The following is a 56937-nucleotide window of genomic DNA, read 5'->3' as shown; positions in this document are numbered from 1 at the left end:
CCGTGATAGCCGCGCGCCGTCTTGCGTTCGGTACGCGCGAGGGCGTACTCGGCCTGCGTTTTGGGATGAAGGAATACCGGGAAGTCGCGACCGACCGGGCGGAAGCCCTTCGCCACCATTTCCTCGGGCGTCGCGCCGACCACGACGTAGTCGCGATCCTTGACGGGCAGGCCAAGCATCTCGTCGCGAATCGCACCACCGACAGCGTAGATCTTCATGGGCGCGCGTCGTAGAAAGCGACGCTTTGCGTCTCCGCCCGTCCGGCGGCGACCCACGCCTGCACGGCCGGCACTTCGCGAATCCCGTCGGCGTAGGCCTGTGCATGCGCTGACAACTCCGGCTCGAACGTCGCGAACCGCATCACCACGGGGGCGTAGAAGGCGTCGGCAATCGAAAAGTCGCCGAACAGGAACGGCCCTTCATAGCGCGCGAGGCAATCCTCCCAGATCGATTCGACACGGCGAATATCGGCGAGCACTTCCGGCGTGGCGCTTGCGCCCGGCCAATGCGCCGCGACGTTCATCCACATATGCGTGCGCAGCGCCGTGAAACCGCTATGCATCTCGGCACAGACGCTGCGCGCATGCGCCCGCGCGCCGAGCGCCTTGGGCCAGAGCGGAAGATGCGGATAGGCGTCTGCCAGATACTCGGAGATGGCGAGCGAGTCCCACACGGTGATGCCGTTGTCGATCAGACAAGGGACTTTGCCCGTGGGGGAATACCGCAGGATCTGTTCGCGCGAGTCGGGCTGCGCGAGCCACACGTTCTTCTCCTCGAACGCGATGCCGAAATGCTTGAGCAGCACCCACGGGCGCATCGACCACGAGGAGTATTTTTTGTTGGCGATGATGAGTTGCATGAGGACTTTCCTTCCCCACGCGGCGAGGTCACGCCGCGTGTTGTCATTGCGATGGCAAATGCTTGAGGTAGTGAGGCGGCGAGCCGCGGACCGACGTTCGCCGGCAGCGCGCCCGGGGACCTCAGCGCCCGGCGAAGCGCCGGTAATCCGCCATCCGTTTTTCCCAGATACCGCCGTTGAGATAATCGACGGCGATCTCCAGCCCGTTCGGTGTCAGGCCGAGTTCGGGCGCAAGCGGACCGGTCATGACGTTGTCGACGGTCATCGAATCGAGATTGTCGCGCGTAATGATCGGCTCACCCGGCAACTTCTCGAAGAGCATGGCCTGAAGCCGCGCCGTGCTATCCGGCAGCGCCAGTATCGGACGCTCACAACCGCACGCCGCACCAGCGAAGCGCACCAGCGCTTCCAGCGTGTACACGTCCGGGCCGCCAAGCGCATAGGTCTTGCCAACGGTGGTGTCGTTCTCGAGCGCGGTAGCGAACGCCTGCGCGACATCCGCCACATACACCGGTTGAAAGCGGGCCTGCGCACTCGCCAGCGGCACGATGGGCAAGCGGCGTTGCAGCTTCGCAAACGTATTCAGGAAGTTGTCGCCAGGGCCGAACACCACCGACGGACGGAAGATCGTGGCAGCAATGCCCGTCTCGCGAATCGCCGTCTCTCCGTCGCCCTTCGAGCGCTGATACATGCTCGGGCCGTTCGGGTCCGCGCCCAACGCGCTCATATGGAGGACGCGGGCAATGCCCCGATCCGTGCACGCCTGCGCGATCTTCCGCGGCAGTTCCACATGCACCCGAGCGAACGCGCGACCGTAAGGCGTGCCCCGGTCGCTATGCAGAATGCCTGCAAGATTGATGACGGCGTCGCTACCGGCAATCACACGCTCCAGCGCGCGCGGGTCGTGTACGTCGCACTCGACCAGTTCGACGCCAGGCAGCACCGCAAGCGCCTTGGCCGCTTCCACGCGCCGTGTGGGCAGACGCACGGCATGTCCCAACGTCACCAGTCTCGCCACCAGATGGCTACCGATGAAGCCCGTGCCACCGACGATACAAACGTTATAGCGCATGCGTCACCTCCGCGTTATGACCACGGGTACGCGGCCCCGACCGCTGCCCTGTCACTGGGGCAGGATTACGCCGAGCCGCTCCTTGAGCGATTGCGGACGGCCCGTGATGATGGCCGAGTAATACGTGGTATTCGACAGCACGTTCTCGACATACTGACGCGTTTCGTTGAACGGAATCGTCTCCGCGAAGATCGCGCCCTCGACCGGACGGTCGAGCGTGGAGCGCCACGTACGCGGACGCCCCGGACCTGCGTTGTAACCCGCCGACGCCAGCACGGCCGAACCGTCGAACTGGTTGTAGATACCCGACAGGTAGCTCGTGCCCAGACGGATATTGGTATCGATGTCGTGCATCATGCCCGGGCTGTAATCCATGCCGATCTGCTTGGCGACCATCTTGGCCGTGGCGGGCATGACCTGCATCAGACCGCCGGCGCCGGCAGACGAACGCGCGTTGATGATGAAGCGCGACTCCTGACGAATCAGACCGTAAGCCCACGCTTCGTCGAGATCGACACTCTTCGAGAAGCGATCGACCTTGTCGCGGAACGGCATCAGATAGCGCAACGTAAAGTCATGCTCGACCTTCGTGCGATCCGCCGTGTTCACTGCGCGGTCGAACAGCTCGATACCGTTCGCATACTGCGCGGCGGCGATCAACTGACGATCCGTCATGTTGCGCAGTTCCCAGTTCCACTCACGGTTGCCTTCGAAACGCAGGCCCAGATCGTAGAACTTCGCCGCGCGCAGGAAACCGGGGTTCGAGCGGTTGGCATCGATTTCGGCTTGCGTCACGACGGTACGTGCAGGCAGTGCCGTCTTGTTGCCCAGTTCCTCGTTCGCCAACTGACCGTAGAAGTTCGGTTGCGACGCGATCTTCTGGAACTGCGCACGGGCGGCGTCGCCCTGACCGGCTTCGCGCAGCGCGCGGCCATACCAGTAAGTCCAGACACCGTCATCGCGCAATGCCGTGGGCATGGCTTCGATGCCGGTACGCACGAGGTTCCAGTCACCCGCGCGCAACGCTGCACGGATCTTCCATTCCTGCGCCGTATTCGAGAGCTTGGCGCTGCCCGCCTGACGATACCAGTTGATCGCCATCGGGTTCTGCGACAGCGCGCCGCGCATGCCGATCGCCCCCCAGCCGATGGCGCGCTCGTCCTGCGACAGGCTGCCGGCAATGCTGCCGAAGCTGCTGGCGGCGAGCATGGCGTCCGAGCGGGCCATGCGAACGACGGCGAGCAACGCCAGTTGACGCGACGCCTCCGAGCCGTCCACGCCGCGCGCCAGAATCTGCGCCGGGCGCGACGCCGCCATATCGAGCAGACTGTCGTCCGGGCGGACGGCGCCGAGCGCGTCGGCGATCTGCTTGCCCAGCGAGGTGTAGTTCTCCTCATAAGCCAGGCGAATCTGATGCCAGACTTCCTTGCGCGGCAACTGACCGCTCGCGGCCAGCGTGTTGATCATGTCGACGCATCCCTCGCCGTAGTACTTCGGCGTGGTCAGCAGATCGGTGGCCGCCTGCGTGACGTTCTCTCCGCGCGACGCCCGCGACATCAGGGCATAGCACTTGACCTGGGTGTCATCGTCGAGCACGAATTTCGGATATTGCGCATCAAACGTCTGCCAGTCGTGACGTTTGCCGAGCACCAGCAGCCAGTCGTTGCGCATGCGGTCGGCGATCGCCTGACCGTCATACGCGCGCAAGAAGGCGCGGATATCGTCGTCGGGCGTGTCGATCAGCGCCTTGCCCGAGCGGTCGAACATGCGCGGTTTGATCTGGAAGTACTGGACATACGACGGCACGTCGTAGTCGGAGAGCATGGCGGCGAGCGCGGTGGCACGCGGCGCGTCGTTGCTGCGGGCAGCTTCGCGCAACTGTACGAAGATGTCGTCCGGCGAGCGCTGCGACAGCGTGTCGGCCGATGTGGCAGACGTGGCCGAGCGGCTTGCCGCCGACTGCGCCTTGGGACGGCCGGTCGCTTCGGTCGTGCTGCATGCCACGAGCGTGGCAGCGGTCAGGGCAAGCGCGGCGGCGCGATATACTCGGGTCAAACGTTCGGACATCTTCGGGGGAGCGTCGGGTAAAAAGTGAATTCAAGCATAGCACGGGACCCCGCCCAATCGGCGGCGCAAACGTCGCGAAATGCGGCGGATGCAACGACCGCGAAAGCCCAATTGCGCCGCGTGTTGCTCGACGCTCGCAGCACGCTCAACGCCCGTCCGGCGCGCGACGGCGCACTCGCCGTGCGGCTGGCCGACGAACTCGCGCGCCGCGCCCCGCGCTGCATCGGCTTCTACTGGCCGATCCAGCACGAATTCGATGCGCGCGCCGTCATCTCCGCCTGGCTGAGCGCCGCCCCCGCGGGCACCCTGCGGCTGGCCGCACTGCCGGTCGTCACCGCCCCGGCCACGCCGCTCGTCTTCCATCGCTGGAGCCCCGACACGCCCATGACGCAAGGCCGCTACCGCATTCCGGTGCCGCAGGACACCGAAGTGCTGGTGCCCGACCTGCTGCTGGTGCCGTGCGTCGGTTTCACGCGCAACGGCCTGCGGCTCGGCTACGGCGGCGGCTTCTACGACCGCACCCTGCATTCGATGACCCCCGCGCCGCAAACGCTCGGCATCGCGTACGACGCCCTCGAAATCGACCATCTCGACGCCGAGGCCCACGATCTGGCGCTCGATGCCATCGTCACGGAATCGGCCACCTTCGCCCGCGTCCTCACCGGCGCTACGGACACTACCGTCACCCCCGGTCATCCACGCTAATCCATGACAACGCTCAAGATCCTGCCGCTCGGCGACAGTGCGCTCGTATGCGAAGCGGGGACGACCCCCACGCTCGCCACGCAGCGCCGTGTCTGGCATGTGGCAGCCCTCGCCCGCGACTGGCCCGACGTGCGCGAAGTCGTGCCGGGCATGAACAACCTCACGTTGCTCTTCGACCCGCTCGCTACCGACATCGACGTACTGAGCGAGCGTCTGCGCGAAGTCTGGCAGACGCCGCCTGCCGCCGGCGAGGTCGGCCGCGACATCGAGATCCCGGTGCACTACGGCGGCCAGCACGGTCCCGACCTTGCCGATGTCGCCAAGCATGCGCGCCTGCAACCGAAGACCGTCGTGCAGCGCCACACCGCGCCGGAGTATGTCGTCTATTTCATCGGCTTTCAGCCGGGCTTCGCCTATCTCGGCGGGCTGGACGATTCCATCGCCACCCCCCGCCGCGCGGAGCCGCGCCTGTCCGTGCCGGCCGGCTCGGTAGGCATTGGCGGTAACCAGACCGGCATCTACCCGCTCAGTTCGCCCGGCGGCTGGCAGATCATCGGCCACGCCACGCGCGCCTTGTTCGACCCCGCCGCGACCCTGCCCGCCCTGCTAGCGCCGGGCGACCGCGTGCGCTTCACCATCGCGAGTCTCGACCTGTGATCGACATCCTGCGTGCCGGCCTGCTCACTACCGTTCAGGACCTGGGCCGAACCCGTCAGCGCGAGTTCGGCGTCGCCAGCGGCGGCGCCCTCGATCCGCTCGCCTGCGCCGTCGCCAATCGCCTAGTGGGCAACGAACTGAACGCCGCCACCCTCGAAATCACGATGGGGACGTGCGCATTGCGTTTCACGTCGGCCACGCTCGTCGCGCTGACCGGCGCCGACTGCCATGCCGAACTCGACGGCCAGCCCGTGTGGTCGTGGTGGCGCTTTCGCGTCACACGCGGCCAGACATTGACGCTGCATCCCTCGCGCTTCGGCATGCGCACGTATCTCGCCGTGGCCGGGGGTATCGACGTGCCCGAAACCCTCGGCTCGCGCAGCACCGACCTCACGGCAGGCTTCGGCGGCTTCGAGGGACGCGCCCTGCGCGACGGCGACCGCATCGTCATCGGCCAGCCGAGCGCCGCCGCACGCGACGCCGAGCCGCTGGGCGTGCGTCCGCCGCTGTGGTTGTCGGACCCGCTGGCGCATCGCGTACGCGTGCTGCCCGGGCCGGAATATGACGACTTCACGACGGCAGCCCACAAGAGCTTCTGGGAGAATCCGTGGCAGGTCACCCCCAACAGCAACCGCATGGGCTATCGCCTGTCGGGGCCGGAGCCGCTTGCGCGCAAGAAGAACCGCATGCACGACCTGCTCTCGCACGGCGTGCTGCCCGGCGTCATTCAGGTGCCGCCGTCGGGCCAGCCGATCATTCTGCTGGCCGACGCCCAGACGACCGGTGGCTATCCGAAGATCGGCACCGTCATCAGTGCGGATCTGTGGCGGCTCGGTCAGGCGCGGCTCGGCAGCACGCTGTATTTTTCGGAATGCACCCCGGCCGAAGCGCGCGAAGCGATCCGCGAACAACTGCGTTACCTTGAGCAGATCGAGCGCGCACTCGCGTGGCACGATCGCGGCATTTTGCAAAAGCCGAAGCTGGCGGCCATTACCCGACTGCCGCGCAAAAGCGCCTGAGCGAAGAAGAGAAGACGGGAACGGAGGCCAGAGCGAGTGCAGCCGTCCCCGCAGGAGAATGTATGACGAAGATCGATCTGAACGTCGACCTCGGAGAAGGTTGCGATTACGACGAAGCGCTGCTCGCGCTCGTGAGTTCGGCGAATGTGGCGTGCGGCTGGCACGCGGGCGACGCCGGCACGATGCAACAGGTGGTGCGATGGGCACTGGAGAACGGTGTGGCCATCGGGGCGCATCCGAGCTTCCCCGACCGGGAGAATTTCGGACGCACCGAAATGCAACTCCCGCTCGACGAGATTCGCGCCGGCATGCTGTACCAGATCGGCGCGCTCGCGGCGATGGTGCGCGCGCAGGGCGGCTGGCTCACGCACGTAAAGCCGCACGGCGCGCTTTACAACCAGGCGGCCCGCGATCCGGCGCTGGCCGAGACGCTCGTCGAGGCGATTCGCGCGTTCGACACCGACCTCGCGATCTTTGGGCTGGCGGGTGGCGAACTGGTGAAGGCGGCACGCGCGGCGGGCATGCACGCGGTCGAGGAAGTATTCGCCGATCGCGGCTACAACCCGGACGGCTCGCTGGTCAAACGCGGCACGCCCGGCGCCCTGATCGAGCGCGAAGAAGACGCGCTGGCGCAAACGCTGATGATGGTGCGTGAGCAACGCGTGCGCGCGATCGACGGTACGTTCGTGCCGATTCAGGCGCAGACCGTCTGCCTGCACGGCGACGGCGAGCACGCGCTGGAATTTGCCCAACGCATCCGCCGCTTCCTGCTCAACGAGGGCGTGGAGATCGCACCGGTTCGCTGACGTCTCCCGAATCGCGCAAATAAAAACGCCGTCCGCGGACTTCCCGGACGGCGTTTTTGCTTGCGCGACGTGCGATGCCGGAGCCCTCCCCGGCATCGACACGATGCTTACTGCCCCAGCGTCGGCATCACCAGCGACGACGTGGCGTTTGCCGGACGCCCTTCCGACCAGCGACGGGTAACGACCTTCGAGCGCGTGTAGAAACGCACCGACTCAGGCCCGTAGATGTGCTGATCGCCGAACAGCGAATTGCGCCAGCCGCCGAACGAGAAGTACGACACCGGCACCGGGATCGGCACGTTCACGCCGACCATGCCGACTTCGATTTCGTCTTCGAAACGACGCGCTGCGCCGCCCGACGTCGTGAACACCGCCGTGCCGTTGGCATACGGATTACGGTTGATGAGGGCGATCGCCTCTTCCAGCGTATTCACGCGCACCACCGAGAGCACCGGCCCGAAAATCTCGTTGCGGTAGATCGACATCTCCGGCGTCACGTTATCGAACAGGCACGGACCGATGAAGAAACCGTTGTCGCGCTGCGCCACCTTCAGGTCACGACCATCGACGACGAGCTTGGCGCCGTCATCCACCCCGGCGTCGACGAAGCCCTTCACCTTGTCGCAATGCACGCGGGTGATCAGCGGTCCCATCTGCGCAACGGGGTCGGTGCCGTCGCCGACCGGCAGCGACTTCGCGGCTTGCGCGAGACGCGCGACCAGTTCGTCCGCCACATCGCCCACGGCCACCGCCACCGAGATCGCCATGCAGCGCTCGCCGGCTGATCCGTACGCCGCGCCCATGAGGGCGTCGACGGTGAAATCGAGATCGGCGTCGGGCATCACCACACCGTGGTTCTTCGCGCCGCCGAGCGCCTGCACGCGCTTGCCGTGCGCCGACGCCGTGCTGTAGATGTACTGTGCGATGGGCGTCGAGCCGACGAACGATACGGCGCTGACGTCCGGATGCGTGAGCAGCGCATCGACGGCCGCCTTGTCACCGTTCACGACGTTGAGCACACCGTCCGGCAGCCCGGCGTCCTTGGCCAGACGCACGAGCAGCAGCGCCGCCGACGGCACCTTCTCCGACGGCTTGAGCACGAACGTGTTGCCGCAGGCCACCGCCATCGGGAACATCCACAGCGGCACCATCGCCGGGAAGTTGAACGGCGTGATGCCGGCGCACACGCCAACCGCCTGATGGATCGAATACGTATCGACGCCCGTGCCGACCTGCGGCGCGATCTCGCCCTTGAGCAGATGCGGAATGCCGATGGCGAACTCGACGACTTCGATGCCGCGCGTGACTTCGCCGCGGGCGTCGTCGAGCGTCTTGCCGTGTTCCTGCGTGATCAGTTGCACGAGCGCTTCGCGATTCGTCTCCAGCAGCTCGCGATACTTCATCATCACGCGGGCGCGCTTCATCGGCGGCGTGGCGCGCCAGGCAGGCAACGCGGCGCGGGCGGCGGCGACCGCCTTCGCGACGTCTGCCGCGCCGCCCAATGCCACCTGACGGATCACCTCGCCGGTGGCCGGGTTCGTCACTTCGCCGAAGCGCAGTTCGGCTTCGCCCGACGCCACGGCGGCGCCGCCAATCCAATGCTCGATACGTTCGGTGCTGACTCGTTGATTCATGTCGATATCCGTGAAAGCTGTGTCGTTGGCAGACGTCTGCAAGGCAGACGCCTGTCGTTGATAGAAGATCAGGTAGGTCTGAGGCGAGCGTGTGTGCGCCCTGCCACTACGTTCAGGCGGTCTCGCGAATCGCTTCCGCCACCGTGCCGAACAGTTCGTCGATCTGCGCTTCGCTGATGATGAGCGGCGGCGAGAACGCCAGAATGTCGCCCGTATAACGCACCAGCACGCCCTTCTCGAAGCACTTCACGAAAATTTCGTGGGCGCGCGCGCCCGGCTTGCCGTCGCGCGTGGACAGTTCGATACCGCCGACCAGCCCCAGATTACGAATGTCGAGAACGTTCGGCAGGTCGCGCAAACCGTGAATCGCCTTCTCGAAGTGCGGCGCCAGCTTGGCGGCGCGCTCGAACAGACCATCGTTCTTGTACAGATCGAGCGCGGCGCACGCGGCGGCAGCGGCCAGCGGGTGGCCCGAGTACGTGTAGCCGTGGAAGAACTCGATGGCGCCGGCGTTGCCAGCGTTCACGATGGTGTCGTGCACGTTCGTCTTCACTGCGACGGCGCCCATCGGCACAGCGGCGTTGTTCACGCCCTTGGCCATCGTGATGATGTCCGGCGTCACGCCGAAATACTGCGCCGCGAACGGCTTGCCCAGACGGCCGAGGCCCGTGATGACCTCGTCGAAAATCAGCAGAATGCCGTGCTTGTCGCAGATTTCACGCAGCTTTTGCAGATAGCCCTGCGGCGGCACCAGCACGCCGGTGGAGCCTGCCAGCGGCTCGACGATCACGGCGGCGATGGTCGATGCGTCGTGCAGCGTGACCAGACGTTCGAGTTCGTCGGCCAGATGCGCGCCCCACGTCGGCTGCCCCTTCGTGAAAGCGGCTTCCTTGATGTTGAGCGTGTGCGGCAGATGGTCCACGGCGGGCAGTAGCTGACCCGAGTACGCCTTGCGGTTCGGCGAGATGCCGCCGACCGAGATGCCGCCGAAGCCCACGCCGTGATAGCCGCGCTCACGGCCGATGAGGCGCGTGCGCTGGCCTTCGCCTCGGGCACGGTGGTAGGCGAGCGCCATCTTCAGCGCAGTGTCGACCGATTCCGACCCCGAGTTCGTGAAGAAGACGCGGTCGAGGCCCTGCGGGGTGATTTCGGCGATCTTGGCGGCGGCTTCGAAGGCCTTCGGGTGCCCCATCTGGAACGTGGGGGCGAAGTCCATCTCACCGGCCTGCTGACGGATCGCTTCGACGATCTCCGTACGGCAGTGGCCTGCGTTCACGCACCACAGACCGGCCGTGCCGTCGAGAATCTGACGATTGTCCGACGACGTGTAATACATGCCCTCGGCCTTCACCAGCAGACGCGGCGAGCTTTTGAACTGGCGGTTGTTGGTGAACGGCATCCAGAACGCCGTCATGTCGAGATTCAGTTCTTTCATCATGTTCATCGCGGGTCTCCCCAGGGGGCTTGGCTCGGTCAGGGTTGTCCGGGGACAAGGCCGGCTATCGAATACGGATACAGAGACGAATGCCGGCCGCCACGGGTGGATGGGACGATGCTACGAGAGGCCGACCGGTACAGACATGTACAGTCACTCGGAAAATGTATATTCTGTATCGGTCAATCGTTCAAACTGTATTGGCAACAGCCAATGCAGCGGACACTTATCGTGATCCTGCCCCATGGTCCAGCCGCTCGCTTTTTCCCTGAACCGCGCCCAGCCTGAAGCGCTCGTCGACCAGATCGTGCGTGAAGTCGAGCACGCGCTACAGCGCCAGACGCTGCATGCCGGTATGCGGATGCCATCGATCCGGTCGTTGGCGAAGGCCCACGGCATCAGCACCTTCACCGTCGTCGAGGCGTACGACCGTCTCGTGGCGCAGGGCACGCTCGTGGCACGACGCGGCGCGGGGTTCTTCGTGGCGGGCGCAGCCGATGCCCGCGAAGTCGGCACGCTCACCCGCAGCGGCAAACCGACGATGGCGACGACGGCAAGCGAGGTCACCAATGCGTGGCTGCTGTCCGAAATCTTCGCGGACGACTCCATCGCCGTGAAAAGCGGTTGTGGATGGCTACCGGACAGTTGGCTGGACGAAGATGGCCTGCATGGCGCGCTGCGTTCGCTGTCGAAGGGGCCGGGCGCGCACTTTGCCCATTACGGGCATCCGCACGGCTACGGGCCGTTGCGACAGTGGCTCACACGCCGTCTCGGCGAGTTGTCCATCGACGCGCCGCCCGAGCAGATCGTGCTCACGCAGGGCGCCACGCAGGCGCTCGATCTGATCGTACGGACGTTGCTCAAGCCGGGCGACACGGTACTGGTCGAAGCCCCGGCGTACTGCAATCTGCTGGCGGTGTTGCGGCTCGCGGGCCTGAACGTCGTGGGCATCCGCCGCACGGAAGCCGGGCTGGATCTCGCGGCGCTGGAGCAGGCGGCACAGACGCATCGGCCACGCGCGTTGTTCGTGAATCCGGCGTTGCAGAATCCGTTGGGAACGTCGCTCAGTCCGGCGTCGGCGCATCGGATATTGCAGTGTGCCGAGCAGCATGGGTTCTGGATCGTCGAAGACGATATCTATCGTGAACTGGCCCCGGCTGGCACACCGTCGCTTGCTGCGATGGACGGGTTATCTCGCGTGATCTACGTATCGAGCTTTTCGAAGACGATCTCGCCGTCGGTGCGCGTGGGGTATCTCGCGTGTTCGCGCGATCTGGCGCACGAAATTGCGCGCAGCAAGATGGTGGCGGGGCTCACGTCGTCGGAGATCAACGAGCGCATCGTGCATGCGATCCTCACCGAGGGACGCCACCGCAAGCACATCGAGCGTCTGTCGGACCGTCTCACGCGCTCGCGTGCGCGCCTGATCACGCAACTGCAATCGCATGGGGTGACGCTGCTGGCGCAACCGGAAGGCGGGATGTTCGTGTGCGGGAGTCTGCCGTCGACATCTCCCTCGGCACGGGAGCTGGCTGAAGCCGCGTTGCTCGAGAGCATCATGCTGGCCCCGGGCGAATTCTTCCTCGCGCACAACGAGCCCTGCCACTGGTTCCGCTTCAACGTCGCATACTCGGACGACGCTCGCCTGTTCCGCTTTCTGGATCGCGCGGCAGCGGGGAAGCTGGCGGCGTGATGCCAAAAGCCGAAGGGGACTACACCGTCTCCCCCACCCCAAACCTCTCCCGATACGCCACCGGCGTGACACCGTACTGGCGTTGAAACGCGCGGCGCAGGTTCTGTTCGTCGCCGAAGCCCACGCGTGCGGCGATGCGTTTTAGCGGGGCGTCCGTGTCGAGCAGCGCGAATCTCGCCGCTTCCAGACGCATGCGTTCCACCGCCTTCGCGGGCGTCGATCCCGTGCGCGCCAGATAGCTGCGCGCGAACGTGCGCGGGCTCATGTTCGCCTGCTCCGCCAGACGCATCACCGACAAGTCGCCGTCCAGCCGCTCGGACATCCACGTATGCAGATCGCCGAACGGTGCGCCCGCCGCGAACTGCTCCTGCAACGGCGGACTGAACTGCGACTGCCCGCCCGCACGCTTGAGAAACACCACCAGCCGACGCGCCGCCTGCAACGCAACGTCCACGCCCCAATCGTCCTCGATCAAGGCCAGCCCGAGATCGATGCCCGCCGTAATGCCTGCCGACGTCCACACCGGATCTTGACGCACGTAGATCGGATCGGACTCGACCAGCGCCTGCGGAAAGCACTGCTGCAACATCGCCGTATCGAGCCAGTGCGTCGTGGCGCGTCGCCCGTCGAGCAACCCCGCCGAACCGAGGATGAACGCCCCGACACACACGGAACACACGCGGCGCACGTTCGGCGCATAGTCGCGCAACCAGTCGCCTACCGGCCCCGGCACCGCAGGTCGATGCGCCACCGCGCCACCCACCGCGACCAGCGTGTCGACCGGCATCGTGTCCAGCGCGCGCATCGGCTCCGTGTGCAACGTGATGCCCGACCCCGTCTCCACCGGCCCGCCATGCTCGGACACCACCACCGTTCGGTAAGGCGCATCCTGACCCGTCTCCGTGTAGTTGCGGATGACGGCATGAAACGCGTCCAACGGCCCGGCCAGATCGAGCAGAACGAACGGCGGCACGATGAGAAACGCGACCAGACGAGGTGGATGATCGGGTGGATTCATGATGGCTATCGACGCAGGGACGGACACATAAATGAACTCATGGACGAACGTGCATCAGGCCGCGACCTGCATCTCGCGCCGCTTCGCATCGACGGCGTACCACACCGTCGCCATCGCCGCGATCAGCAGCAGCGGGAACGTCGCCTGATTGATCGTCGACCAGCCGAAGCGCGCCAGCAACTGACCGGCGAACAGACTCGCCAGCGCCGTCCCGGCAAAGGTGATGAATTCGTTGGCCGCCTGTGCACGCGCGCGCTCTGCCGGACGATACGACATGGTCAGCAGCGTCGTGCCGCCCACGAACATGAAATTCCAGCCGACACCGAGGAACGCCAGCGCGGCATAGAAGTACGCCAGACTCGTCGACATCAGCGCCAGCACACCGCACAGCGCCGACATGCCGATACCCAGCAGCAACACCGGCACCACGCCCCAGCGCTTCACGAGATGGCCGGAAAAGAACGACGGCGCGTACATCCCGACCAGATGCCACTCGATGATGTGGGCGCCATCGTCGATGCTGTGACCGCAGGCGACGGCCGCGATGGGCGTGGCCGTCATCACGAACATCATCACCATGAAACCGATCAGGTTGTTCGCCAGCGCCGCCACGTAAATCGGTTGACGCATGATCTCGCCCAGCGGCCGCGCCGGTAACGCGTGGGCACCGCCCGTCGCGCCGCTTGCCGCATGCACCGGCAGATCGCGCAGGAATCCCACGAGCAGCACCAGCGAGACGCCCGACAGAAGGGTGACGACGAGATACGACCCGGCAAACGTCACCGGCGCTAGCCAGTCTTTGCTACCCGCAGCGAGCGCCGGGCCGATCACGGCGGCCAGCACGCCGCCGGTGAGCACCACGGAGATCGCACGCGGCTTGTCTTCGACAGGCACGACATCCGCCGCTGCCAACCGGTAGTAACGTGCGAACGCCTGAAAGACGCCCACGCATGCCGTGCCCGCGCAGAACATGGCGAAGTGACGCTCGTAGATCGCCATGACCGACACCAGCCCGCCCACCGTGCCGAACAGCGCCCCCAGCGCGAAGCCGAGTCGCTGGCCGAAGCGCTGAATGAGCATCGACGCGAAGATCGTCGTGATGGCAGACGCCACGGTGATCAACGAGAACGGCAGCGTGGCGTAGCCCTTGTCGGACGCCAGCATGTAGCCGACGAGTCCCGTGAGCGTCAGGTCGACCGACAGCGCGGCAGTGTAGAGCGCCTGACAAGCGGCGAGCACGGCGGCGTAGCGGCGTCCGAGTCGACGGCGCGCCAACTCGGCAGGATCGGTAGGTGGCGCATCGCGCCCGGCGACGGTATCGGTCATATGCGTGGAGTCGGACAAGTGGGGAATCGTTGAGAGTCCTCATCTTGCCGTCGGCCGATTTGGCACGAATGCCAATCATGCATCAAAAAGTGCCACCCGGTGACGGGAACGCGTTCGCCGATCGTGCGCCCGGCCCCTCGGCGGAGATCGGCAGACGTTTGCCTTACCCAGCCCTGCCCGTCCTCCCATGCACAAAGGTGATCCACGGCGCGAGCGTCGCGCCAAATCGGTGCGCACCAACTCAGCGCGTCACCGCACCAACGTGCCTCTCGCCGGGCGACCACCCCTCGGCCGAAAGGACGATGGGAGGTCACATTTCTCCTGCGCGCCAAAGCCCGTAAAACTTGGATGCAAGTTTGAATACCAAGGTGAATTCCGGCCATCCGGTCGGTCTCCGATACGTCGCTCGCACACGCGAGAAGCCGCCATCGCGGCGACATCGACGCGTGCTGGCACGGCCCTTGCGTTAGTCCCCGAATACCGGATCCTCCGGTCTAACCAGGAATAGGGGAAGACGTACCATGAAACGACGCACGCTACTCCAGATGGCGGCCCTCTCGGGCGCCGCATCGCTTACCGGCATGGCGCCGAACTTGTTCGCGCAAAGCAAGCAGCCCATCAAGGTCGGTATCCTGCATTCGCTCTCGGGCACGATGGCCATCTCGGAGACGTCGCTCAAGGATGTCGCGCTGATGACCATTGCCGACATCAACGCCAAGGGTGGCGTGATGGGCCGTCCGCTCGAAGCCGTGATCGTCGACCCGGCATCGAACTGGCCGCTCTTCGCCGAGAAGGCACGCCAGTTGCTCACCAAGGACAAGGTCGCCGCCGTGTTCGGCTGCTGGACCTCCGTGTCGCGCAAGTCGGTGCTGCCGGTCTTCGAAGAACTCAACGGCCTGCTCTACTACCCGGTGCAGTACGAAGGCGAAGAGATGTCGAAGAACGTCTTCTACACCGGCGCCGCGCCGAACCAGCAGGCGATTCCGGCCGTGGAATATCTGATGGGCAAGGAAGGCGGCAGCGCCAAGCGCTTCTTCCTGCTCGGCACCGACTACGTCTACCCGCGCACGACCAACAAGATCCTGCGCGCGTTCCTGCACTCGAAGGGCGTGGCCGACAAGGATATTCAAGAGGTCTACACGCCGTTCGGTCACAGCGACTATCAGACCATCGTCGCCAACATCAAGCAGTTCGCGCAGGGCGGCAAGACCACTGTCATCTCCACGATCAACGGTGACTCGAACGTGCCGTTCTACAAGGAACTCGGCAACCAGGGCCTGAAGGCGACGGACGTGCCGGTCGTGGCGTTCTCCGTCGGCGAAGAAGAACTGCGCGGCATCGACACCAAGCCGCTCGTGGGTCACCTCGCGGCGTGGAACTACTTCATGTCGGTGAAGAACCCGACCAACGATTCGTTCAAGAAGGAATGGTTCGCGTACGTCAAGGCCAAGGGTCTGCCCGGCGGCGACAAACGCGTGACGAACGACCCGATGGAAGCCACCTACGTCGGCATGCATATGTGGAAGCAGGCCGTCGAGAAGGCCGCGAGCACGGACGTCGACAAGGTGCGCACCGCCATGATCGGCCAGTCGTTCAAGTCGCCGGACGGCTTCGACATGGTCATGGACGGTAACCACCACCTGCACAAGCCGGTGATGATCGGCGAAATCCGCCCGGACGGTCAGTTCAACGTCGTGTGGAAGACGAAGTCGACCGTGCGTGCCCAACCGTGGAGCCCGTTCATCGCGGGTAACGAAGGCAAGCCCGACAAGGTCTGATCTTCCTTCCATTCCCTGCGCCGGAGCCGCACCGACGGCTTCCGGCGCATGCAGAGGTTTCGCATGATAACGATAAGACGCTGGACCGCTGCCGCCCTTGTCCTGATCTCTCTGGGCGCTGCGCTGACGATGTCCTCCACGGCCCGTGCGGCCGTCACCAACGACGATCTCGCTGCCCTCGCCGGTGACGACTTCGACGCCAAGGCACAAGCCATCGATCACCTCGCTGCCGACGGTTCGCCGCAGGCCGCAGCCCTGCTCAAAGCGCTCGCCGACGATACGGCCGCGACCGTGGGCAACAGCATCGCCATTCAGAAGGACGACAAATACGTCGACCCGATCACAGGCGCGCCGGTCAAGGCCGACGACGCCGGATCGCTCACGCTCAACAACGTGCTGCGCGCGAAGGTCGCCACCGCCGCGGCCGCCGGTGCGCTGCTCTCTGCGGACCACGACGCGCGCGCGCAAGCCATCGACACGATGCTGCAAAACCCGTCGCCCGCGTTCAAGACGCTCATCGAGCAAGCCCGCCAGAAGGAGACGGACCCGGCATTGCGCAAGCGTCTCGATCAGCTCTGGGCGCAATCGGCCCTGCACGACGCCGATCCGAAGAAGCGCCGCGAAGCCATCGACCTGATCGCCGCCGCCGGCGATCCGCAGATGCGCGACCTGCTGCTGCCCATCGTCGCCAAACAGGCTGACGGCACCTACGCCGAGCCGGATGCCACCGTGCGCAGCGCCGCCGACATCGCCCTCACGCAACTGGCGTCGGCACAGCGCCGCAGCGAGTTCTTCGGCACGGTGTTCGCCGGTCTCTCGCTCGGCAGCGTGCTCCTGCTCGCCGCCCTCGGCCTGGCGATCACGTACGGCCTCATCGGCGTGATCAACATGGCGCACGGTGAATTCCTGATGATCGGCGCCTATGCCACCTATGTCGTGCAGACGCTGTTCCAGCGCTTCGCACCGGGTGCGTTCGACTTCTATCTCGTCGCCGCCGTGCCGACAGCATTTCTCGTCGCGGCCGCCGTCGGCTTCGTTCTGGAGCGCACCGTCATCAAGCATCTGTACGGACGTCCGCTGGAAACGCTGCTCACGACCTTCGGTATCAGCCTGCTGCTGATTCAGGCGGTGCGCACGCTGTTCGGCGCGCAGAACGTCGAAGTCATCAATCCGTCGTGGATGAGCGGCGGCATTGCCGTGCTGCCGAACCTGATGCTGCCGTACAACCGCATCGTGATTCTCGTGTTCGCGCTGGCCGTCGTGGCGATCACGTGGTCGGTGCTGAACCTCACGCGCCTCGGCCTGTTCATTCGCGCCGTGACGCAGAACCGCGCCATGGCCGCCTGCGTGGGCGTGAAGACGGGACGCGTCGACAGCTACGCCTTCGCCTTCGGTGCAGGCATCGCCGGACTGGGCGGTTGCGCACTCTCGCAGATCGGCAACGTCGGCCCCGACCTCGGTCAGAGCTACATCATCGACTCGTTCATGGCCGTGGTGCTCGGCGGCGTGGGTCAGCTTGCCGGGACGATCGTCGGCGCGTTCGGTCTTGGCATCGCCAACAAGCTGCTCGAACCCGTGTGGGGTGCCGTGCTCGCCAAGATCGCCGTGCTGATCCTGATCGTGCTGTTCATCCAGAAGCGCCCGCAGGGCATGTTTGCGCTCAAAGGGCGCAGCGCGGAGGCCTGAATGCAAACGTCGAACTTTCTCCCCGAAGGCATTGCACCGACGATGTCGCTGGATGTCCCGGCGCGCGCGCGGTTGCTGCCCAAACACGTGGCCCCGCTGTTGCTCGCCTTCGTGCTGGCCGTCATGGTGATCGTGCCGGTGTGTGCGCTGGTGCTGCCGGCCACGCATCCGCTGCACCTGTCGGCTTACGCCATGACGCTCGTCGGCAAGATCATGTGCTACGCCATCGCGGCGCTCGCGCTCGATCTGGTGTGGGGCTACTGCGGCATTCTGAGCCTAGGTCACGGCCTGTTCTTCGCGCTCGGCGGTTATGCGATGGGCATGTACCTCATGCGCGGCATCGGCCGTGACGGCGTGTATCACAGCGACCTGCCGGACTTCATGGTGTTTCTCGACTGGAAGGAATTGCCCTGGTACTGGACCGGCACCGAGCATTTCGCGTGGGCGATGTTTCTCGTCGTCGCGCTGCCCGGCGTGGTCGCATGGCTCTTCGGCTATCTGGCGTTCCGCTCGCGTGTGAAGGGCGTCTATCTGTCGATCATCACGCAGGCGCTCACCTTTGCCGCCATGTTGCTGTTCTATCGCAACGAAACCGGCTTCGGCGGCAACAACGGCTTCACGGATTTCAAGCGCATTCTGGGCTACTCGATCACCTCGGCGAACACGCGCACCGTGCTGTTTCTGGTGACGTTCGCGGTGCTGGTCGGTGCGTTCCTGCTGTGCCGCGCGCTGGTCGTGTCGAAGTTCGGCCGTGTCGTGACCGCCATTCGCGACGGTGAATCGCGCGCCATGTTCCTCGGCTACCGGCCGCTGAGCTACAAGCTGTTCGTGTGGACGCTGTCCGCCATGCTGTGCGGCATTGCCGGTGCGCTGTACGTGCCGCAGGTCGGCATCATCAATCCGAGCGAGATGGCGCCGGTCAACTCCATCGAGATGGCGATCTGGGTCGCCATCGGTGGACGCGGCTCGCTCATCGGTGCGATTGCCGGTGCGTTCATCGTCAACGGCGCAAAGAGCTTCTTCACCGCGTACTTCGCCGAATACTGGCTGTTCTTCCTCGGCGCGATGTTCGTGCTGGTACCGCTGTTGCTGCCGCAGGGGGTGATGGGACTCGTCTCGCAACTCACGCGCAAACGCACGCAGCACGCACCGGCTGCCGCCGAAGGCGATGTGCCCCATCCCGTTTCCGGAGACCGCGCATGAGACCCGACTACGACATTCGCTGGCAGGAGGCCGATGCGCCGGATGCCTCCGTGACCGTCAGCGGCGACGCCACCGGCATGTCGCACCTCGTGGTGCCGGGGGAGATCGATACGTCGCACGGCCTCATCCTCTACCTCGAGAACATCTCCGTATCGTTCGACGGCTTTCGCGCGCTGAACGATCTCTCGCTGTCGATCAAGACCGACGAACTGCGCTGCATCATCGGTCCGAACGGCGCGGGCAAGACCACGATGATGGACGTGATCACCGGCAAGACGCGTCCCGACTCGGGTCGCGCCTTCCTCGGGCAGACGCTCGACCTCTCACGACTGGACGAACCCGCCATCGCGCAGGCCGGCGTCGGCCGCAAGTTCCAGAAGCCGACGGTGTTCGAGCATCACAGTGTCTGGGAAAACCTTGAACTCGCCTGCGCCGGCGACAAGCGCTGGTTCCACGCGCTGTGGGCGATGCTCACCCCCACGATGCGGCGCCGTATCGAAGAAGTCCTCGCGCTCACGCATCTCGAACATCAGGCGCACGTGCGCGCCGGTCAGTTGTCGCACGGTCAGAAGCAGCGGCTGGAGATCGGGATGTTGCTGATGCAGCAGCCTCAGTTGCTGTTGCTCGACGAACCGGCGGCCGGTATGACCGACGAGGAAACGGCGCAGTTGGCCGAGCTGCTCAACCGTCTGCGCGGCCATTGCTCGATGATGGTGGTCGAGCACGACATGGCGTTCGTCGCGGCGCTCGCGGGCGAGACGGGTCTCGTCACGGTGATGGCCGAAGGCCGGGTGCTCGCCGAAGGCACGCTCGACGCGGTGCAGCGTGACGAGCGCGTGATCGAATCGTATCTGGGACGCTGACCATGCTGGAAATTCACGCACTCAATCAGTACTACAGCGGCAGTCACATCCTGCGCAACGTGGAATTCACGGTGCCCGACGCGCAACTCACCGTGCTGCTCGGACGCAATGGCGTGGGCAAGACCACACTGCTCAAATGCCTCATGGGCGTGGTGCCGGTGAAGTCGGGAAGCATCGCGTGGCGCGGCAAGACGCTTACGTCCTCGCCCTCCTATGCCCGTGTGTCGAGCGGACTGGCGTACGTGCCGCAGGGGCGCGAGATCTTCCCGCGTCTCACCGTCGAGGAGAATCTGCTGATCGGCGCGGCGAGCCGTCCGTCGCGTGAAGCCAAGCGCGGCGTGCCGGACGACATCTACGAGCTGTTCCCGGTGTTGCGCGACATGAAGCAGCGGCGCGGCGGCGATCTGTCCGGCGGGCAACAGCAGCAGCTCGCCATCGGACGCGCGCTCATGAGCGATCCGCAACTGCTGATTCTCGACGAACCGACGGAAGGCATTCAGCCGTCGATCATCAAGGACATCGGGCGCACGCTGCGACGCCTCGTGGATGAGCGCGGCATGACGGTGCTGCTCGTCGAGCAGTATTACGACTTCGCGCTCGAACTCGCGGATCACTACCGCGTGATGAGTCGCGGGGCCATCGTCGCGAGTGGTCTGGGCAAGGATATGGAAGCCGACGGTGTGCGGCACATGGTGGCGGTGTAACGACGCGTCGACGCATCCAACGCCGAACGGAATGTCGCGACGTCGCGGCGCGTGATAGATTCGCGCCATTCGTCGCGATATTCCGTTAACCCGCGAGCGGTGTTGCGTGCCGTGTTGTTCGCACCCGCGATTCGGTATTCGCTCACCGTCCACAGACACGCCCGCGCTTGCGCAAGTTTCCGTCTCTCATGAATCATCCAGACGTTCCCACCGCTATGCCGTCACCCTCTGCGCCGACATCGGCGTCGGCGGCACCCGCGACACCGTCAGCGGGCTGGCATGCTGAACTGACGCTCGGCTTCGTGCGTCAGCAGGCACGCACCGTGCTCGCAACGCGACGCCACAAGGGCCCGCTCGTCGTTCAGAAGTCGCTGCACCCGGAAGGCCCGGGTATCTGCCATGCGGTCGTCGTGCATCCGCCCGGCGGCATTGCGGGGGGCGACGCGCTATCCATCGACATCGACGTGGGCGACAACGCGCACGCCGTGCTGACCACGCCGGGCGCGACCAAGTGGTACAAGTCGCAAGGGCGCTTCGGCACGCAGGACATCAAGCTCACCGTGCGCGACGGCGCGAAGCTCGACTGGCTGCCGCTGGAGAACATCGTGTTCGAGCATGCCGATGCGCGTCAGACGATCACGGTGCGACTCGGCGAGCACGCCACGGCGATCGGCTGGGACGCAACGCTTCTCGGCCGTCAGGCCGCTGGCGAACAGTGGACGCAGGGCCGCTGGCGCTCGAACTTCGAATTGCGCGACGCGCAGGACCGTCTGCTGTGGGCCGAGCAGGCGGTACTCGGCGCGGACGACGCCCAGCGCACCGGCGCGACCGGCCTCGCGGGCTTCCCCGTCTTCGCCGCACTGTGGGCTGTGGGTCCGGCATGCACGCGTGAGTTGGCAGAGTCGCTGGCCGAAGGATTACCGTTCGACGACGGGATTCGCGCGGGCATCACCTGCCTGCCGGGCAATGTGCTGGTGCTGCGCGTGCTCAGTCACGACATGGAGACGGCCCGCCGGTTGCTCATCGCCCATTGGCTCAAGCTGCGCCCGCTCGTGCACGACGTCCCCGCCGAGCCGCTGCGGATCTGGTCGACCTGATACGACTCAAAGCACGGCGACGGACGCAACAAAGGGCGAACCACGTCCGCCCTTTGCCGCCACTCTGTCACACCCTCATTGACGCACCGACCTGAATGCCTGACGCAGATCCTGCGTCAGCGTTTCCGGCTGCTCCCATGCGGCGAAGTGACCGCCCTTGGCCGGACGGCTGTAGTAGATCAGGTTGGGGAACGCCTTTCTGGCCCAACTTTCGGGGGCTTGATAAAGCTCGTCCGGGAACGCGCTGACCGCAACCGGGATCTTGATGCCCTTCGGCGCGAAGAACGCCAGCTTGTTCTCCCAATACAACCGCGCCGACGACACCGCGGTCTTGGTGAGCCAGTACAACGTGATGTTGTCCAGCACGTCGTCGCGCGTCAGCCCTTCCTGTTTGCCGTCGAACACGCGGGCAATCAGCGCGTAGCTGCGGGCGTCGTGGTCGAGCATCCACGCCGCCAGACCGATCGGGGAATCCTCGATGCCATAGAGCGTCTGCGGACGCGCGCTCATCTCCTGCGCATAGGCCAGCCCGTGCGAATAGAAGAAGTCGAGTTGCTCGTACGCGCGCTTTTCGTCCGCCGATAAACCAGCGGGGGGCGGTTGATGCGCATCAAGCGACTTCTGAATCTCGTCAGGCACGGCACCCGGCATGTTCGTATGGATCGCGAGCAACGCCGCAGGCGCCTGCACCGCCATCTGCTCGGTCACGGCATCGCCCCAGTCGCCGCCCTGCGCGACAAAGTGCTGATAGCCGAGTCGACGCATCAACTCCGTCCACGCACGCGCAATGTGCGCCGGGTCCCAGCCGAGTTCGGTCGGTTTGCCGGAAAAACCATAGCCCGGCAACGACGGGATGACGACGTCGAAGGCATCGTCCGCCTGAGCGCCATGCGCTGTCGGGTTGGTCAGCGGATCGATGATCTTCAGTTGCTCGATGACCGACCCCGGCCAGCCATGCGTCACGATGATCGGCAAGGCGTTCTTGTTTTTCGAGCGTACGTGGATGAAGTGGATGTCGACGCCGTCGATGGTCGTCACGAACTGCGGCAGCGCATTGAGCTTCGCTTCCACGCGACGCCAGTCGTAGTCCTTCGCCCAGTACTGCGCCAGCCGCTGCATCGTGGCCAGTTGAACACCCTGCGAGCCGTCGTTCACCAGTTCGCGGCTGGGCCATCGGGTGGCGGCGATACGCCGACGCAGATCCTTCAACGCCTGGTCCGAGGCGTGGTAGTGAAACGGACGAATCGAGGTGTCGACGGCTTGCGTCGATGCGCTCGCCGTCGCTGTCTCGCCGACCGGTTGTGCGGCCTCAGCCGCAACGGACGTGATCAAGCCGATGGACAGCACGGTCGCGGAAACCGCCATCAGGCGGACCGCACGAAGAGAGCGCATGGAGCGCGAGCGCTTTGCGGATGGCATGTCGATGTCTCCGGAAGTCAGGTCATCCGACGAGGTTCAGCTCGACGTCGATGTTGTTGCGGGTCGCCTTGGAATACGGGCAAGTCTGGTGTGCCGCATCGATGAGCGAACGGGCGACGTCGCGCTCGAGCCCCGGCAGGCTGACGTTCAGTCGCGCCTGAAGGAAGTACGCGCCATCGACATTCGCGAGATCGACTTCGGCGTCGACAGCCGTATCTGCAGGCAGCTGGATCTTCAGCTTGGCCGCCGCCAGCCCCATCGCGCCGATGAAGCACGCGGACCAGCCTGCGGCAAAGAGCTGCTCGGGGTTCGTGCCCGCGCCCGAGGAGCCAGGGGCGGACAGCTTGATGTCGAGCTTGCTGTCGGAACTGCGGGCCCAGCCGTCGCGGCCGCCAGTGGTGTGGGTCTTGCCGGTATAGAGCACTTTGCTTGCCATGATGATTTCCTCTTGGGTTTCGTCGGTGGATACTTCTTTTGATTCGCATCCGATTCGATCGGATGCGATGCATATTGCAGCAACGAAATCCAAAAGTCAACGCATTCCGATTAAATCGGATACGATGCATATCGTGAATCGACTAATCCGACCCGACCGACATGAGTAAATCGAAGACTCCCGAGCCCGCGCTGCCTCAGCTTTCCGACTTCCTGTGCTTCGCGGTGTATTCGGCCAACCTGGCCTTCGGCCGTGCCTACAAGCCCCTGCTCGAAGACCTTGGCGTGACCTATACGCAGTGGATTGCGATCGTGGCGCTCTGGGAAAACGACGGTATTTCCGTGAAGCAGTTGGGGGAGAAGCTGTTCCTCGAATCGAACACGCTCACGCCCATCCTGAAAAAGCTCGAGGAACTGGGCTATTTGCGCCGTCAGCGCGATCCCGCCGACGAGCGGCAAGTCATCGTCAGCCTGACGGACGCCGGCAGACAACTGCGCGAGAAGGGTGGGCAGCGCGATCTGGTCGCCGCGACCGGACTGGGTCCGGAGGAGTTCGACCGCACGCAAAAGGCCATCGTGAAAATGCGCGACAGCCTGCTCAAGCACACCGGACAGGATTGAGCGCTCAGAGGTAAAGCGGCCTGTACTCCGGTGACGAGCGCGTCAACAGGCCCGACGACGGGCCCGCTGACGAGTGGCGTACCTCGTGGACGCCTCAATGCACGCATTGACACGATCGCAACGCACGTGCCGATGCCTGCCGTTCACGCTGACAATGCGCCAAGCACGTCCTGTGCGGTGACGATGTCCGCGTTGCGCGCGAGCACCTTGTCCAGCAGCACCCGCTCGACTTCGCTGTCGGGGTCCGGGCAGCAGTCACGCGCAATCACCACGCGGTAATCGAGATCGAACGCCTGACGCGTCGTGGACAGCACCACGCCGCTCGTCGTCACACCGGCAAGCACGAGCGTATCGACGTTGGCCGAGCGCAGCAGCGTCTGCATGTCGGTGCCGCTGAATGCGCCGATACGATGCTTGATCACGACCGCTTCACCGGCTTGCGGCGCGACATCGTCGTGAATCGCCGTGGCCGGTTGGTCGAGCAGCAGAACGCCGTTCGCCTTGATGCCCGAGAAGATGCGATTGCGCGCGCTGACTTCGGGATGACCGGCGCGGAACCCGACCTGGACATACACCACCGTCATCTTCGCGGCACGGGCCGCGTTGAGCAGTTGCGCGGTCTTGCCGAGAATCTCGGCGTGACGTTCCGGCGCGACGTTGTGTTGCAGGATGAACGGCTGATAGTCCATCACGAGCAACGCGGACTTGGTGGGGTCGAGGTGTAGCTGGGCTGACATCGTCATATCTCCGGCGAAGCATTCAGTAGGGAAAGCGATCCGATCGCAACGCCGCCACTGTCAGCTTCCGCTCCCTCGCCGTCAAGTCACCGCGCCGATGCATGTGAGACGTCGCGCTGACACCGGGCGCCACGCGCGCCCTTATTCCCCTCTCGTCCGCCTCTTTACCACCACGCACCATTACGGTGACACCCGTTGCCAGGGCGCGCGTGGGTCCCGACGTTTACGCACCAATTTCGGGCAACGCTCCATTGTGCGCCAGCTCGCGCCGACGTCGCCCTTCGTTGGCCGACGCGCCTCTTCGCCTTGTGCCGCAAGCCTGCACGCGATTCGTCGGTCCCGGGCACGATTCCTGCTACCTCACTGTATCGACCGGTCAGACCAGATGAGCCGGCCGCCGGAACACTCCTGTTACCGGAATGCTTCGCCCCCGACCCACGAGGTTGCCGACATGCTGCCGTTCATCCGCTCCACCACCGCTCACGACACCATCGCCGCCACGCTCGGCGCGCGCGCCCGTGCCCGTCGTCTCTTCGCCACGCTGATGCTGAGCGTGAGCGCCATCGCCGCGTTTGCGGTCGTCATGCCGCGCGCCGCGCACGCCGATGGTCTCGACGACATCGTCAAGCGCGGTACCCTGCGTGTGGCCGTGCCGCAGGACTTCCCGCCGTTCGGCTCGATCGGCGCCGACATGAAGCCGGTCGGCTACGACATCGACACCGCCGCGCTGCTCGCCAAGGGCATGGGCGTGAAGCTCGAACTCGTGCCGGTGACCAGCGCCAACCGCATTCCGTACCTCACGACGAACAAGGCCGATCTCGTGATCTCCAGCCTCGGCAAGAACGCCGAGCGCGAGAAGGTCATCGACTTCTCCGACGCCTATGCCCCGTTCTATAACGGCGTGTTCGGTCCGAAGGACCTCGCCGTGGCCAAGCCCGCCGACCTGTCGGGCAAGACCATCGGCGTGACGCGCGGCGCAGTGGAAGACCTCGAACTCTCGAAGGTCGCCCCGGCTGACGTCACCATCAAGCGCTTCGAAGACAACAACGGCACCATCTCGGCGTTCCTGTCGGGTCAGGTGCAACTCGTTGCGACGGGCAACGTCGTGGCCGCCGCCATCGTCGCGAAGCATCCGCCCAAGCTGCCGGAGCCGAAGTTCCTCATCAAGAACTCGCCCTGCTTCGTTGGCCTGAACAAGAACGAGCCGCGTCTGCTCGCCAAGGTCAACGCAATCATCGCCGCCTCGAAGAAAGACGGCTCGCTGGGCAAGGTCTCGCAGAAGTGGCTCGGCATGCCGCTGCCGACCGACCTTTGATCGACCGCAGACACGCATGACTCCCCGAGGCGCAAGAAACGCTTAAGCGTCACGCCTCGCTAACCGCCCACGTGCTTCCCTCCATGTCCGCTTCATGCATTACGTCCTAGACTTTGCCGATCTGCGGCAATACTTCATGCTGTTCGTGCGCGGCGCTGCGCTGACGATCGTGCTCACGGCCATCGCCACGATCATCGGCGTGATCATCGGTGCGCTGTGCGCCGTCGCCCGCGAGGAAGGATCGAACTGGTCCAAGCTCTTTGCGGGCGCCTACGTCGAACTCATTCGCAACACGCCGTTCATCGTCCAGCTTTTCTTCATCTTCTTCGGCCTGCCCAGTCTGGGCATTCGTATCGACGAGACGACCGCCGCCATCATCGCCATGAGCCTGAACCTCGGCGCCTATGCCACCGAGATCATTCGCGCCGGCATGCGTGCGGTGCCGCGCGGACTCTCGGAAGCCGGGCTGTCGCTCGCCATGACGCGCGGGCAGATTCTGCGTCACGTGATCCTTCCCCAAGCGTTCGCCAAGGTCTTCCCGGCGCTCGCAAGCCAGATCGTCATCGTGATGCTCGGTTCGGCCGTCGTGTCGCAAATCTCCGTGCCGGATCTGTCGTATGCCGCGAACTTCGTGCAGTCGCGCACGTTCCGCGCCTTCGAAAGCTATCTGATCGTCACCGCGCTGTATCTCGTGCTCGCCATCGCGCTGCGTCGCGTGCTCATGCGCTGCGCCAAACGCCTGTTCCGCGGCATGGTCAAGGTCAAGGGAGGTGCGCGATGATCGAATTCTCGTTGTGGGACATGCTGCGCGGGCTGATGCTCGCCGGACGCTGGACACTCGCTCTCTCGGCCATCGCTTTCGTGTGTGGCGGACTGGTCGCGCTGTTGCTGCTGGTCATTCGTGTCGGTCGCGTGCAGTGGGCCGCGCGAGTCGTGGCGCTGTACATCGAGGTGTTTCAGGGCACGCCGCTGCTCATGCAACTGTTTCTCGTGTTCTTCGGGCTGCCGTTGCTCGGCCTGGAGGTGTCGCCGTGGGTTGCCGCCGCCGTGTGCCTCACGCTCTACACGAGCGCCTATCTGACGGAAATCTGGCGCGGCTGCGTCGACGCCATCCCGCACGGTCAGTGGGAAGCCTCGTCGAGCCTCGCCATGCGCTACGGCGAGCAGTTGCGTCACGTGATCCTGCCGCAGGCGCTGCGCATCGCCATCGCGCCGACGGTCGGCTTCTCGGTGCAGGTCGTCAAGAGCACGGCGCTCGCGTCGATCATCGGCTTCGACGAACTCACCAAGACCGGCACCATGCTCACCAACGCGACGTTCCAGCCGTTCACCGTGTACGGCCTCGTCGCACTGCTCTACTTCGCTGCCTGCTACCCGCTGTCGCTGTGGGCGCGTCATCTCGAAAGGAAACTCCATGTCGCTGATTAAAGTCAGGGGAATGCAAAAGCGCTTCGGCGAAAACCCCGTGCTGCGAGGCATCGACATGGAAGTCGAGCGCGGTCAGGTCGTATCGATCATCGGTAAAAGCGGCTCGGGCAAGAGCACGTTGCTGCGCACGCTCAATGGTCTGGAGAGCTTCGATGCCGGTAGCGTCGACGTCGACGGCGTGCTCGTCGGCGCACGTGACACCGACCTGCGCGCCCTGCGCCTGAAGGTCGGCATGGTGTTCCAGCAGTACAACCTGTTCCCGCATCTGACGGCGGGCGAGAACGTGATGCTCGCGCAGAAGGTCGTCAAGAAGACGTCCAAGGCCGAGGCGCGCGAAGTGGCCCGCACCATGCTGGCGAAGGTAGGGCTGGCCGACAAGTTCGACAGCTATCCGTCGCAACTCTCCGGTGGCCAGCAGCAGCGCGTGGCGATTGCCCGTTCGCTCGCGATGCACCCGGCGGTGCTGCTGTGCGACGAAATTACTTCGGCGCTCGATCCGGAACTGGTCGCGGAAGTGCTCAAGGTGCTCGAAGACCTGGCCGCGGAAGGTATGACGCTGATTCTCGTCACGCATGAGATGCGTTTTGCCCGGCACGTGTCAGACCGCGTGGTGTTCATGCATCAGGGGAAGATCTGGGAATCCGGCGATCCGGAACAGCTCTTCACGCAGCCCGCCACGCAGGAATTGCAGCGGTTCATTTCTCAATGATTTCGCAGTGAAACAGGGGCGCGTCGTCGGGGTTTCCACGACGCACGCCCTGTCGCGACGCCGGGGATTTCGCACGGTTTTGGTGCGTGACACGGCGACGGTAAAACCCAGTGGCGCGGCGTCGGACTCGTGCTTATGATGTGCGGCAACGACGTCGGTCCCCTGAACCCTTCGCATTGAAATTCACCTGTCACGATGAAGCTCACGCCACGCGAAAAAGACAAGCTGCTCATTTTCACCGCTGCCCTGCTCGCCGAACGGCGGCGTGCCCGCGGCCTGAAACTGAACTACCCCGAGGCCGTGGCGTTTATCAGCGCCGCCCTCATGGAAGCCGCGCGCGACGGACGCACCGTCGCCGACCTCATGCATTACGGCACGACGCTGCTCACTCGTGACGACGTGATGGAAGGCGTGCCCGAGATGATTCCGGACATTCAGGTGGAAGCCACCTTCCCGGACGGCACCAAGCTCGTCACCGTGCATCACCCGATTCCCTGAGCGTCACGGACACCTCGGTGTCGTCAGCCAGGCGCTGAAAGACACCGAACGTCGCCGTGACCCGATTGATTTGTCCTCGATAACCATTCTTTTAGGACGTCCCCCCATGCCCCGCCCCGACCACCTGCACGACGCGAGCGAAACGACCTCCGTCACCCCCAACGGCGCACGTCGCCTCGCTCGCGTCGCGACCGGCCTCGCGCTGCTTGCGACGTCCGGCGTCGCGCTCGCCCACCCGGGGCATCCGGGCCACGACGCAGCAAGCAGCTTCGCCGCAGGCTTCCTGCATCCGCTGACCGGCGCCGATCACCTGTGCGCGATGATCGTGGTCGGGCTGTGGAGCGCGCTCACCGCCAAGCGCGTGTGGGCCGCGCCGATCGCCTTCGTCGCGATGCTCGCCGCCGGCGGCCTGCTCGGCATGATGCATTGGTTCTCCCTGCCGCTGGTCGAGCCGATGATCGCCGTCTCGCTGCTCGTGCTCGGTCTGATGCTGGCCACGCGCGCACAACTGCCCGGTTGGGCCGGTGCCGCCATCGTCGGTGCGTTCGCGATCTTCCACGGCTTCGCGCACGGCGCGGAGTTGCCTGATGAAGCGAGCGCCATGCACTACATGGCCGGCTTCCTGGTCGCGACCGGCATGCTGCACTGCATCGGCATCGCCGCGGGCGTCGCACTGCGCAACCGCACGGTCTGGCTGCCGCGTCTGCTCGGCGCGGGCGTGCTCGCCTACGGCGCGACGCTGCTTGTCGCTGCGACCTGATCGAGACACCCGTACATTTCCCGGAGACGGAGACGCCCATGATTCCCGGAGAACTGCTGCCTGCCGATGGCGAAATCACGCTGAACGAGGGTCGTCCGACCCTCAGCGTGACGGTTGCCAACACCGGCGACCGTCCGATCCAGATCGGCTCGCACTTCCACTTCTTTGAGGTCAACGACGCCCTGCAATTCGACCGCGACGCGACGCGTGGCTTTCGCCTGAATATCGCAGCCGGGACGGCGGTGCGGTTCGAGCCGGGGCAACAACGGACGGTCGAACTGGTGGCGCTGGCGGGTGATCGTCGCGTCTACGGCTTTGCGGGTCGCGTCATGGGGGCGCTATGAAGATTTCTCGCCGCGCGTATGCGGAGATGTTCGGCCCGACGACGGGCGACCGGCTGCGTCTGGCCGATACGGAACTCATCATCGAGATCGAACGCGATTACACGATCTACGGCGAAGAGGTGAAGTTCGGCGGCGGCAAGGTGATCCGTGACGGCATGGGGCAGTCGCAGCGCACCCGCGCCGACGTGGTCGATACCGTCATCACCAACGCCGTCATCATCGATCACTGGGGCATCGTCAAGGCCGACATCGGCCTGAAAGACGGCCGCATCTGGGGGATCGGCAAGGCGGGCAATCCCGACATCCAACCGGGTGTGACGATTCCGCTGGGCGGGGCGACGGAGGTCATTGCCGGTGAAGGCATGATCGTCACGGCCGGCGGTATCGATTCGCACATCCACTTCATCTGTCCGCAGCAGATCGAAGAGGCGCTGTCGTCCGGCGTGACGACGCTGCTCGGCGGCGGCACCGGCCCCGCGACCGGCACCAACGCGACCACCTGCACGCCGGGGCCCTGGCATATGGAGCGCATGCTCCAGGCCGCCGACGGCTGGCCGATCAACCTCGGCTTCCTCGGCAAGGGCAACGTGAGCCAGCCCGAGCCGCTGATGGAGCAGATCGAGGCCGGCGCCATCGGCCTGAAGCTTCACGAGGACTGGGGCTCCACGCCTGCCGCCATCGACGCCTGCCTGTCCGTGGCCGATGCCACCGATACGCAGGTCGCCATTCACACCGACACCCTCAACGAGGGCGGCTTCGTCGAAGCCACGGTCGCGGCGATCAAGGGCCGCACGATTCACACGTATCACACCGAAGGCGCCGGCGGCGGTCACGCTCCGGACATCCTGAAGGTTTGCGGCGAGGCGAACGTGCTGCCGTCGTCGACCAATCCGACGCGGCCGTACACCATCAACACGCTCGACGAACACCTCGACATGCTGATGGTCTGCCACCACCTCGATCCGGCCATTGCAGAAGACATCGCATTTGCCGAGTCGCGCATCCGTCGCGAGACGATTGCGGCGGAAGACATCCTCCACGACCTCGGCGCGCTGTCGATGATCTCGTCGGATTCGCAGGCGATGGGACGTGTGGGCGAAGTCGTCATGCGCACGTGGCAGACGGCACACAAGATGAAGGTGCAACGCGGCGCGCTCGGGACAGACTCGTCGCAATCGGACAACTTCCGCGTCAAGCGCTACGTGGCGAAGTACACGATCAACCCGGCGATCACGCACGGCATGGCGCATGAGATCGGGTCTGTGGAAGTCGGTAAATGGGCGGATCTGGTGCTGTGGGAGCCCGCGTTCTTCGGCGTGAAGCCGTCGCTGATTCTCAAGGGCGGCATGATCACGACAGCCTTGATGGGTGACCCGAACGCGTCGATCCCGACGCCGCAGCCGGTGCATTACCGCGAGATGTTCGGGGCGCGAGCCGGAGCCATGGCGCGCACCTCGCTGACGTTCGTGTCGCAAGCGGCGTACGATGGCGACGTGGCGGGCCGTTTCGGACTGTCCAAGCGCATCGTGCCGGTGCGCAATGTCCGGCAGGTGACCAAGGCCAACATGATCAACAACGACTGGCTGCCGCAGATCAGCGTCGACCCCGAGACCTATCAGGTCATCGCGGACGGCCAACTGCTGACGTGCGAGCCGGCGACCGTGCTGCCGATGGCGCAACGTTATTTCCTTTTCTGACCCATGTCGCAAGATTCCGCATCGCCCGCCCCGGCGGACAACCCCTCGTCGTCGACGCTGCGTCGCGTTGAAAAGCGCTTCGAAGCGGGACGCATCGCCGCACCGCTCGCGCGTCGCGCCCCGGCGCTCGTGCTGCCGTTCGACGCGCGCAGCAAGAGCCGTCTGCGGGCGACGCTGGAAACCGGTGAGGACGTCGCCCTGTTCCTGCCGCGCGGCACGGTGTTGCGGGGTGGCGACATGCTGGTCGCTGACGACGGCGGTTTCATCCGCGTGGAGGCCGCGCCCGAGACGGTGCTGCTCGTGACGGCTTCGACCGCACTCGCGCTCACGCGTGCGGCGTATCACCTCGGCAACCGTCATACGCCGGTCGAAGTCGGTGACGGTTATCTCAAGCTCGAATACGACCCGGTGCTGCGCGACATGCTGCTGCGACTGGACGTCGACGTGGCGGAAGCCTTGATGCCGTTCGAGCCGGAAGCCGGCGCTTATGGCGGCGGTCACAAGCATGGGCATGATGCGACGTTCGCCGAGGATTTCGCGCTCGCACAGCAAGTGTTTCATGAGCATCACGGACATTCGCATGATCATGACCATGACCATGACCACGGACATGGACACGTGCATGGCCCGGGCTGCGGGCACGATCACGCGCATGGACATTCGCACGACCATCATCACGGACACGTGCATGGCTCAGGTTGCGGGCACGATCACGCACATGGACATTCGCACGACCACGATCATGGACATGTGCACGGTCCTGAGTGCGGGCACGCCCATGACGAGAAAGTCGCTGCGACAGACGCAAGCCCTGCCTCTCCTACTGTGAGTCCGACCGATGACGGCAAGTCTGGCCAGTCCTCTCACTGAGCCGGTTGCAGCGGCGTCGTTGCAATCGCTCGCGGCGCTGCTGCATCTCGCATCGCCTGCGCTGCCCATCGGCGCCTTCAGCTATTCGCAAGGCCTCGAAGCCGCGGTTGAGCACGGCGTCATCCACGACGCGCCCAGTGCCGAGCGATGGATCGCAAGTCAGCTCGACGGCGTGTTCACGACGGGCGAGCTGGCGCTGCTCGCACGGCAGTGGCGTCATTGGCAAGCGCGGGATACGGCTGCGCTGAAGCACGTCAACGACTGGCTGCTCGCGACCCGCGAAGCGGCCGAACTCCGTGCGGAGACGGAACAGATGGGCTGGTCACTCACGCAACTCGCCTTGTCGCTCGAATGGGGCGACGCGGAGCAGCGCGCACACCTGTCGTCGATCAAGCCGATTGCGTTACCGACGGTATTCGCGTTCGCCGCGCTGACGCATGGTGCCGCGCTGCCGGACACGCTCGTCGCCTATGCGTTCAGTTGGCTCGAGAATCAGGTGGCCGGCGCGCTCAAGGCCGTCCCGCTCGGGCAGCTTGCCGCGCAACGCGTGATCGTCGCGCTGCGTGCGCGCGTGGTCGAAGCCGCGCATCGGGCAGCGTCGCTGCCAGACGACCAGATCAATACGTTTTCCCCGGCGCTCGCCATTCTTGCGTCGCGTCACGAGACGCAGTACTCACGGCTTTTCCGCTCGTAGTCACGCTTGCCTGACGCGGAGCATCGCGTCCTTCGCTGTCGTTCCACTTCGTCCTGTTTCGTTCCATTTGGCTCCATTTAGCCCATTTCGCAATTTCACCGCCACCACGACATTCGCCATGACGACAACTGCCAACGCCCGTCGTACCAAGAAGAATCCGCCGCTGCGTGTCGGCATCGGAGGCCCCGTCGGCTCCGGCAAGACCACACTGACCGAGATGCTCTGCAAGGCCATGCGCGAGCGTTACGATCTCGTCGTCATCACCAACGACATCTACACGAAAGAAGACCAGCGCCTGCTCACGGTCGCGGGTGCGCTGGAACCCGAACGCATCCTCGGCGTCGAGACGGGCGGTTGTCCGCACACGGCGATTCGTGAAGATGCATCGATCAACCTCGAAGCCGTCGAACGCATGCTCGATCGTTTTCCGGATGCAGACGTTGTCTTCATCGAGTCCGGTGGCGACAATCTCGCGGCAACGTTCAGCCCCGAGTTGTCGGACCTGACGATCTACGTGATCGATGTCGCCGGCGGGGAGAAGATTCCGCGCAAGGGCGGCCCGGGCATCACCAAGTCTGACCTGCTGGTGATCAACAAGACCGATCTCGCCCCGTACGTCGGCGCGTCGCTCGACATCATGCGTTCCGACACGCAGAAGATGCGGGGAATGCGTCCGTTCGTGATGGGGAACATGAAGGAAGGCAAAGGCCTTCAGGAGATCATCAGCTTTATCGAAGCGCGGGGGATGCTGGCGTGAAGGGATGCGGGGGCCGCCGGGTAACACTATGACATTGGAATGGCCTGCCGTTTCACGTGATGCACGGCGAGCACCTCTACGTACTCCTTCTCGATTTGGTAAATGACGCGATAGTTTTTGTGGACCGTTAGATACCTCGTGCCCGGGATGTCGCCTAAGCGACCAAATCCCGGGAACCTTTCCAGCCGGTCGACAGACGTCCTGAACAATTGATTCATGCGCTTCGCGGCGCCTTTGTCGTGCCTCGCGATGTCTCTCAATATTCGCTTTCGTTCATCTGCCGCTTCGACGGTCCACCGGGTCCGTCGATAGTTCATCCAGACGCCTTACGTCATCCGAACAGTGCTTCGCACTCGGCTTCGAGAATGTCTCCAGCAATAACTCTCCCTGCGGCGATGTCCATCCGTCCGCGCTGAATCTTCTCTCGAATGACCTGGTCGTCGTCCGCGTCGTGACTGGTTTGTAGGGATGAACCAACGGCAAGGACCGACTGCCGGCGTGAAAAGGTGTTGAGATGGTGATCGACAATCTGCATCGTGATTCCTGACTAGGATTTGGGCGGGGGGCCACTCACACGAGTGTTGCCAAATTAATCGTCAGGGATGGGCGAGTCAATCGGGTCGGGAGATTTCTCGGGCGATTCCTATGTGAATCGCCCAATTTTCCGATGACTGGTCGGACAGTCGGATCGACTACCGATGTTTCAACGCTGCGCGACCGAGAACCCGTGTTCGCGCAGCAGTTGCAGCACGCCATGCGGGCCGCCGAGATGCAACGTGCCGATCGCGACGAATACCGGCTTGCCCGGGTCCGCCAGGAACAGCATGCGTGCGAGAAAACGCCGGTTGCGCGAATAGAGAATGCGCTCGTCGATGGCGTCGGCCAGTGCCACGTTGCGTCGCACCTGCGCCGCCTTGCTCTGCGACCAGTCGAACACCAGCTCGGCATCCCCCGCCCGCCACAGCCGGTGCAACTCCTCGACCTGCGCCGTCGCCGTCTTCGGGGTGAGCACCAACTCCTGTGCCAACAGCTCGTTTTGCTGCGCCCCGGTCAGACCGGTGAAGGCATCCATCTGCTCGGCGAGCGATTCGAGACCGACGATCCGGCCGCGATAGATGTTCTCCAACTGGTTTTCCGTGCCGTACTCGGTCTGCAAATCGGCGCCCATCGAGTCCAGCGTCTCGACGAGCAGCGCCGCCAGCCACGGCCGCATGTGACGAATCTCGGCGAGCATGGGCGGATTGCTCTTGAGCCGGTCGCGCAACTTGCGCCATAGCGGCGCAGGGATCAATCGAGGCAGACAGGCCCGCGTACACATGCCGTATTTCTGCACGTCGTCCTGCGACATCGTCAGATCGTCGGGCGAGAGCTCGAACGCCACCACCTTCGACACGCGCAGCGCATCGACCACGACTTTGCGGAACGGGTAGTCGTCGGGCTTGCCGACGTGCAGGGTGCCCATCACGTAGATGGTCATGTCGCCCTTGCGGGCTTCATAGAACGGGAGATTGGCGCCCGGCGGCGGTTCACCGGGCTCCGGGACCACCAACGGGAAGGTTCGCGGCACCACCGCGCGCGGGGCCGCAGTCGATGCCGCGTCCAGCGTGACGGCGAGCGTCATGAGCAAGCAACCCAGCAGCCAGCCGGTCAAAGCAACGCCCCGGCGAACGGGTGTCGCGCGTGGTGGTCCACCCAATCTCGTTATCCCTCTATGTCTTCGACCCGATGGCACGCCACCAGACGTCCCTCGAATTCGCGCAATTGCGGCACTTCCTCACGGCAACGGTCGATGGCATACGGGCAGCGCGGCGCAAAGGCACACCCGGGCGGCGGACGCAGCGGCGAAGGCAATTCGCCGATCAGCGGAATCTTCACACGACGCTCGGACGCCTTGATCGCCGGCGTCGCCGACATCAACGCCTTGGTGTACGGATGCAGCGGCTTGCCGAACACGGTGGCCTTGGGACCGTGTTCGACCGCGCGGCCGAGATACATCACCATGACGTCGTCGGCCACATGCTCGACCACCGCGAGATTATGCGACACGAATACGTAACTCGTCGCGTATCGGTCCTGCAAATCCATGAAAAGATTCAGGATCTGTGCCTGAATTGAGACATCCAGGGCCGAAACGGGCTCATCCGCCACCACAATCGCCGGGGACAGAATCATCGCCCGGGCAATCGCCACACGCTGACGCTGGCCGCCCGAGAACATGTGCGGATAACGCGCCACATGCTCCGGACGCAAACCCACCGTGCGCATCATCTCGGCGATCTTCTCGCCCCGCTCGGCGCGGCTGAGCGACGTATTGATGGCCAGCGGCTCATCGAGCGCCTGCCCTACCGTCTTGCGCGGGTTGAGCGACGCATACGGGTTCTGGAACACCATCTGAATCCGCGTGCGTAACGGCGCCAGCTCGCCCGCAGAGGCTGCCGTCGTCTCGGTCGCATCGACGAAGAGTCTGCCGGACGTGGGGGCTTCGATCAATGTCAGCACCCGCGCCAGCGTCGATTTGCCGCACCCCGACTCTCCGACGACTGCCAGCGTGCGGCCAGCCTTCAGCTCGAACGACACGCCATTTAGCGCCTTGACGCTCGCCACCCCGCGGAACATGCCGCGACCCACGGTATAAAAACGCGTCAAATCCTGCGCGGATAACACCACATTCCCACCCGACGCCCCCACCTGCGGACTTCCCGGCGGTGTCGCGAAAACCGTTTCACTCATTGCGCACCTCCCGTCGAACGACCACCCGAGACCTCAGCCACCGCATGCGGCAATGGCTTGAAACACCGCACACGCGGCGAACCCACAGCACTCGGCCCCACGTAGGGCATGAGCGCGGGCTGCACCTCGCGGCAGTGGGCGTCGGCATAGGGACAACGCGGCGAGAGCAGACACCCCGCCGGACGGTCGTCGCGTCCCGGCACCACCCCCGGCAGCGTATGCAGCCGGCGCACCCCTCGGTTGTGCTCCGGGATCGCGGAAAGCAAAGCTTCCGTGTAGGGATGGTGCGGTGCATCGAACAGCGCCGGCACCTGCTGGACCTCGATCACCTGCCCCGCATACATGACCGCCACCTTGTGCGCGACTTCGGCCACGACGGCAAGGTCGTGGGAAATCAGCACGAGCGACATGCCGTAATCCTTCTGGAGTTGCAGCAGCAGCGCCATGATCTGCGCCTGAATGGTGACGTCGAGCGCAGTCGTCGGCTCGTCGGCGATCAGCAGCTTGGGACGGCAGGCGATCGCCATCGCGATCATCACCCGCTGATTCATCCCGCCGGAGAGTTGATGCGGATAGGCGCCAAGGCGGTTCGCGGCATCGGGAATCTCAACCTGCTCCAGCAACTCGACGATGCGCTCGCGCAGCGCCCGTCCGCGCAAGCCCATGTGCCGACGCAGCACCTCGCCGATCTGATAGCCGATGGTGTAGCTCGGGTTCAGGCTGGTGAGCGCATCCTGAAAGATCATCGAGACGTCGCGCCCGACGATGTTGCGACGCTCACGCTTGGACGCCCCCAGCAGATCCTTGCCGTCGAAGCGCACCTCGTCGGCGCTCACGCGCCCCGGGGCGTCGATCAGGCCCATGAGCGCGAGCATCGTCACGCTCTTGCCCGAACCGGATTCACCGACCACGCCGAGAATCTCGCCCTGACCGACGTCGAGGTCGATGGCATCGACCGCGCGCGCGCCGTCGAAGTCGACCGATAGATTTCGAATGGAGAGCAGACTCATGCGATTCGCTTCAGTTTGGGGTCGAGGGCATCGCGCAGGCCGTCGCCGACCAGGTTGATGGCAAGGACCGAGATGACGATCGCAAGTCCCGGCAGCGTCACGATCCACCAGGCACTTTCCATGTAGTCGCGCGCGGACGCGAGCATCGAGCCCCACTCCGCGAGCGGCGGTTGCACGCCCAGGCCGAGGAAGCCGAGCGCCGCCGCGTCGAGAATGGCCACCGAGAAACTCAGCGTCGCCTGCACGATGAGCGGCGCCGCGCAGTTCGGCAGCACCGTCGAGAACATCAGACGCAGCGTGCCCGCGCCCGCCATGCGAGACGCCACGACGTATTCGCGCTGCAACTCGCCGATGGCCGCCGCGCGCGTCAGACGCACGTACGCGGGCAACGTCACGATCGCGATGGCGATGGTCGTGTTGGCAAGCCCCGGACCGATCACGGCCACCACAGCCACCGCCAGCAGCAGCGACGGCAGCGCCATCATCATGTCCATCAGACGCATGATCGGCGTGTCGAGCCAGCGCGGGAAAAAGGCTGCCAGCAGCCCAAGCAGAATGCCGGGAATCAGCGACAGCACCACCGACGACAGACCAATCCAGAACGACAGACGCGATCCATAAATCAGGCGCGAAAGAATGTCGCGTCCGGCTTCGTCAGTGCCCAGCAGGAATTTGGCGTTGCCGCCCTCGAACCACGCGGGCGGAATCTTTACGAAGTCCCGGTACTGTTCGATGGGGCTGTGCGGCGAGATCAGCGGCGCGAGAATCGCCGCCGCGAACATCAGCAACAGAATGATGGCCGCGACGGTCGCGCCGCGGTTGGAGGTAAAGCTGCGCAGGAACTCCCGGATCAGGCGCGCACGAGGCGTCGCCGTGACCGCGGCGGGAGGCGGCAGCGTAGCAGGCGTGTCACTCATCGATGACCTCCTCAGTGCCGGATGCGCGGGTTGACGACGCCGTAGAGCACGTCGACCAGCAGGTTGACCAGAATCACGCCCGTCGCGATGAGCAGAATGCCGCCCTGCACCACCGGATAGTCGCGCCGGAGAATGGCGTCGATCAGCCATTTGCCGATGCCAGGCCACGAGAACACGTTCTCGGTGAGCACCGCCCCCGCGAGCAACGTGCCGACTTGCAGCCCGATCACCGTGATGACGGGAATCAGCGCATTGCGCAGGGCATGCACGACGATCACGCGCCACGGCGACAGCCCCTTCGCCCGCGCCGTGCGGATGTAATCCTCGCGCAGCACTTCGAGCATCGCCGAGCGCGTCATGCGTGCGATCACCGCCAGCGGCACCGTGCCGAGCACGATGGTCGGCAAGATCAGATGGCTGAACGCCGACGCGAACGCCCCTTCGTCGCCCGACAGCAATGTGTCGATTAGCATGAAGCCGGTCACGCTGGGCACGTCGTACTCGACACCGATGCGCCCCGACACGGGCGTCCACTGCAAGTCGACGGAGAACAGCATGATGAGCAGCAGCCCCCACCAGAAGATCGGCATGGAGTAGCCGGTGAGCGCTGCGCCCATGGTGGTGTGGTCGAGCATCTTGCCGCGTTTGAGCGACGCGGCCACGCCAGCGGGCAAGCCCACGACCAGCGCGAAAATCATCGCGCACAAGGCCAGTTCGAGCGTGGCGGGGAAACGCGCGAAGAACTCGTGAAGCACGCCCTCGTTGGTCACGATGGAGCGCCCGAGGTCACCCTGCGCCGCGTGCTTCAGATAGACGAAATATTGCGTGGTGAGTGGCTGATCGAGCCCCAGTCGCTTCATCGCTTCGGCGTGCATGACGGGGTCGAGATTACGCTCGCCCACCAGCACCTCGATCGGATCGCCGGGAATGAGGTGAATGAGCGCGAACGCGAGGATAGTGATGCCGATGAACGTCGGTATCACCATGCCTAGTCGTCTCAGGACGAATCTCAGCATAGGAATGTTCCGTGGGGGCATCGCGCGCTGCCCGCCCCCGGCAGGGACGGGCGGCACTTTGCCGCGTTAGTCAGTCTCGGACGGTCTTCTGTCCACTTGCTGCGACCTGGCCCGGGCGCGGCGGCCGGGCCAGTCGACTTTCTTGTTGTGTGCGCCGGACATCGCCGAGATCGTCGGCAATGTCCGGTCCGGATCATCTGATCCGGCTTGATACCACTTCGTCCGGCGGCGTCCAGTCTTAGTCGAGCGACACGCCGGCGAAGCTGTTACGGCTGAACGGGCTGAGCTTGAAGCCCTTCACGTTCGTCGCCATCGGCTTGTACTGCGTGGAGTGCGCAATGGGCGAGAACGGCAGTTGCTGCGTGAAGATCTCCTGCGCCTGCGTGTAGAGCTTGGTGCGCTCCTTCTGGTCCGTGGTCTGACGCGCCTGCTTGATCAGGTCGTCGAACGGCTTGTAGCACCACTTCGAGAAGTTGTTGCCGTTCATCGAATCGCAGCCGAGCAGCACGCCGAGCCAGTTGTCGGGGTCGCCGTTGTCGCCCGTCCAGCCGATGAGCAACGCGTCATGCTCGCCCGCCTTGGCACGCTTGATGTACTCGCCCCATTCGTACGTGACGATGTTGGCCTTCACGCCGATCTTCGCCCAGTCGGCCTGAATCATCTCGGCCATCAGCTTGCCGTTCGGGTTGTACGGACGTTGCACCGGCATGGCCCACAGCGTGATTTCGACACCCTTCACGCCCGCCTTGTCGAGCAGCGCCTTGGCCTTCTCCGGATCGTACGCGGCCTGCTTGATGTTCTTGTCGTAGGACCATTGCGTCGGCGGCATCGGCGCACCGTTCGACAACTGTCCGGCCGAGCCGTACACCGACTGGAGAATCGCCTGCTTGTTGATCGCCATGTCGAGCGCCTGACGCACTTCCACGCGATCGAGCGGCGCCTTCTTGACGTTATAGGCCACGTAGCCGAGGTTGAACCCGACCTGATCCGGCATCTTGATCTTCGATGCCTTGCCCTGCGCCTGAATGTCGGCCTTGAGCGCGTCCACGTCCGCCGGACGCGGGTACGTCACCACCTGGCACTCGTTGCGCTTGAGCTTCTGGATACGCACGTTGGCGTCCGTCGTGATGGCGAAGACGAGCTTGCCCACCTTCGGCGGCAGGTTCGTATTCCAGTACTCCTTATTACCGTCCATGCGCAGCGTGGCGTCCTTCGTGTAGCTGCGGAAGATGAACGGACCGGTGCCGACCGGCTTGAGGGCGATGTCACGCGGATTGTTCGCCGCGAGCAGCTTGTCTGCGTATTCCTTCGACAGGATCGACGCGAACGACATGGCCAGATTCTGGATGAACGGCGCATCGACCTTCTTGAGCACGAAGCGCACGGTGTACGGATCGACGATCTCGATGCGGTCGATGTCCGCCTGCATGCCCATGTCCACGTAGTACGGGAATTCCGTCGGATAGGCCTTGCGGAACGGCATTTCGCGATCGCCCATGCGCTCGAACGTGAACTTCACGTCTTCGGCGTTGAAGTCGCGCGTGGGCTTGAAGTAATCGGTGGTGTGGAACTTCACACCCTTGCGCAGGTGGAAGGTATAGATCTTGTTGTCCGGCGAGATATCCCACTTCTCCGCCAGCGACGGCATCACGCCAGTCTCACCCGGCACGAAGGCGATGAGCCGGTTGTAGATGGCGTCGGCGGGATCGAAATCGGTACCGGTGGTGAGTTGCCCCGGATCGAAACCGGCGGGGCTGCCCTCGGAGCAATAGACGAGGGTCTTGTTCGGGAGCTCGACAGCAGATGCGGGCATCATCGCCGTCGCACCGGCCAGCGCAGTTGCAGCCAACAGCAAACGCAGGGTGAGAGTCTGTTTCATAGGCTCCTCGAGGTTGAGTTGACGCTCGGTAGCATGGCGCCACCGAACTCTCGAGGGATATTACTGAAGCTTCACCCGCGTAACAACACACCAAATCCCTACCGAATGGAGGATTTGTGGTGTTTTTGCATAGGAAATCACCCAATTATGATCAGGATTGACTTCTGACCCGCAATCGATTGGCAAACGATTGCGCGACGCGCCTTACAGACCCAGACGCTGCCACATCGCCTTGGTCGCCGACGCGGCGTTGAGCGTGTAGAAGTGCAGTCCCGGCGCGCCGTCCTTGAGCAAGCGCTCACACAGCGCCGTGACCACATCGAGGCCGAAAGCCCGGATCGACTCGCGATCGTCGCCGAATCCTTCCAGGCGCTTGGCGATCCAGCGCGGCACTTCAGCGCCGCACATCTCCGAGAACCGCATCATCTGCGAGTAATTCGTGATAGGCATGATGCCCGGCACGATCGGCACCGTCACGCCGAGCCGCGAAGCATCGTCGACGAAACGGAAGTAGGCGTCGGCGTTGAAGAAGTACTGGGTGATCGCAGCATTGGCGCCCGCCTTCACCTTGTTGGCGAAGTGCTCCAGATCCAGACGCGGCGACTTGGCTTGCGGGTGGTATTCCGGGTACGCGGCCACTTCGATGTGGAACCAGTCTCCGGTCTCGGCGCGAATGAATTCGACCAGCTCCGACGCGTAACGGAACTCCCCGATCTCGCCCATCCCTGACGGCAGGTCGCCGCGCAGCGCCACGATGTGACGAATGCCGTTACCCCGGTAGGTATTGAGGATCTCGCGGATGTTGTCTTTGGTCGAGCCGACGCACGACAGGTGAGGCGCGGCTTCCACGCCTTCGCGCTGGATTTCGATGACGGTGTCGAGCGTGCCCTGCTGCGTCGAACCACCGGCACCGAACGTCACCGAGACGAACTTCGGGCCGAGCGGGAACAGTTGCTCGCGCGTAGCGCGCAGCTTCTCCGCGCCGTCGGCGGTCTTGGGCGGGAAGAATTCGAAACTGAAGGAAGGTTGCGTCATGATCGTCTTGTTATCGAGAGAGCCGCTCATGCCGCATGCGTGGCGTGCACGAAAAACTCCCGGTTGCCGTCGCCGCCGGCGATGGGACTGTCGAGCCAGGCGGCCACCGTCAGTCCGAGCGCTTCACAGGCGGTGCGGATTTTTGTCTCTACTTGCGCGTACTGCGCGGTATCTTTCACGAGGCCACCGCGTGCGATGTGCTCCCGTCCCACTTCGAATTGCGGCTTGACCAGCATCAGCAGATCGCCGCCCGCCGCCAGCAGCGGTGCGAGCGCCGGCAGCACCAGCGTGAGCGAGATGAACGACACGTCGCCGACGATCAGATCGAAGCCCGCTGCGGGCACCGTCTTCGGGGCGTCGTCCGGCGTGGCTTCAGTGGCTTCAGCCAGACGTTCGTCGAGCATCTCGCGCGACAGATGCCGCGCATTGATCCCTTCGAGCGACACCAGCCGAGGCTCGCCCATCAGTCGTTGATGCAGTTGTCCGTGCCCGACGTCGACACCCACGACCTGCGCCGCGCCCGCCTGCAACAGGCAATCTGCGAAGCCGCCGGTCGACAGACCGACGTCGAGGGCCGCACGCCCTGTCACATCGAGTCCCGTCTGTATCAGCGCGCCGGCGAGTTTCAACCCCCCGCGCGACACGTAGCGATCTTCCCCCGGCAGGCCGTCGGCCGCCGCACGCACTTCCAGCACTTCATCGCTCGCCACCGGCTGGCTGGCCTTCTTGAGCGCCGTTTCCGTGCCCGCGTAATACACACGACCGGCATCGATCAGACGTTGGGCGACGGTGCGCGACGCGGCAAGCCCCCGGGAGACGAGGGCCTGATCGGCACGAAGAGCTTGCGACATGACTTACGGGTTTCCTGCAAATAACCGCCGACGCGACAACATGACGACGCGACGGCGTTGAGACTCAGACGTTGGTGGCGCGATCGCCGCCGAACACCAGCGCCGACAGAATCCACGAGATCAGGCTGTACAGCAGCGAGCCGAAGAGCGCCGCCCAGAAGCCCGAGACTTCGAAGCCCTTGACCACGTGCGAGGCGAGCCAGAACAACAGCGCGTTGATGACGAAGATGAACAGCCCCAGTGTGACCACCGTCACGGGCAACGTGAGCACGACGAGCAGCGGACGCAGGAACGCGTTGATCAGGCCGAGCACGACCGCAACGATCAGCGCCGTGCCGATGCCCTTGAGCTGAACGCCCGACACGATGTACGGCAAAACGAGAAGCGCGATGGCATTGATGAGCCAAATCAGCAGCAGACGCATGGCAAGCTCCGTTGTGCATGCCGGGCACGGACGTCTACCGTCACCGGCGTTGGGAAATACAGGGAAATGCGAGCGCGGCGGCAACTGACGCCGCCGCACCGTGTTGTCGCCGCCTGCCGGCGCGTCGCACCCCTCCGTGCGAGGCACCGGCAGCCTGCCGCCATCGTTAAGCGCTAGCGGCAGCCCGGCGACACAAACGAACGATCAATAGCGGTAGTGAGCCGGCTTGAACGGACCGTTCTTGTCAACGCTGATGTACTTCGCCTGATCGTCGCTCAGCACGGTCAGTTCGGCACCGATACGGCCCAGGTGCAGACGCGCCACCTTCTCGTCCAGATGCTTCGGCAGCACGTACACGCTGCTCTTGTACTTGGCGCCGTGCACGAACAGTTCGATCTGGGCGAGCGTCTGGTTCGTGAACGAGTTGCTCATCACGAACGACGGGTGGCCCGTGGCGCAACCGAGGTTCACGAGGCGGCCTTCCGCGAGCAGGATGATGCGCTTGCCGTCCGGGAAGATGATGTGATCGACTTGCGGCTTGATGTTTTCCCACTGGTACTTGCGGGTCGACGCCACGTTGATTTCCGAGTCGAAGTGACCGATGTTGCACACGATGGCCTGATGCTTCATCGCGGCCATGTGGTCGTGATCGATCACGTGGAAGTTGCCGGTCGCCGTCACGAAGATGTCGGCCTTGTCGGCAGCGTAATCCATCGTCACGACACGGTAGCCTTCCATCGCCGCCTGCAGTGCGCAGATCGGGTCGATTTCCGTGACCCACACCGTGGCGCCCAGGCCGCGCAGGCTTTGCGCGCAACCCTTACCCACGTCGCCGTAACCGGCCACGAGCGCGATCTTGCCGGCGATCATCACGTCGGTAGCACGCTTGATACCGTCGACGAGCGACTCGCGGCAGCCGTACAGGTTGTCGAACTTCGACTTGGTGACCGAGTCGTTCACGTTGATGGCCGGGAACGGCAGCGTGCCGTCCTTTTCCATCTGGTACAGACGGTGCACGCCCGTGGTGGTCTCTTCCGTCACGCCCTTGATCTGCGACAGACGCTTGCTGTACCACTGCGGATCGACTTCCAGGTGACGCTTGATCGACGCGTACAGCGCGACTTCTTCTTCGTTCGTCGGGTTGCCGACGACCGAGATGTCCTTCTCGGCCTTGCTGCCCAGAATCAGCAGCAGCGTGGCATCGCCACCGTCGTCGAGAATCATGTTGGCGAACTCGCCGTTCGGCCATTCAAAAATGCGGTGGCTGTATTCCCAGTATTCGTCGAGCGACTCGCCCTTGAAGGCGAACACCGGAATGCCGGCAGCGGCGATGGCGGCAGCCGCGTGGTCTTGCGTCGAGAAGATGTTGCACGAGGCCCAGCGCACTTCGGCGCCCAGCGCGGTCAACGTCTCGATGAGCACGCCCGTCTGAATGGTCATGTGCAGCGAACCGGCGATGCGGGCGCCCTTGAGCGGCTGGCTGGCCTTGAACTCGGCGCGCGTGGCGACCAGACCCGGCATTTCGCTCTCGGCGATGGTCAGCTCTTTGCGGCCCCAGTCGGCCAGCTTGATATCGGCAACGTGGAAATCGGAAAACTTCGAATCGACTACGGCGTTCATCACGCCTCCTTTCTCTAAAGTCTAGATAGTTGGGACGTGAGCGCCGTTCTTGGGGCCCACTCGCCAACGATCCGGGGGTAATCCGGCGGCCGGCGGGGCCAATAGGAAGGATCTTGAGCCTGGCAGCACTTCGGCTGTCGCAACGCTCCTCAAGACCCCGGCATTGTAGCAAAACTGATGGGCCGCGTTGCGTCAGGGGCGACGCCCGAAGGGTTATTTTTTCTCAGAGCGGGAGATGGGCGATCAACGGTGCGGCGAGCACCATGAGCACGCCGTTGATCATCATGACGAGGCTGGCGACTACGCCCTCTTCGCCACCGATCTGACGCGCCTTGGCCGTGCCGAACCCATGCGCGCCTGCGCCGAACGGTGCGCCCCGGGCCATGCGCGTGCGCAGCGGCAGCCACGAGAGCAATGCCTCGCCGAGCAGCATGCCGATCAGGCCGGTAATGATGACGAAGAGCCCGACGAGATCGCGCGAGCCGCCGAGCTGATCGGACACGACCAGCGCGAACGGCGTGGAGATGGAGCGGGCGAGCAGGCTGCGCGCCATCTCGGGCGGCAGTTCGAACAACCGGGCGAGCACGTACGAACTGCCCACGGCCACGACCATCGCCACGAGCACGCCGAACGTCAGCGCGAAAGCGTGACGGCGGATGATGTCGCGATGCTCGTAGATCGGCACCGCAAAGGCGATCGTCGTGGGCCCGAGCAGCCACACGAGCCAGCGCGAATCGGCAATGTATGTCGTATAGGAAATATCGCCGCCGATCATCACGCCGATGACAAGAATCGGGGCAAGGATCGCCGGCCCGAGCCACACCTTGCCGAAGCGCGCGTACAGGCGCTTCGAGACGTAATAGAAGAAGACGGTAAGAACGAGCAGCAGGAGCGCCGTATGATTCATGACAAGTCCCGGCAACCGCTAGACGCGCGGAAAGTGTGGCAAGACTCGCGCGGCATTAGCGGGCGTCGTGCGCATGCGCACGGCGAGCCGGAATGCGAACGAGGGCGCGCTTCAGATGACGTTCGGCACGGCAGGCGAAGTCCACGGCCAGCGCCGTCGAGACCATCACGAGCACCGTGCCCACGCCGATCACGGCCAGCAGTTGCAGGCCTTCCTGACGCAGCAGGTCGGTGTATTGCATGACGGCGGCGACCAGCGGCACGAAGAAGAGGATCATCTCGGCCAGAAACCACTCCGCGCCGCGCTTGATCTTCTCCGTCTTCAGCACGCCGCTCATGAGCAGCGCCACGACGACCAGCAGACCCAGCACGCCGCCCGGCAGGGGCAGATGAAAATGACGCGACGCAGCATCGGCTGCCAGATAGATGCCCGTGAGGAGCGCAATCTGCCAGAGCACACTGACAATGCCCTTGCTGCGGGTATACACACGGCTGGCGATCGTCTTGGTCATGGCGGGCTCCCTAAGGGTTTTCACGAATATGAGAAGCAGTATAGGAAGCACCGCAACATAAATATAATGAATTAGTCGTATCAAATCGATTCCAAACTGGAATAATTTAAGTATTAACCCTAATAGTGCATGGCGAAGCCTTACGGGACGGGGCTTTCGTCCATTCGGCACCATTAAGGTGCACTCGAGAGAACCAAAATGGAACTGCGTGCGTTGCGAGGATTTGTTGAAGTTGTGCGACAGCAGAGCTTCACGGCGGCGGCCGAAGCGCTTTTCGTCACACAGCCGACCGTGAGCAAGATGGTCAAGGCGCTGGAAGACGAACTGGGCACCCCGCTGATGTTGCGCGAGGAGCGTGGCATGGGACGTCGGCTGCAATTGACCGACGCGGGACGCGTTGTCTTCGAGCGCGGTCAGGACGTACTCGCGGCCCACGCGCGGTTGCAGCAGGAGCTGGCCGACCTCGAGACGGTTTCCCGGGGCGAGCTGTCCATCGGCATCCCCCCGCTCGGCGGCGATCTGTTCATCCCGGTGATCGGCGCATTTCACCAGCACTATCCCGATATCGAGATGAAGTTGTTCGAGACCGGGTCGCGGGCCATCGAGCAGGCATTGCTCGCGGGTGAGATCGAACTGGGCGCGGTGCTGCTGCCGGTGGATCCGACGGTGCTGGAGGTGCTGCCGGTGTGTCACTACCGGCTGCGGCTGATCGCACCGCGCGACTCCCGCTGGGAAGGACGAGCCTCGGTCGGTCTCGGAGAATTGCGCGATGAGCCTTTCGTCTTCTATGGCGAAGGGTTTGCGCTCTCGGAGTTCGTGATTGCCGCGTGTCAGCGGGCAGGTTTCACGCCAAAGATTGCCGGACGCTCCAGCCAGTGGGACTTCATTGCCTCGATGGTGGACAACGGCGTGGGGATCGCGCTGTTGCCGGAGCCTTTCTGCGCGCGGCTGGATCCGAAGCGTTTCGTGATGACCGACGTGCGCGACCCGGAAATTCCGTGGGATCTGGCGATGGCATGGCGGCGCGACTCCTACCTTTCGCACGCGGCGCGACGCTGGCTCGCGCTGGCCCGCGACATTCTCGGCCCGGGCGGCGACGGCGAGGCCAAGGCCGCCATCGCGGGCGGAGCGCGTCGCACCTGACGGCAGGCGAAAGTTTGCCTGCCATGCCGTGCTCGACGGCGCGTGCCGATGCCGGGGGCATCCCAGGTGTCACGACATCGGCGCATCCGGTTTGCGGGGGGCGATCCGACGTCATCCGACGATTGCGGTATCCTTGCCGCTGACAAATTTCCCCCTTGCTGTCGTGTTGTCGCACGACGGCGCGACACTTCGACACTCATGCGCATCATTACCGCGAATCTGAACGGCGTGCGATCGGCCGCCAAGAAGGGCTTCTTCGAGTGGTTCGGCAATCAGGACGCCGACATCCTCTGCGTGCAGGAAATCAAGGCGCAGTTGCCGGACATGACGCCGGACTTTCTCAAGCCGCACGACTATCAGGGCTACTTCCACTACGCCGAGAAGAAAGGCTACAGCGGCGCGGGCGTGTACGTGCGACGCGAGCCGGACGACATCGTCATCGGCTGGAACAATACGGAGTTCGACGCGGAGGGTCGTTACGTCGAGGTGCGTTACGGCAATCTGTCGGTGATCTCGGTGTACATCCCGTCGGGATCGAGCGGCGAGGAACGTCAGGCGGCGAAGTTCCGCTTCATGGCCGACTTTATGCCGCATCTGCTCGCGCTCAAGGCCGCCGGACGTGAAGTCGTGCTGTGCGGCGACGTGAACATCGCGCACAAGGAAATCGACATCAAGAACTGGAAGGGCAACCTGAAGAACTCGGGTTTCCTCCCAGAAGAACGTGCGTGGCTCACCCAATTGTTCGACGATCACGGTTATGTGGACGTCTTCCGCACGCTGGACCAGCGCGCCGAGCAATACACGTGGTGGAGCAATCGCGGACAGGCGTATGCGAAGAACGTCGGTTGGCGCATCGACTACCAGATCGCCACGCCGGGCATCGCGGGCAAAGCAAAAACGACGTCGGTGTTCCGCGACATCAAGTTCAGCGATCACGCACCGCTGACGGTGGACTACGATCACAAGCTGTAAGTCTTGCGGCAGGTACGGCAAGTGAAAAACAGAAGGCCAATCCTTGCGGGATTGGCCTTTTTGTTTGGCAGCGTGGTTTGTTTAAAGAAACACGGCCGCATCAACGTGAAAACGCGTCGCCAACTTTTTGGCCACGGTCTTGCTGATGGCGCGTCGCCCCGAGAGAATGTCGCTTAGCAAGGTTTGTGACGCGACATCCAGCAAGTCCTTTTGCCGGAGCCCATGCTCAGTCATCAAATGCCGTAAGACCTCGCGCGGTTCCGCATGCGGCATCTCCACATGCTGCGACTCCCACAGCTCGATCAGATCGGTCACGATATCGAACAACGAGGTTAGCGGATTGTTTCGATCGTCCTCATCGAGGTTATCGGCCAGCACATCAGCCAGCTTCACCATCTGACGATAATCGGCGACGCTCCGAATCGGGCGCAGATGCGCTTGCGCCTGAAGCAATGCCCAGGTCTGCGCCATCAACGGCAGGTTCCCGAGAGATTGTCTTCGTTTCATGATCGTCGATTCCCTTTGCTCCATGCGTCGTACTCGCGATGCGAGAACACACCCCGAATGTAGAGCTTCTGTTGATCGTAGTGAAGGCAGGTCACAACCCGGAACTTGTTGCCACCCACGTTGAACACGGTAAATCGCGGTGGAACGTAGTCTGCACTCCCGAACCATTGCTTCAAGGCCGACAAATTCTCCGCCGGACAGGCCGACGCCAATCGATACCACGCCGTCATGGCGTCTTGCGCGTCTGGACGGTTCAACCAGAACTCTCTGAGTCGCGCCTTGGAAATCACCCGCATGCCCCCGCCTTTCCAGAAAAGCAAATTCATCGATCGTCGGGGGGACGCAAAAATATATCGCAAAATGCGATGTTCGAGTGATATGAAATCTCTGAAATGAAAAACGGCCGATGCTTTCGAACCGGCCGCCATTGCATCTGAACGAGCGGAATCTACCGCTCTACAGGCTTACCGCGCCCCACCTGCCGCAGGCACGCCGTCACCGCCGTCGTCGTCGGCGCCCCACGGAGCGACCTTGGGTAGTAGCAGCATGCCCGGCACCGCGAGTGCCGTGCAGATGAGGAAGAACGTCAGCCAGCCCACACCGTCCACGATGTAGCCCGTGCCCGCATTCGCGAACGTGCGCGGCACCGACGCCAGACTCGTGAACAACGCGAACTGCGTTGCCGTGTAGCGCGGGTCGGTCGTGCGCGCAATGTAGGCCGTGAACGCCGCCGTCCCCAACCCCGCCGTGAACGCCTCGAACGCGATCACCGCGCCCAACCCCGCCACCACCGCGCCCGCTTCCGCCAGCCATGCGAAGCCCAGTACCGACACCAGTTGCAGCACGCCGAACACCCACAGCCCCCGGTTGATGCCCAGCTTGATCAGCCAGATCCCGCCGATGATGCCGCCCGCCACGCTCGCCCACAGACTCGTCGCCTTCGCGACCACGCCAATCTGCGTCTTCGTGAAACCCAAATCCAGATAGAACGACGTGGCCAGCGACGTCGCCATCGAATCGCCCAGCTTGTACAGAAAGATGAACGCCAGCACCAGCAGCGCCTGCGACCACCCGCCGCGCGTGACGAACTCGTGGAACGGCTCAACCACCGCCTCGCGCAACGTCTTCGGCGGCGTGCCGCGAATCTCCGGCTCCTTCACCACCAGCGTCATCACGATACCCGGCAGCATGAACGCCGCCGTCGCAAAAAACACCTGCGCCCACGGCAGATGGTCGGCCATGATCAGCGCAAGCGATCCCGGCACCAGACCCGCGACCTTGTACGCGTTCACATGCATCGCCGTACCCAGCCCCTGCTCACGGTCGGACAACAGCTCGCGCCGGTAGGCATCCAGACAGATGTCGAGACTCGCACTGAAGAACGCCAGCGCCGCCGCGAGCGCCGCAATCGTCATCAGATCGCGCTGCGGCGAATACGTCCCCATGATGGCCACCGCCCCGGCCACCAGCAACTGCGTGATGAACATCCAGCCGCGACGCCGCCCCGGTTTCCAACCCAGCAGATTGGGCGCGAAACGGTCCATGAGCGGTGCCCACAGAAACTTCCAGGTGTAGGGGAACTGAATCAGTGCGAACAGACCGATCGACTTCAGATCGACATGCTCGCTGCGCAACCATGCCTGCACGAGATTGAGCAGGATGAAAAGCGGCAGACCGGAGGTGAACCCGAGAATCACGCAGATGAGCATCCGCGTGGGGTGAAAGACGCGCCCGTCGTCGGGCCGCAGCGAATCGGTCATGGAAAGGACAGTTGGGGCCAGCCGCCTGCGGCGCATGGCACCCGGCCCCCGTGTCTGCTTCCGTCAGGGGCCCGGCGCTACGCTGCCCCGCACGCTGCCGTCGGTTCAGGAACGCTTGACGCGATAGACCGCAAGACTACCACGCCAGTTCGCGCCCACCGACACGAGTCGCCCGTTATGCAACACCGCACGATCCAGAATTTTCACACCGACGTCCGGCGCCAGCGCCTCGAAATCCTTGATCGTCAGCACACGCACGTTCGGCGTGTTGTGCCACTGGAACGGCAAGCTTTTCGACACCGGCATGCGTCCCTGCAACACCGACAGACGATGCGGCCAGTAGCCGAAATTTGGGAAAGAGACGATGGCTTCGCGTCCCACGCGCACCGTCTCACGCAAGATGTCCGCCGTGCGGTGAATGGTCTGCAACGTCTGCGACAGAATGACCGTATCGAAGCTCTGATCCTCGAAGAGCTTCAAGCCGTCTTCCATATTTTGCTGAACGACGTTGATGCCACGTTGCGCCGACGCCAGCACGCCCGCGTCGTCGATCTCGATGCCGTACCCGCTCACACCGAGTTCATCGGTCAGCAGACGCAGCAACGACCCGTCACTGCACCCGAGATCGAGGACCTGCGACGACGGTTCGATCCATCGTGCGATAACCCGGAAGTCGGGACGATCCGCAAGCGATGCCGAGATGCGATCGCGCGACGCCGCCAGTTGCGCCGCCTGTGCACTGAGCGACACACCGCCTACGCCGTTCGCCGAAATGGTGGACTGACTCATACCCCGACCTCCTGGGCGATACGTTCGTAATAGGCGCGCACCAGATTGTGGTAACGCGAATCGGTAAGCAGGAAAGCATCGTGACCGTGCGGCGCATCGATTTCGGCGTAGCTGACCGTGCGACGCGTATCGAGCAGCGCCTTGACGATCTCGCGCGAACGCGTCGGCGCGAAACGCCAGTCGGTCGTGAACGACACGATCAGATACTTCGCCGACGTGTGCGACAGCGCCTTCGCCAGATCGCCGCCGACCGTACGCGCCGGATCGAAATAGTCGAGCGCGCGCGTGATCAGCAGGTACGTGTTGGCGTCGAAATACTCGGCGAACTTGTCGCCCTGATAGCGCAGGTAAGACTCGACTTCGAACTCCACGTCGAAGCTGAAGCGATAGCCGTCGTCCTTGCCGTTTCCGTTGCCGCTTCCATTACCGTTGGCCCCGGCCTTGATATCGTCGACCAGCGCTTCGGCACGTCGCAATGCCCGGCCGAATTTGGTCGCCATGTCTTCGTCGGACAGATACGTGATGTGCCCGATCATGCGTGCCACGCGCAGCCCGCGACGCGGCACCACGCCATGTGCGTAATAGTCGCCGCCGTGGAAATCCGGATCGGACAGGATGGCCGAGCGCGCCACTTCGTTAAACGCAATGTTCTGTGCGGAAAGCTTCGGTGTGGAGGCGATCACCAGACAGTGCCCCACTCGCTCGGGATACATGATGCTCCACGCGAGCGCCTGCATGCCGCCGAGACTGCCGCCCATCACGGCGGCGAATTTGCGGATGCCGAAGACGTCGGCTACCCGTGCCTGCGCGTTGACCCAGTCCTCGACGGTGACGACCGGGAAGCGCGCGCCGTAGGGCGTGCCGGTGGATTCGTCGAGACTCATCGGCCCGGTCGAGCCGAAGCACGAACCGAGGTTGTTCACCCCGATGACGAAGAAGCGATTGGTGTCGAGCGGCTTGCCCGGGCCGACCATGTTGTCCCACCAGCCGACATCCTTGGGGTTGTCGGCGGCGATGCCCGCCACGTGATGCGACGCATTGAGCGCGTGACACACCAGCACCGCATTGCTGCGATCGGCATTGAGCTCGCCGTAGGTCTCGACCATCAGGTCGTAGCCCGCGAGGGTGCTGCCGTTCTGCAAGGCCAGCGGCTCAGCGAAATGCATCCGCTGCGGCGTGACGATTCCGATTGAAGATTCCATAAATCCCTGTCCGAAACATGCCGGCCAACGTCTGCGCCGATTCATAAGACGATACGAATCGACGGACGAAGTCCTGAAGCGTTCTGTGCGGGAAAAGGGGTCGACGGAAAAACGGCGGGGTGCGCGAACGACCTCTTTAGCCGCATTTTTAGTGAATGTCCCACGCCGGAGTGTCTCCGGCAGAGTCATTCGCGCGCCCGCAAGCGAGTCACCAAATCGGCGCGCCAATCATCGCGACAAGGCCCGACGGTATTGCGTCTGCCTCATCGCGTGTTGCAAAAGTATAACGTAATCTGCGCACAGGGCGCAGACCACCGGCTTAGCGCAGCAGTGCCGCGACTTGCGGCTCAGCGCCTTCGGCCGGCGAGCGCTTGAAGCCGCTCTTGGCGAAACGGTGCCAGCGGCCGAGCACGTAGGACACGAGCAGGTTGGCCCGCGAATTGGCGTCGAACGTTTCCGGCAACGTGCCTTGTGCCGCCGCCAGACGCAGCACCTGGCGCAGCGACGCCTCGATGCGGTCGAGCAACTGGTTCATGCGCTCTTGCAGACGCTCGTGTTCACCGACCAGCGCTTCGCCGGTCAGTACGCGCGTCATGCCGGGGTTCTTCTCGGCGAAACCGAGCAGCATCAGCACGATGGCGCGTGCTTGCGACACGCCGTCCTGATCCTGTGCGGAAATCTGATTGATCAGACCGAAGATGGTCTGTTCGATGAATTCGATCAGGCCTTCGAACATCTGGGCCTTGCTCGCGAAGTGACGGTAGAGCGCCGCTTCCGAAACATCGAGGCGCGCTGCCAGCGCGGCCGTCGTGATCTTCTCGCCCTTGGGCGTTTCGAGCATGGCGGCAAGGGTTTGCAATACCTGCACGCGGCGCTCGCCCGGCTTGGGACGGGTGGTCTTCACCGGCGCTGGCGCGGCCTCCAGCGCATCGGCGGTGCCGTAACCGGCGCCGTTCGAAGAGTTTTCCTGCTGCATCGTCTGGTCGTTATCAGTTGGGATTTGATTGTCGGACGGCCCGGGCCACGCGTTTCGCGCCTTCCCCGGTCGCTAGGCACGCCCGTAACTCGCGCAGAGATTGTACTTTGATATCCACGTAGTGTGGGCGGCCACTTCGCGGCATGACCTTACCAAGACTGTTTCTGATCGGCAGATGCCCCGTGATCCAGACTGTCTTGATGCCGAAATGTCGCAGGTGTTTGAGGTGCGTACGCGTGTCCTCGACGAGCCACGTCTGCGCGGGCGCCAGCCCCTCGCGTACGAGCAGACGACGCAGCATCGTCGCGTCCGGTTTTGCGCGCCAGGCACGACGGTCCGCCATGTCCTCGATGCTCACGCAACGTTCGAAATGCCGACGGATGTCCAGCGCCTCAACGATCGGCATGGCGTAATGCGCGGGCGCATTCGTCAGCAGAATCTTGCGTCCCGGCAAACCGGCCAGCAGTCGCGCGATGCCCCGCTCGGCGCGCAGCACCTCGGCCAGCGGCGGCAGTTCGTGAACGCGCGCGAGAAATTCATGCGGATCGATGGCGTGATGCCGGATCAGCCCGAGCAGCACCGCGCCATAGCGTTCCGTGTAGGTCGAGCGCAACAGATTGGCTTCGTCCTGCCCCAACCCCAGTTTCTCGACGATATAGGCGGTCATCGCGCGGTTAATGCGCGGAAAGATCGCGTGAGACGCGCGGTGCAACGTGTTGTCCAGATCGAACAGCCAGACCGGACCGCGCGTGCCGTGCTCGCTACGGGCGCGAAGCGCCCGGCGTCGCCGGCTCAGAACGTGAGAAGAAGGCACGGAGATAGCGGATTCTTGCGAGGAGATACGTGAACATGACCGACGCCGTCAGTGAATGCGTCCCTCAAGCCCGGGAACGCGGCGCCGTCACAGCAAGGCAAGATGCTATCGCGCGAGGCCCGCTTTGACAAATTCGCCCGGCCCGCCTTACGCCGCCGGCCCTCGTCGTTTGATTCCCATACATTCCACATACAAGATGTCGAAATCGGCGGTGCAGGCGCGCAGCGTCCGTCGTTTTACCTGCCGGCCCGCGCCTTCGCCCGGACCCGCAACAAACTGACCCCGCCCCCGAGTGCGGCCAGCGCCGTCGCGCAGATCATGGCCGCCCGCGCACCGCCGTCGCCATACAGATCGAACAGCAGCGCCACCACTGCGGCACCGAGCGTCATGCCCACCGTGCGCGCAATCGTCATCAGCCCGCTTGCCGCGCCACTGCGCTCGCGCGGTGCGCCCATCATGATGATCCGGTTGTTCGGCGTCTGGAAAAAACCGAAACCGATGCCGCAGATCACCATGCGCCACGCAATGCCCCAGTCGCTCGCGTCGGCGGGCAACCACGCGAGCAGCGCCAGCCCCGCCGCAAACACCCCCAGCCCGAGCGCGCTCATGTGGGTGCTGTCGAAGCGATCCGACAAACGCCCGGCCAACGGGGCGATGAACACGATCACCAGCGGCCAGGGGGTAATCAGCAACCCGGTCGCCGCTTCGCCACGGGCAAAGGTGTGCTGCAACAGGAAAGGCATGCCGACGTACGCCAGCGTCTGCGCCATATAGCAGGCCACCGACGTGAGCGATGACAGCGCCAGTACCGGCACGCGCAGCAGATCCAGCGGCAACAACGGCGCCGGTCGGCTGCGCTGATGTCGCACGAGCACCACGGCGACGATCAGCCCGAGCACGATCTGCAACGCGGCCACGCCGTGATGGCCCGCTTCACCGATGTGTCCCAGACCAATGATGATGAGCGCGAGCGTCGCGGCATTGAGCAATGCCCCCGGCACATCGATGCGACGCTCGGCCCCCGGCGTGCGCGGCAGGAACCGGGCGGACGCCGCCAGCGCGACCAGTCCGATCGGCAGATTGATGGCGAACAGCCAGCGCCAGTCGCCGAGCGACAGGATTGCCGCCGCGACACTCGGTCCGGCGGCTGTCGACAGCGCGACCGTCAGGGCAAGCAAGGAGATGGCGCGTCCGCCCATGTGTTGCGGAAAGACCATACGCAACAACGCGGGGACGATAGTCGACATACACGCGCCGCACAGCCCCTGCACCACGCGCGCCGCAACGAGCCACGACAGGCTCGGCGCCAGCGCACAGCCGAGCGATGCCAGCGTGAATCCCGCCACGCCGAACAGAAACACCCGCCGGTAACCGAGCTTCTCGCCCAGCGCCGCGAGCGGCAGCACGGCCATCGCGAAAATCAGTTGATAGGCGTTGACGACCCAGACGGTCGCCGCCGGATCGGCCACGAGATCGCGCGCGATGGTCGGCAGCGCAACGTTCGCAATGGAGGCATCGAGATTGCCGAGGAAGGTGCCCAGAAGAATGGATGGCACGGCAATGCGGCGCGCACTCGCGCTGAGTCCTTCGGCGAGCGGTGCGGCGGGGGCCATCGGTGGCTTCATGGAGAAAACGTCGTGAAAGGAAAAAGTCTCGGCCCGGGAATCGCTTCTCGCCAGCCAGTGCCTGTGTCGGCATCATAGCCCGGGCCGGGCAGGAAAATTATGCGCAATGGTGCAGCTCGGGGAATGTTCGGCTGCACACGGTCATGCCGCACAACGTCTGCCGGATCACTCTCTGGTGGTGCGCAGCACGCCACCACGGCATGCGCCCGCAACAGGGAGCGACGCAGCACCGCGTCACGTGTGCGCCGTCCCCCCGGACGCCTCACACGTGCTCGCTACGCGGTGCCGCGCTTGATGTTGCGCTTGATGTTGCGCTTGATGTTGCGCTTGATGTTGCGCTTGA

Annotated in this window: 59 protein-coding genes and 1 riboswitch (1 of these 60 only partly in view); of the genes, 26 read left to right on the top strand and 33 right to left on the bottom strand. The window is 64.2% G+C overall.

Annotation, left to right across the window (positions count from 1 at the left end):
- The 4 genes from A9762_RS10945 to A9762_RS10930 form a co-directional block, all read right to left on the bottom strand.
- On the bottom strand, positions 1-218 hold the start of the coding sequence (locus tag A9762_RS10945) for a multifunctional CCA addition/repair protein (RefSeq protein WP_069342072.1). Its footprint begins 1033 nt before the window's first position; the window shows 218 of its 1251 coding nt (coding positions 1-218); the start codon lies at positions 216-218; its stop codon lies beyond the left edge, outside the window.
- A complete protein-coding gene (locus A9762_RS10940; RefSeq protein ID WP_069342071.1) occupies positions 215-859 on the bottom strand; it encodes a glutathione S-transferase family protein in 645 nt (214 codons plus the stop codon). Before A9762_RS10940 ends, A9762_RS10945 begins: the two co-directional genes overlap by 4 nt.
- Positions 860-980: 121 nt before the next feature.
- Complete coding sequence (locus A9762_RS10935) at positions 981-1931, bottom strand: complex I NDUFA9 subunit family protein (RefSeq protein ID WP_069342070.1); 951 nt, start codon at positions 1929-1931, stop codon at positions 981-983.
- 51 nt (positions 1932-1982) lie between these two features.
- Complete coding sequence (locus A9762_RS10930) at positions 1983-3998, bottom strand: lytic transglycosylase domain-containing protein (RefSeq protein WP_069342069.1); 2016 nt, start codon at positions 3996-3998, stop codon at positions 1983-1985.
- 24 nt (positions 3999-4022) lie between these two features.
- On the opposite strand from A9762_RS10930, the gene A9762_RS10925 reads away from it, so the two are divergent.
- The 4 genes from A9762_RS10925 to pxpA all read left to right on the top strand — a co-directional run bounded on the left by A9762_RS10925 (position 4023) and on the right by pxpA (position 7185).
- Complete coding sequence (locus A9762_RS10925) at positions 4023-4703, top strand: 5-formyltetrahydrofolate cyclo-ligase (RefSeq protein WP_371442791.1); 681 nt, start codon at positions 4023-4025, stop codon at positions 4701-4703.
- A gap of 3 nt (positions 4704-4706) precedes the next feature.
- Positions 4707-5360 carry a 5-oxoprolinase subunit PxpB gene (gene pxpB, locus A9762_RS10920; protein ID WP_069342067.1) on the top strand — a complete coding sequence of 218 codons (654 nt, stop codon included), beginning with the start codon at positions 4707-4709 and terminating at the stop codon, positions 5358-5360.
- Positions 5357-6379, top strand: a complete 1023-nt coding sequence (locus tag A9762_RS10915) for a biotin-dependent carboxyltransferase family protein (protein ID WP_069342066.1) — start codon at positions 5357-5359, stop codon at positions 6377-6379. The genes pxpB and A9762_RS10915 overlap by 4 nt, the downstream gene beginning before the upstream one ends.
- Before the next feature lie 62 nt (positions 6380-6441).
- A complete protein-coding gene (pxpA, locus tag A9762_RS10910; RefSeq protein ID WP_069342065.1) occupies positions 6442-7185 on the top strand; it encodes a 5-oxoprolinase subunit PxpA in 744 nt (247 codons plus the stop codon).
- A gap of 107 nt (positions 7186-7292) precedes the next feature.
- Here pxpA and A9762_RS10905 read toward each other — a convergent pair whose 3' ends face one another.
- Both A9762_RS10905 and A9762_RS10900 read right to left on the bottom strand, forming a co-directional pair.
- On the bottom strand, positions 7293-8819 hold the full coding sequence (locus tag A9762_RS10905; RefSeq protein WP_069342123.1) for a CoA-acylating methylmalonate-semialdehyde dehydrogenase: 1527 nt from the start codon (positions 8817-8819) through the stop codon (positions 7293-7295).
- Positions 8820-8931: 112 nt separating this feature from the next.
- Positions 8932-10263 (bottom strand): aspartate aminotransferase family protein, encoded by a 1332-nt coding sequence (locus tag A9762_RS10900; RefSeq protein WP_139133171.1) that lies wholly within the window; start codon positions 10261-10263, stop codon positions 8932-8934.
- 235 nt (positions 10264-10498) lie between these two features.
- On the opposite strand from A9762_RS10900, the gene A9762_RS10895 reads away from it, so the two are divergent.
- A complete protein-coding gene (locus tag A9762_RS10895; protein WP_069342064.1) occupies positions 10499-11947 on the top strand; it encodes a PLP-dependent aminotransferase family protein in 1449 nt (482 codons plus the stop codon).
- Between the two features lie 19 nt (positions 11948-11966).
- Here the strand turns inward: A9762_RS10895 and A9762_RS10890 are convergent, their stop codons facing one another.
- The gene (locus A9762_RS10890) at positions 11967-12965 is read right to left on the bottom strand and encodes a GlxA family transcriptional regulator (RefSeq protein WP_069342063.1); all 999 of its coding nucleotides are present in this window, start codon (positions 12963-12965) and stop codon (positions 11967-11969) included.
- Positions 12966-13019: 54 nt separating this feature from the next.
- A complete protein-coding gene (locus A9762_RS10885; protein ID WP_083253829.1) occupies positions 13020-14291 on the bottom strand; it encodes an MFS transporter in 1272 nt (423 codons plus the stop codon).
- A 581-nt stretch (positions 14292-14872) separates the two neighbouring features.
- Here A9762_RS10885 and urtA point away from each other — a divergent pair.
- The 6 genes from urtA (at position 14873) to A9762_RS10855 (ending at position 21622) form a co-directional block, all read left to right on the top strand.
- Positions 14873-16069 (top strand): urea ABC transporter substrate-binding protein, encoded by a 1197-nt coding sequence (gene urtA / locus A9762_RS10880; protein ID WP_371442800.1) that lies wholly within the window; start codon positions 14873-14875, stop codon positions 16067-16069.
- A gap of 63 nt (positions 16070-16132) precedes the next feature.
- Positions 16133-17755 (top strand): urea ABC transporter permease subunit UrtB, encoded by a 1623-nt coding sequence (gene urtB, locus A9762_RS10875; RefSeq protein ID WP_069342060.1) that lies wholly within the window; start codon positions 16133-16135, stop codon positions 17753-17755.
- Entirely contained in the window at positions 17756-18958 is a 1203-nt protein-coding gene (gene urtC, locus A9762_RS10870; protein WP_083253828.1) for an urea ABC transporter permease subunit UrtC, read from the top strand. It begins immediately after the preceding gene.
- Positions 18955-19821 (top strand): urea ABC transporter ATP-binding protein UrtD, encoded by an 867-nt coding sequence (gene urtD, locus A9762_RS10865; RefSeq protein WP_069342059.1) that lies wholly within the window; start codon positions 18955-18957, stop codon positions 19819-19821. The genes urtC and urtD overlap by 4 nt, the downstream gene beginning before the upstream one ends.
- A gap of 2 nt (positions 19822-19823) precedes the next feature.
- On the top strand, positions 19824-20525 hold the full coding sequence (gene urtE, locus A9762_RS10860) for an urea ABC transporter ATP-binding subunit UrtE (protein WP_069342058.1): 702 nt from the start codon (positions 19824-19826) through the stop codon (positions 20523-20525).
- 215 nt (positions 20526-20740) lie between these two features.
- Positions 20741-21622, top strand: a complete 882-nt coding sequence (locus A9762_RS10855) for an urease accessory protein UreD (RefSeq protein WP_240493507.1) — start codon at positions 20741-20743, stop codon at positions 21620-21622.
- Between the two features lie 75 nt (positions 21623-21697).
- Here A9762_RS10855 and A9762_RS10850 read toward each other — a convergent pair whose 3' ends face one another.
- Together A9762_RS10850 and A9762_RS10845 are read right to left on the bottom strand one after the other, a co-directional pair.
- On the bottom strand, positions 21698-23041 hold the full coding sequence (locus A9762_RS10850) for an epoxide hydrolase family protein (protein ID WP_139133170.1): 1344 nt from the start codon (positions 23039-23041) through the stop codon (positions 21698-21700).
- Between the two features lie 22 nt (positions 23042-23063).
- Complete coding sequence (locus A9762_RS10845; RefSeq protein ID WP_069342056.1) at positions 23064-23477, bottom strand: organic hydroperoxide resistance protein; 414 nt, start codon at positions 23475-23477, stop codon at positions 23064-23066.
- A gap of 161 nt (positions 23478-23638) precedes the next feature.
- Between A9762_RS10845 and A9762_RS10840 the strand changes: the two genes are divergently transcribed.
- Entirely contained in the window at positions 23639-24097 is a 459-nt protein-coding gene (locus tag A9762_RS10840) for a MarR family winged helix-turn-helix transcriptional regulator (protein WP_069342055.1), read from the top strand.
- Between the two features lie 143 nt (positions 24098-24240).
- Here the strand turns inward: A9762_RS10840 and A9762_RS10835 are convergent, their stop codons facing one another.
- Positions 24241-24834, bottom strand: a complete 594-nt coding sequence (locus A9762_RS10835; protein ID WP_069342119.1) for a cysteine hydrolase family protein — start codon at positions 24832-24834, stop codon at positions 24241-24243.
- 544 nt (positions 24835-25378) lie between these two features.
- On the opposite strand from A9762_RS10835, the gene A9762_RS10830 reads away from it, so the two are divergent.
- From A9762_RS10830 to ureG, 11 genes are all read left to right on the top strand, one after another.
- Positions 25379-26149 (top strand): transporter substrate-binding domain-containing protein, encoded by a 771-nt coding sequence (locus tag A9762_RS10830; protein ID WP_069342118.1) that lies wholly within the window; start codon positions 25379-25381, stop codon positions 26147-26149.
- A 94-nt stretch (positions 26150-26243) separates the two neighbouring features.
- Positions 26244-26930: an amino acid ABC transporter permease gene (locus A9762_RS10825; protein ID WP_069342054.1), complete on the top strand. Its 687-nt coding sequence runs from the start codon at positions 26244-26246 to the stop codon at positions 26928-26930.
- A complete protein-coding gene (locus tag A9762_RS10820; protein ID WP_069342053.1) occupies positions 26927-27577 on the top strand; it encodes an amino acid ABC transporter permease in 651 nt (216 codons plus the stop codon). The genes A9762_RS10825 and A9762_RS10820 overlap by 4 nt, the downstream gene beginning before the upstream one ends.
- Positions 27564-28286, top strand: coding sequence for an amino acid ABC transporter ATP-binding protein (locus A9762_RS10815; RefSeq protein WP_069342052.1), 723 nt, complete (start codon positions 27564-27566; stop codon positions 28284-28286). Before A9762_RS10820 ends, A9762_RS10815 begins: the two co-directional genes overlap by 14 nt.
- 195 nt (positions 28287-28481) lie before the next feature.
- A complete protein-coding gene (locus A9762_RS10810) occupies positions 28482-28784 on the top strand; it encodes an urease subunit gamma (RefSeq protein WP_039407388.1) in 303 nt (100 codons plus the stop codon).
- A 106-nt stretch (positions 28785-28890) separates the two neighbouring features.
- Positions 28891-29544: a HupE/UreJ family protein gene (locus tag A9762_RS10805; protein ID WP_083253827.1), complete on the top strand. Its 654-nt coding sequence runs from the start codon at positions 28891-28893 to the stop codon at positions 29542-29544.
- A 38-nt stretch (positions 29545-29582) separates the two neighbouring features.
- Positions 29583-29888, top strand: coding sequence for an urease subunit beta (locus tag A9762_RS10800; RefSeq protein WP_069342051.1), 306 nt, complete (start codon positions 29583-29585; stop codon positions 29886-29888).
- On the top strand, positions 29885-31585 hold the full coding sequence (gene ureC / locus A9762_RS10795) for an urease subunit alpha (protein ID WP_069342050.1): 1701 nt from the start codon (positions 29885-29887) through the stop codon (positions 31583-31585). Before A9762_RS10800 ends, ureC begins: the two co-directional genes overlap by 4 nt.
- Positions 31586-31642: 57 nt before the next feature.
- Entirely contained in the window at positions 31643-32455 is an 813-nt protein-coding gene (gene ureE, locus A9762_RS10790; protein ID WP_083253834.1) for an urease accessory protein UreE, read from the top strand.
- Positions 32424-33149 carry an urease accessory protein UreF gene (locus A9762_RS10785; protein ID WP_069342048.1) on the top strand — a complete coding sequence of 242 codons (726 nt, stop codon included), beginning with the start codon at positions 32424-32426 and terminating at the stop codon, positions 33147-33149. The genes ureE and A9762_RS10785 overlap by 32 nt, the downstream gene beginning before the upstream one ends.
- A 118-nt stretch (positions 33150-33267) precedes the next feature.
- Positions 33268-33906: an urease accessory protein UreG gene (gene ureG / locus A9762_RS10780; protein WP_069342047.1), complete on the top strand. Its 639-nt coding sequence runs from the start codon at positions 33268-33270 to the stop codon at positions 33904-33906.
- A 26-nt stretch (positions 33907-33932) separates the two neighbouring features.
- Here the strand turns inward: ureG and A9762_RS29415 are convergent, their stop codons facing one another.
- From A9762_RS29415 to A9762_RS10710, 14 genes are all read right to left on the bottom strand, one after another.
- The gene (locus A9762_RS29415) at positions 33933-34223 is read right to left on the bottom strand and encodes a type II toxin-antitoxin system RelE/ParE family toxin (RefSeq protein ID WP_069342046.1); all 291 of its coding nucleotides are present in this window, start codon (positions 34221-34223) and stop codon (positions 33933-33935) included.
- 14 nt (positions 34224-34237) lie between these two features.
- Positions 34238-34441, bottom strand: coding sequence for a hypothetical protein (locus tag A9762_RS10770; RefSeq protein WP_069342045.1), 204 nt, complete (start codon positions 34439-34441; stop codon positions 34238-34240).
- Between the two features lie 168 nt (positions 34442-34609).
- Entirely contained in the window at positions 34610-35557 is a 948-nt protein-coding gene (locus A9762_RS10765; protein ID WP_371442776.1) for a TraB/GumN family protein, read from the bottom strand.
- Between the two features lie 50 nt (positions 35558-35607).
- The gene (locus A9762_RS10760) at positions 35608-36636 is read right to left on the bottom strand and encodes a peptide ABC transporter ATP-binding protein (RefSeq protein ID WP_069342044.1); all 1029 of its coding nucleotides are present in this window, start codon (positions 36634-36636) and stop codon (positions 35608-35610) included.
- Positions 36633-37646 carry an ABC transporter ATP-binding protein gene (locus A9762_RS10755; RefSeq protein WP_069342043.1) on the bottom strand — a complete coding sequence of 338 codons (1014 nt, stop codon included), beginning with the start codon at positions 37644-37646 and terminating at the stop codon, positions 36633-36635. Before A9762_RS10755 ends, A9762_RS10760 begins: the two co-directional genes overlap by 4 nt.
- Positions 37643-38563 carry an ABC transporter permease subunit gene (locus tag A9762_RS10750; RefSeq protein ID WP_069342042.1) on the bottom strand — a complete coding sequence of 307 codons (921 nt, stop codon included), beginning with the start codon at positions 38561-38563 and terminating at the stop codon, positions 37643-37645. The genes A9762_RS10755 and A9762_RS10750 overlap by 4 nt, the downstream gene beginning before the upstream one ends.
- Before the next feature lie 11 nt (positions 38564-38574).
- On the bottom strand, positions 38575-39579 hold the full coding sequence (locus tag A9762_RS10745; RefSeq protein WP_069342041.1) for an ABC transporter permease subunit: 1005 nt from the start codon (positions 39577-39579) through the stop codon (positions 38575-38577).
- 238 nt (positions 39580-39817) lie between these two features.
- Positions 39818-41458 carry an ABC transporter substrate-binding protein gene (locus A9762_RS10740; RefSeq protein WP_069342040.1) on the bottom strand — a complete coding sequence of 547 codons (1641 nt, stop codon included), beginning with the start codon at positions 41456-41458 and terminating at the stop codon, positions 39818-39820.
- Between the two features lie 204 nt (positions 41459-41662).
- Positions 41663-42493 carry a methylenetetrahydrofolate reductase [NAD(P)H] gene (gene metF, locus A9762_RS10735; protein ID WP_069342115.1) on the bottom strand — a complete coding sequence of 277 codons (831 nt, stop codon included), beginning with the start codon at positions 42491-42493 and terminating at the stop codon, positions 41663-41665.
- Positions 42494-42519: 26 nt separating this feature from the next.
- Positions 42520-43344 carry a TlyA family RNA methyltransferase gene (locus tag A9762_RS10730; RefSeq protein ID WP_069342039.1) on the bottom strand — a complete coding sequence of 275 codons (825 nt, stop codon included), beginning with the start codon at positions 43342-43344 and terminating at the stop codon, positions 42520-42522.
- A gap of 64 nt (positions 43345-43408) precedes the next feature.
- A complete protein-coding gene (locus A9762_RS10725; RefSeq protein WP_069342038.1) occupies positions 43409-43768 on the bottom strand; it encodes a phage holin family protein in 360 nt (119 codons plus the stop codon).
- Positions 43769-43972: 204 nt separating this feature from the next.
- Positions 43973-45388, bottom strand: coding sequence for an adenosylhomocysteinase (gene ahcY / locus A9762_RS10720; RefSeq protein ID WP_069342037.1), 1416 nt, complete (start codon positions 45386-45388; stop codon positions 43973-43975).
- Positions 45389-45419: 31 nt separating this feature from the next.
- Positions 45420-45545: riboswitch (S-adenosyl-L-homocysteine riboswitch) on the bottom strand.
- Positions 45546-45611: 66 nt separating this feature from the next.
- Positions 45612-46295 (bottom strand): LrgB family protein, encoded by a 684-nt coding sequence (locus A9762_RS10715; protein ID WP_069342036.1) that lies wholly within the window; start codon positions 46293-46295, stop codon positions 45612-45614.
- Between the two features lie 55 nt (positions 46296-46350).
- The gene (locus A9762_RS10710) at positions 46351-46806 is read right to left on the bottom strand and encodes a CidA/LrgA family protein (protein WP_069342035.1); all 456 of its coding nucleotides are present in this window, start codon (positions 46804-46806) and stop codon (positions 46351-46353) included.
- 198 nt (positions 46807-47004) lie between these two features.
- On the opposite strand from A9762_RS10710, the gene A9762_RS10705 reads away from it, so the two are divergent.
- On the top strand, positions 47005-47949 hold the full coding sequence (locus A9762_RS10705) for a LysR family transcriptional regulator (protein WP_069342034.1): 945 nt from the start codon (positions 47005-47007) through the stop codon (positions 47947-47949).
- Positions 47950-48147: 198 nt separating this feature from the next.
- Positions 48148-48921, top strand: coding sequence for an exodeoxyribonuclease III (locus tag A9762_RS10700; protein WP_069342033.1), 774 nt, complete (start codon positions 48148-48150; stop codon positions 48919-48921).
- A gap of 81 nt (positions 48922-49002) precedes the next feature.
- Here A9762_RS10700 and A9762_RS10695 read toward each other — a convergent pair whose 3' ends face one another.
- From A9762_RS10695 to A9762_RS10660, 8 genes are all read right to left on the bottom strand, one after another.
- A complete protein-coding gene (locus A9762_RS10695) occupies positions 49003-49452 on the bottom strand; it encodes a type II toxin-antitoxin system HigA family antitoxin (RefSeq protein WP_170836225.1) in 450 nt (149 codons plus the stop codon).
- Positions 49425-49754: a type II toxin-antitoxin system HigB family toxin gene (locus A9762_RS10690; RefSeq protein ID WP_206093572.1), complete on the bottom strand. Its 330-nt coding sequence runs from the start codon at positions 49752-49754 to the stop codon at positions 49425-49427. Before A9762_RS10690 ends, A9762_RS10695 begins: the two co-directional genes overlap by 28 nt.
- A gap of 138 nt (positions 49755-49892) precedes the next feature.
- Positions 49893-51188 (bottom strand): AmpG family muropeptide MFS transporter, encoded by a 1296-nt coding sequence (locus tag A9762_RS10685; protein WP_069342030.1) that lies wholly within the window; start codon positions 51186-51188, stop codon positions 49893-49895.
- Between the two features lie 105 nt (positions 51189-51293).
- A complete protein-coding gene (gene metW / locus A9762_RS10680; RefSeq protein ID WP_240493506.1) occupies positions 51294-51977 on the bottom strand; it encodes a methionine biosynthesis protein MetW in 684 nt (227 codons plus the stop codon).
- Positions 51974-53179, bottom strand: coding sequence for a homoserine O-acetyltransferase (locus A9762_RS10675; protein WP_069342029.1), 1206 nt, complete (start codon positions 53177-53179; stop codon positions 51974-51976). Before A9762_RS10675 ends, metW begins: the two co-directional genes overlap by 4 nt.
- A 319-nt stretch (positions 53180-53498) precedes the next feature.
- Entirely contained in the window at positions 53499-54155 is a 657-nt protein-coding gene (gene slmA, locus A9762_RS10670) for a nucleoid occlusion factor SlmA (protein ID WP_063389806.1), read from the bottom strand.
- Positions 54156-54168: 13 nt separating this feature from the next.
- Complete coding sequence (locus tag A9762_RS10665; protein ID WP_083253826.1) at positions 54169-54969, bottom strand: HAD-IA family hydrolase; 801 nt, start codon at positions 54967-54969, stop codon at positions 54169-54171.
- Between the two features lie 236 nt (positions 54970-55205).
- A complete protein-coding gene (locus A9762_RS10660; RefSeq protein WP_240493505.1) occupies positions 55206-56594 on the bottom strand; it encodes an MFS transporter in 1389 nt (462 codons plus the stop codon).
- On the opposite strand from A9762_RS10660, the gene cas5 reads away from it, so the two are divergent.
- The coding region (cas5, locus tag A9762_RS29410) for a CRISPR-associated protein Cas5 (protein ID WP_139133169.1) at positions 56567-56937 on the top strand (371 nt) is incomplete at its 3' end. The two genes, A9762_RS10660 and cas5, sit on opposite strands and share 28 nt — an antisense overlap.

Source organism: Pandoraea sp. ISTKB (assembly GCF_001721285.1).
Classification (GTDB): Bacteria; Pseudomonadota; Gammaproteobacteria; order Burkholderiales; family Burkholderiaceae; genus Pandoraea; species Pandoraea capi.
The sequence above is the reverse complement of the archived record's forward strand: the minus strand, read 5'-3'. Positions and strand labels throughout refer to the sequence as shown.

Bases quoted from the DNA above. Each gene is read 5' to 3' on its own strand.
- A9762_RS10940 (WP_069342071.1), bottom strand. From the start codon at position 859: ATGCAACTCATCATCGCCAACAAAAAATACTCCTCGTGGTCGATGCGC.
- A9762_RS10935 (WP_069342070.1), bottom strand. From the start codon at position 1,931: ATGCGCTATAACGTTTGTATCGTCGGTGGCACGGGCTTCATCGGTAGC.
- A9762_RS10930 (WP_069342069.1), bottom strand. From the start codon at position 3,998: ATGTCCGAACGTTTGACCCGAGTATATCGCGCCGCCGCGCTTGCCCTG.
- pxpB (WP_069342067.1), top strand. From the start codon at position 4,707: ATGACAACGCTCAAGATCCTGCCGCTCGGCGACAGTGCGCTCGTATGC.
- pxpA (WP_069342065.1), top strand. From the start codon at position 6,442: ATGACGAAGATCGATCTGAACGTCGACCTCGGAGAAGGTTGCGATTAC.
- A9762_RS10905 (WP_069342123.1), bottom strand. From the start codon at position 8,819: ATGAATCAACGAGTCAGCACCGAACGTATCGAGCATTGGATTGGCGGC.
- A9762_RS10900 (WP_139133171.1), bottom strand. From the start codon at position 10,263: ATGAACATGATGAAAGAACTGAATCTCGACATGACGGCGTTCTGGATG.
- A9762_RS10895 (WP_069342064.1), top strand. From the start codon at position 10,499: ATGGTCCAGCCGCTCGCTTTTTCCCTGAACCGCGCCCAGCCTGAAGCG.
- A9762_RS10890 (WP_069342063.1), bottom strand. From the start codon at position 12,965: ATGAATCCACCCGATCATCCACCTCGTCTGGTCGCGTTTCTCATCGTG.
- A9762_RS10885 (WP_083253829.1), bottom strand. From the start codon at position 14,291: ATGACCGATACCGTCGCCGGGCGCGATGCGCCACCTACCGATCCTGCC.
- urtA (WP_371442800.1), top strand. From the start codon at position 14,873: ATGGCGCCGAACTTGTTCGCGCAAAGCAAGCAGCCCATCAAGGTCGGT.
- urtB (WP_069342060.1), top strand. From the start codon at position 16,133: ATGATAACGATAAGACGCTGGACCGCTGCCGCCCTTGTCCTGATCTCT.
- urtC (WP_083253828.1), top strand. From the start codon at position 17,756: ATGCAAACGTCGAACTTTCTCCCCGAAGGCATTGCACCGACGATGTCG.
- urtD (WP_069342059.1), top strand. From the start codon at position 18,955: ATGAGACCCGACTACGACATTCGCTGGCAGGAGGCCGATGCGCCGGAT.
- urtE (WP_069342058.1), top strand. From the start codon at position 19,824: ATGCTGGAAATTCACGCACTCAATCAGTACTACAGCGGCAGTCACATC.
- A9762_RS10855 (WP_240493507.1), top strand. From the start codon at position 20,741: ATGCCGTCACCCTCTGCGCCGACATCGGCGTCGGCGGCACCCGCGACA.
- A9762_RS10850 (WP_139133170.1), bottom strand. From the start codon at position 23,041: ATGCCATCCGCAAAGCGCTCGCGCTCCATGCGCTCTCTTCGTGCGGTC.
- A9762_RS10845 (WP_069342056.1), bottom strand. From the start codon at position 23,477: ATGGCAAGCAAAGTGCTCTATACCGGCAAGACCCACACCACTGGCGGC.
- A9762_RS10840 (WP_069342055.1), top strand. From the start codon at position 23,639: ATGAGTAAATCGAAGACTCCCGAGCCCGCGCTGCCTCAGCTTTCCGAC.
- A9762_RS10835 (WP_069342119.1), bottom strand. From the start codon at position 24,834: ATGTCAGCCCAGCTACACCTCGACCCCACCAAGTCCGCGTTGCTCGTG.
- A9762_RS10830 (WP_069342118.1), top strand. From the start codon at position 25,379: ATGCTGAGCGTGAGCGCCATCGCCGCGTTTGCGGTCGTCATGCCGCGC.
- A9762_RS10825 (WP_069342054.1), top strand. From the start codon at position 26,244: ATGCATTACGTCCTAGACTTTGCCGATCTGCGGCAATACTTCATGCTG.
- A9762_RS10820 (WP_069342053.1), top strand. From the start codon at position 26,927: ATGATCGAATTCTCGTTGTGGGACATGCTGCGCGGGCTGATGCTCGCC.
- A9762_RS10815 (WP_069342052.1), top strand. From the start codon at position 27,564: ATGTCGCTGATTAAAGTCAGGGGAATGCAAAAGCGCTTCGGCGAAAAC.
- A9762_RS10810 (WP_039407388.1), top strand. From the start codon at position 28,482: ATGAAGCTCACGCCACGCGAAAAAGACAAGCTGCTCATTTTCACCGCT.
- A9762_RS10805 (WP_083253827.1), top strand. From the start codon at position 28,891: ATGCCCCGCCCCGACCACCTGCACGACGCGAGCGAAACGACCTCCGTC.
- A9762_RS10800 (WP_069342051.1), top strand. From the start codon at position 29,583: ATGATTCCCGGAGAACTGCTGCCTGCCGATGGCGAAATCACGCTGAAC.
- ureC (WP_069342050.1), top strand. From the start codon at position 29,885: ATGAAGATTTCTCGCCGCGCGTATGCGGAGATGTTCGGCCCGACGACG.
- A9762_RS10785 (WP_069342048.1), top strand. From the start codon at position 32,424: ATGACGGCAAGTCTGGCCAGTCCTCTCACTGAGCCGGTTGCAGCGGCG.
- ureG (WP_069342047.1), top strand. From the start codon at position 33,268: ATGACGACAACTGCCAACGCCCGTCGTACCAAGAAGAATCCGCCGCTG.
- A9762_RS29415 (WP_069342046.1), bottom strand. From the start codon at position 34,223: ATGAACTATCGACGGACCCGGTGGACCGTCGAAGCGGCAGATGAACGA.
- A9762_RS10770 (WP_069342045.1), bottom strand. From the start codon at position 34,441: ATGCAGATTGTCGATCACCATCTCAACACCTTTTCACGCCGGCAGTCG.
- A9762_RS10760 (WP_069342044.1), bottom strand. From the start codon at position 36,636: ATGAGTGAAACGGTTTTCGCGACACCGCCGGGAAGTCCGCAGGTGGGG.
- A9762_RS10755 (WP_069342043.1), bottom strand. From the start codon at position 37,646: ATGAGTCTGCTCTCCATTCGAAATCTATCGGTCGACTTCGACGGCGCG.
- A9762_RS10750 (WP_069342042.1), bottom strand. From the start codon at position 38,563: ATGAGTGACACGCCTGCTACGCTGCCGCCTCCCGCCGCGGTCACGGCG.
- A9762_RS10745 (WP_069342041.1), bottom strand. From the start codon at position 39,579: ATGCTGAGATTCGTCCTGAGACGACTAGGCATGGTGATACCGACGTTC.
- A9762_RS10740 (WP_069342040.1), bottom strand. From the start codon at position 41,458: ATGAAACAGACTCTCACCCTGCGTTTGCTGTTGGCTGCAACTGCGCTG.
- metF (WP_069342115.1), bottom strand. From the start codon at position 42,493: ATGACGCAACCTTCCTTCAGTTTCGAATTCTTCCCGCCCAAGACCGCC.
- A9762_RS10730 (WP_069342039.1), bottom strand. From the start codon at position 43,344: ATGTCGCAAGCTCTTCGTGCCGATCAGGCCCTCGTCTCCCGGGGGCTT.
- A9762_RS10725 (WP_069342038.1), bottom strand. From the start codon at position 43,768: ATGCGTCTGCTGCTGATTTGGCTCATCAATGCCATCGCGCTTCTCGTT.
- ahcY (WP_069342037.1), bottom strand. From the start codon at position 45,388: ATGAACGCCGTAGTCGATTCGAAGTTTTCCGATTTCCACGTTGCCGAT.
- A9762_RS10715 (WP_069342036.1), bottom strand. From the start codon at position 46,295: ATGAATCATACGGCGCTCCTGCTGCTCGTTCTTACCGTCTTCTTCTAT.
- A9762_RS10710 (WP_069342035.1), bottom strand. From the start codon at position 46,806: ATGACCAAGACGATCGCCAGCCGTGTGTATACCCGCAGCAAGGGCATT.
- A9762_RS10705 (WP_069342034.1), top strand. From the start codon at position 47,005: ATGGAACTGCGTGCGTTGCGAGGATTTGTTGAAGTTGTGCGACAGCAG.
- A9762_RS10700 (WP_069342033.1), top strand. From the start codon at position 48,148: ATGCGCATCATTACCGCGAATCTGAACGGCGTGCGATCGGCCGCCAAG.
- A9762_RS10695 (WP_170836225.1), bottom strand. From the start codon at position 49,452: ATGGAGCAAAGGGAATCGACGATCATGAAACGAAGACAATCTCTCGGG.
- A9762_RS10690 (WP_206093572.1), bottom strand. From the start codon at position 49,754: ATGAATTTGCTTTTCTGGAAAGGCGGGGGCATGCGGGTGATTTCCAAG.
- A9762_RS10685 (WP_069342030.1), bottom strand. From the start codon at position 51,188: ATGACCGATTCGCTGCGGCCCGACGACGGGCGCGTCTTTCACCCCACG.
- metW (WP_240493506.1), bottom strand. From the start codon at position 51,977: ATGAGTCAGTCCACCATTTCGGCGAACGGCGTAGGCGGTGTGTCGCTC.
- A9762_RS10675 (WP_069342029.1), bottom strand. From the start codon at position 53,179: ATGGAATCTTCAATCGGAATCGTCACGCCGCAGCGGATGCATTTCGCT.
- slmA (WP_063389806.1), bottom strand. From the start codon at position 54,155: ATGCAGCAGGAAAACTCTTCGAACGGCGCCGGTTACGGCACCGCCGAT.
- A9762_RS10660 (WP_240493505.1), bottom strand. From the start codon at position 56,594: ATGAAGCCACCGATGGCCCCCGCCGCACCGCTCGCCGAAGGACTCAGC.